Here is a 57,671-nt window from a genome sequence, read left to right as displayed (position 1 = left end):
TCGGCGGCATGGCCCAGCAGCAGCTGGTTGCGCAGGGGCACCATCTGATCGGAGTAGGAGACGAACATATCCTGCCAGCGGGAGGCGCAGCCTCCCAGCAACAGCAGGGCGCCGCAGAGCAACAGGGCGCTGCGGCAGGTTGAGGCGTTGCGATTCATTACAGGCTGAGCAGCGGTCCCAGCGGCTGGCCACCGACCAGATGCATGTGGATGTGGTAGACCTCCTGCCCGCCGTGGCGGTTGCAGTTCATGATGAGGCGGTAGCCATCTTCGGCGATGCCAGCCTCAGCGGCCAGTTTGCGGGCCACGGTGAACATCCGGCCAAGGGCCAGTTCATGTTCGGCTTCCACGTCATTGACGGTGGGGATCAGCACATTAGGGATGATCAGAATATGGGTCTTGGCCTTGGGCTGGATATCCCGGAATGCGGTGACCAGATCGTCTTGATAAAGGATGTCGGCGGGGATCTCTTTACGGATGATTTTGCTGAAAATGGTTTCTTGCGCCATGGCTAACTCCCTTATATGAAACAGAAAATTGAACTAGAACCCCAAGCGGCTCCCGAAAGGGGGGCGAGCAGCACGCCAAGTGTGACACAAGCCGACATTTGACACAGCTGATGTCCCATTCCCTTCAGTTATTGTTAAAAATACCGATAGCCAGAGGGACGTCATCTGCAGCGCCTGTTCAGGGTGGTCTGCAGGGTATCAAAAGGACGGGGTACTCAGGCAAGGGACTTTTGCATATACAGCGGGACAATAATGAAACAAACAATGTCGGATCTCTCCATCTTGCAGCGAGTCTACCTTGGCTTCGCGATCCTGGTGGCCGTGATGGTGGCCAGTTCACTGCTCACATTTCGTAGTCAGGAGACTCTGGGGAACGCGCTGGAGCAGGTTACCCAGCAGTCTATGCCGCTGGTGATTGCCAGCAGTCAGACCCAGATCACCCTGCTCAGCGCCAACAAGTGGCTGGGGGATGTGCTCACCGAGCAGGATCCCAAACAGCTGCCGGCCGAAGTGGCCGAACTGAAACAGGCCAAGGCCGCGGTGGGCAAGAGCCTTGATGTCTTGCGCCAGCAGGTGGCCCACCACCCCGAACTGCAAGGGGAGATGAGCAGCCTCAGCCAGCAGGTCGACAGCTACCTGCAACTGACCGATACCCTGCCCGGTGAACACGAGGCGCTGCTCACCCGGCTGCACAAGGTCAATCTGGCCAAGGGGCAGTTTCAGGTCAGTCTGCCCCAGTTCAAGAAGAGTCTGGGTGACATGATGGTCACCATCGACGACAGCTTTATCAAGATGCTCTCCGAGACCCTGACCACCAAGCTTTCCGCCATCGAACTCTCCACCATGGACGCCCTCAATCAGACCATTCCGGCCCCCATCGAAGGGGCGCTCAAGCGCAACAAGATGCAGATCGAGGGGTTCAACAGCACCATCAAGGATCTGCAGGGGGAGCTGAAGAACTTCGAGAACGACATGGGCCACTATGTTCACGGCTTTGTGCGCGACACCACCGCAAGCGAAGGCGTGCTCTCCCAGTATCTGGCGCTGATGAAGCAGCAGGAACAGATGCGGGAGAAGAGCAAGCAGGCGAGCGCTCTCATCGTCGAGATCCAGAACCAGCTTGAGCGGATCACCGGCCAGAGTCAGCAGCTGATGAGTCAAAGCATTCAGCACGCCAAAGCCACACAGAGCCAGAGCACCCTGACCCAGGGAACCAGCATCGTCGTCGCCATCCTGATCGCCATGCTGGTGGCTTATACCTTGGGCAAGGCCATTCGCCGTCCGCTCAGGGAACTGCTGCGGGTGCTGACTGAAGTGACTCAGGGCGACATGACCCAGCGCATCGGTTTTCAGAGCAAGAACGAATTTGGTCAGCTGGGCAGCCAGATCAACCTGCTGATTGCCCAGATGGGGGAGGTGCTGGCGCAGCTTTCACAAGCGTCTGCCCAGCTTAACGATGCCGCCCACGGCAATCGCCACACCACCGAATCGGTGCGGGCGGATCTGGAGAAACAGCGCCAGGAGACCGCCTCGGTCGCCGCCGCCATGACCCAGATGGAGGCCTCGGTGCGGGAGGTGGCGCAGGCCGCCAACCAGACCCTGGAGCGGGTGCAGGATGTGGAGAAGGCCTCCGAGATGGGGCGCAAGGTGATGGCGGGCAATATCACCACCACTCATCAACTGGCGGGCAAGCTGCAACAGACCGGCAAGGTGATTGGTGATGTGAGCGCCATGAGCAGCCAGATCGGCAATATCCTCGATGTCATTCGAGGCATCGCCGAGCAGACCAATCTGCTGGCCCTCAACGCCGCCATCGAAGCGGCGCGGGCCGGCGAGCAGGGGCGCGGATTTGCGGTGGTGGCGGATGAGGTGCGCAGTCTGGCGGGCCGTACCGCCCAGTCCACCAGCGAAATCCAGACCATGATCGAGAACCTGCAGCAGGGGGTAGCCAAGGCGGTGACCGTGATGCAGGAGTGCTCTCGCGAGATGGACAGCTGCGTGGATCAGAGCTCTCACGCCAACAACGCCATGGAGGAGGTGCAGGGGATTGTGGTGCTGATCAGCGACATGTCGAGCCAGATCGCCTCTGCCGCCGAGCAGCAGCAGGCCACCAGCGCCGATATCGCCACCAACCTCAACCGCATCTCCGATATCTCGGATCTCAACTATCAGGGGATCGAGCGGGTGGCCGAGACCAGCCAGCAGCTGGACTCCCTTGCCGAGCAGCAGGAGAGCCTGGTCAAGCGTTTCCGCCTCAGTGCCTGATGGTCGAGAGTTGAAACAACAAGGCCCCGCAGATGCGGGGCCTTCTCTTTATTGCGGCAGCGACAAGGGGATCAGGCGTAGGCAATCGCGCCCTTGCCGACCCCTTCATAGGCGACAATCTTGACGAACTTGTCGCCCACCATCTTCTTCACTTCGCGAGCGATGTAGCAGGCCAGCAGCTCGACCGTGGTGTCAGTGTCGATCATCTCCACCTCGGCGGTGGGGATGGCCAGCTGGAACAGCCCTTGCGGCGCCACATATTTGAAGCCGCAGTGATGCTCGCCAAGTTGGGCATTGGCGCGGGGGCTCAAAGCGAGCTCGGTCAGAGCCACCTTGTCCTCCTCGGTGCCGAGGTAGATATCGCCCCAGCGCTCGGCCCAGTTGAGCTCAAGCTCCTGGTCGCGCTCGCCATCGACGTGGATCTCGATGGGAGAGCGGTGGCCGTGGGCGATGCGCTGGCAGTTGCCATCGTGCTTTTTCAGGCCGTGGCTGTAGTGGTAGAAGGCGCCGGTGATCGCCTCCTGACGCAGGGTCAGGGAGAGATCCTTGATATTGCCCGGCAGCCGTTTGGCCAGTACCGCCAGCAGGTAGCGGGTCACCGACTCTTTATCAACTTGCGGGGCAGGGATAAAGGCAAAGCCCTGGGATGGGCAGCGCAGATGGATGGAGCGACCCGGGCGCAGCAGATCCACTGTGCTTTCGTCACCATCCAGTGTCTCGACGTGGATCAGCGGGCACTCGGTCGGCACCAGCAGCTTGTGGTCCACCTCTTCATCGATGATCGACTTGATCAGCTTCTTTACCCGGCCAAAGTCCAGCAGCATGCTCATTTCGTTGAGCTCACCGCTCATTTCGATATCTACCAGCCAGCTCTCGCCCACCATGCCGCGGCGTTCGCACAGGTAGCTGGAGTCGATCACGGTCAAATCTCTTACAAATAACTTCATCAGTCAGGCCTTGCTACAGAGAAAGGGCAGTTTTGCGCTATTATGACCCGCGATTATCGGCAAAGGAACTGGAACCCCCCATGAACAAACTGCTTATCAAGAATGCCACCCTGGTCAACGAAGGCCGTATCTATGCCTCCGATGTGTTGATCGAGGGGGAACGGATTGCCCGCATCGCCCCGGATATCGAGGCGCCCGATGCGCTGGTGATCGATGCCGCAGGTCGCCATCTCATCCCCGGAATGATCGATGATCAGGTCCACTTCCGGGAGCCGGGATTGACCCACAAGGGGACTATTGCCAGCGAATCCCGCGCCGCCGTCGCCGGTGGCACCACCAGTTTCATGGAAATGCCCAACGTCAATCCCCAGACCACCACCCTCGACGCCCTCGAAGCCAAATACCAGATCGCTGCCAACTCCTCCGTCGCCAACTACAGCTTCTATCTCGGCGCCACCAACGACAACCTTGAAGAGATCAAGCGTCTCGACCCCAAGCAGTCCTGCGGGGTCAAGGTGTTTATGGGCTCCTCGACCGGCAACATGCTGGTGGACAATCAGGAGACCCTGGCGGCCATCTTCCGCGAAAGTCCGGTGATGATCGTGACCCACTGTGAAGACACCCCGACCATCGCCAAGGCGGAAGAGGCGGCGCGGGCCAAGTGGGGCGAGAATGTGCCGATGGGCGAGCACGGCCGCATTCGCAGTGACGAGGCGTGCTACAAATCCTCCAGCATGGCGGTGGCGTTGGCGAAAAAATACGGTGCCAAGCTGCATGTGCTGCATCTGACCTCGGCCAAGGAGCTGTCGCTCTTTACCGCCAGCCACGACCTGAGCGAGCTGAAGGACAAGAACATCACCGCCGAGGTGTGTGTGCACCACCTCTTCTTCAATGATGCCGATTACGAGACCCAGGGCAGCCTGATCAAGTGCAACCCTGCGGTGAAGAGTGCCGCCGACCAGCAGGCACTGCTGGATGCGGTACGCAACGACGTGCTCGACATCATCGCCACCGACCACGCGCCCCACACCTGGGAAGAGAAGCAGAACAGCTACTTCAAGGCGCCGTCCGGTGTGCCGCTGGTGCAGCACTCTTTGCAGGCGCTGCTGGAGCTCTACCACAACGGCGTGTTTACCCTGGAGACTATCGTCAAGAAGACCTCCCATGCGGTGGCCGAGCGCTTCCAGGTGCAGGATCGCGGTTATATCCGCGAGGGCTACTTCGCCGATCTGGTGCTGCTGGATCTGGGCAAGCCCTATGTGGTCAACGATGACAACATCCTCTATCACTGTGGCTGGTCGCCCTTCAACGGCTACCGCTTCCACAGCACGGTGGAGATGACGCTGGTGAACGGCCAGATCGCCTGGCAAAACGGGCAGGTGACTGACCAGATCCTGGGCAAGCGGCTGACCTTTAACCGCTGATTGTTCGCAAAGCAGGCGAACGCACCGTGACCGAGGAATTGGCGGCGTTTCCCTGTTGACAGGGCAGGGTCATCTCCATAAACTCTGCCCCCGTCAGCCGAGCTGACTCCGTCGGTGTGTAGCGCAGCCAGGTAGCGCATCTGCATGGGGTGTAGAGGGTCGGAGGTTCGAATCCTCTCACACCGACCAAATTCCCCGGTAAAGGCCTTGTCAAACGACAAGGCCTTTTCTTTTGCCTGCGATTTGCCGCACAGGCGCGAAGCCAGTGGTGATGCGTGCCGGTCGATGTTGACGTGAGTCGATTGTGCAGCCACTGCGCTTTATGGTGTAGTAACGACTCTGTTGCTCATTTGCCTGGCGAGGCCTCTCGTGTCTGCATCCGTATCTAAACCCTGTTGTCTGCTGATGCTCACCCTGCTGCTGGTGGGCTGCGCCACCCCTTATGAGAGTGAAAAGTCGTTCTGGAATGGCCAGACCGGTTTCTCCCAGACCCGGCTTGGCCCGGACAAGTGGCAGTTGGAGTTTGTCGGCAACGATCTGGTGGACAGGGAGACCGCCCGCAAATATGTGCTCAAGCGGGCAGGGGAGCTGGCACTGGCAGAGGGTTACTCCTGGCTCAAGGTCGATGAGCTGACCATTAACCGCGATGCCGTCAGGGTGACCACATCACGGCCGATCTTCGGCTTTGACGAGGATGAGCCGGATCTCTTTATGGCCCAGATGCAGGTGCAGCATACCATCTCGGCGCTGCTCACTTTTCGCATGTTGCCACGGGCACTCGATGAGCGAACTCTGGATGCGAAATATCTCGCCGAAATCAAAATAAACAGTGATTAATATTGGTGGTTTGCAAGATCCATATCACATACACCTAATGGCAGGATAAAATTCTGGATAAAGCCTCTAGATTTACCCCCTGCTTTTAGGCATTCTCCCAGCATACCAGCCGCCAGGAATCAACGGCTCGGATCACAAAAATGGACTGTAGTGGCTCCCACGCCACTGTTTACGGCTTGCACCAATCAAAACCGGGACTCCCCCATGAAAATGAATAAACTGACGGTCGCCATCCTCATCTCCATGATGTTTGGCATCCTCACCGGCCAGGGCTATCGGATGTTTGCCGCAGATCAGGCTGCGGATTTCGCCAATAACATCACGATCCTGACCGATATCTTCCTGCGCCTGATCAAGATGATCATCGCTCCCCTGGTCTTCACTACCCTGGTGGTCGGTATCGCCAAGATGGGCGACACCCGCACCGTGGGGCGTATCGGTGCCAAGACCCTTGGCTGGTTCATGCTGGCCTCTCTGATGTCCCTGAGCCTGGGTCTGGTGATGGTGACCCTGATGCAGCCGGGTGTGGGTCTTTCACTCTCCCTGCCTAATGACACCGCCAGCTCGGGCATTGCTGCAGGTGCCATTACCCTGAAAGATTTTGTGACCCACGCCATCCCCAAGAGCGTGGTCGAGGCGATGGCCACCAACGAGATCCTGCAGATCGTGGTCTTCTCCCTCTTCTTCGGTCTGGCTGCCGCCGCGCTCGGCGATCTGGCCAAGCCGGTAGTGGTGCTGATGGCCAGCGCTGCCGAGATCATGCTGAAAGTGACCGGTTATGTGATGAACTTTGCGCCGTTCGCGGTGTTTGGCGCCATCGCCGCCATGGTGGCCAAAGAGGGGCTGGGTATTCTGGTTACCTACGGCAGCTTTATGGCCCAGTTCTATATCGCGCTGGCCTGCCTCTGGCTGCTGCTGATCGCCATGGGCAGCGTCTTCCTGCGTGGCCGTGTCATCAAGCTGCTGGCGATGATCCGCGAACCCATCCTGCTCGCCTTCTCGACCGCCAGCTCCGAAGCGGCCTATCCGAAGACCCTGGATCGTCTGGAGAAGTTCGGTTGTGACAAGCGCATCGCCAGCTTCGTGCTGCCGATGGGGTACTCCTTCAACCTCGACGGCTCCATGATGTACTGCACCTTCGCGGTGATGTTCATCGCCCAGGCGTATGGCATCGAGCTCTCCATGGCCCAGCAGATCACCATGCTGCTGCTGTTGATGGTCACTTCCAAGGGGATGGCCGGGGTACCGCGTGCCTCTCTGGTTGTGATTGCCGCCACCCTGAACCAGTTCCATATTCCGGAAGCGGGCATCCTGCTGCTGCTGGGGATCGACCACTTCCTCGACATGGGCCGCTCGGCCACCAACGTGCTGGGCAACGCCATCGCCGCCAGCGTGGTTGCCAAGACCGAAGACAGTCTGGGTGAAACTGTCGCGCTGGGTGAGAGTGAGCCAGCCAAGGCCTGATCACAACGCTATGAAAAATAAACAACAACGGCCCGCCAATGCGGGCCGTTGTTGTTTATGGCTCGTCTACACTGCTAGATAGTTTCCATCTGGAGTGTACGGTTATGAATATTGCTCGTCGACTGCAACTGATCGCGCTGCTGGTGATGCTGACGCTCATTTTTCTCAGCTGGTTCAGTATCAATCGCCTTGGGGCAGGCAACCGTGATTTGAGCTATGTGACGGACAATACGGTGCCCAGTATTTCGCTGATTAAGGAAGTGCAGGCCGATTTCTATGAATTGCACTCGCTGGTACAAACACATGTGCTCAATACCGACTCAAGCAGGATGCAGCAGATCGAAACGGGTATCACCGAGATACAGGGACAGATCACTTCACTGCTCGACAAATACAAAGCTGAGATGCTCTCCAATGATGAAGATCGGCGCCTGACCGACGATGATCAACGTATTGTCGCGCAATATTATCAGGAGATAGACAAGGTTCTGCAGCTCTCCCGCCAAAACAAGAACGATGAAGCCAGAGACATGCTGTCGGGAGAGGCATACGGATTGTTCCAGCAGTTTGCCAAGGCAATCGAGCTTCACGTCAACTTCAATATGGATTTGGGACTGGCGCTCAAGAAGCAGGGTCAGGAGAACTACGACAACAGCCTGCAAACCCTGTTGTTTATCGCCGGTGGTACCACAGTGCTGACGTTGGGGTTGTTTGTCTGGTTGTTCAATCAGGTGGCCAATCCCCTTCGCACTGCCATGGATATCCTGACCCGGATCCAGCGCGACCTCAACTTTACCCTGAGAGCAGATGTGAAACAGCAGGATGAGATTGGTCTGACCCTCAATGCGGTCAACCGGCTGCTCGATACGCTGCAACAGACATTTACCGAATTTTCCGTAGGCAGCTTGCAGATCAAGAGCACTGCCGAATCCCTCTCTCAGGCAGCGCAACACCTGGCCAGCTCGGCCAGTCAGGCCAATGATGCCACCAGTCTGATAGCCGCCGGTGTGGAAGAGATGACGGTCAGCATCACCGATATCTCCCAGCGTACTCAGGAGACGAGCCGCATCACCAACGAGTCGGGGCAACTGGCGACCGAAGGGGGCCGGACCATCGAGCGCACCGTTCATGCCATCAACGAGATCGCCGACTCCATTCGGCAGGCCTCGGCCGAGGTCATTGCGCTGGGTGAGGGCATTTCGCGCATTGGCGGTGTGGTCAACGTGATCCGTGATGTGGCGGGGCAGACCAACTTGCTGGCCTTGAACGCGGCCATTGAAGCGGCGAGGGCCGGGGAGTCAGGTCGTGGTTTTGCGGTAGTAGCGGATGAGGTGCGCAAACTGGCGGAGCGCACAGCCCAATCCACCCAGGAGATCTCCGCCACCGTAGAGGCGATCCAGCAGGAGTCTAACAATACGGTCTCCCGCATGCATCTGGTGGAGGAGAAGGTGAGCCAGGGGGTCACCATGGCGACAGAAAGTGGCGCCATTATTGCCGAAATCCGCAGTGCGTCGCACCGGGTGATGGAGCAGGTGGGCGAGATCACCAATGCCATCCGCGAGCAGAGTTCGGCCGCCGAGTCGATTGCCCATCAGGTAGAGCAGATAGCTCAGGTCGTGCAGCAAACCAGCAGCACAGCGGAGGAGACCTCTGCCGCAGCCGAGGAGCTCAATGTCACCACCGAGAGCATCCACCAGCAGATATCCCGCTATCGCATTCAGTAACGCCGACGGTTGTTATCCATCCGCTATCCCCGCCAGCCAGCTGGCGGGGATTTTTTTATATGGCTTGCTTAGAAGCCTGAGCCCGGTTGCTGCAAAAATGCCGCCTCTTCCGGTGTGCTGGTGCGACCCAGAATGTCGTTGCGGTGGGGGAAGCGGCCAAAGCGTTCGATGATCACCTGATGGCGGCGGGCAAAGTCGGCAAATCCGGCAAAGGTCGCCTGCGCCGGTGTGCCAGCCTGCTCGGCAGCGAGTGCCTCAAACAGCGCCACACTTCTGGCCTGTTGTTCGCGGGATTCGGCATGCTCCAGCGGCAGATAGAAGAAGACCCGCTCCAGTGGCGAGAGGGATTTGTCAGCCCCGATGGACAGCCCTTTCAGGCAGAGATCCCTTGCCAGCGGATCCTGGGCAAAGGCCGCAGGCGTGCCGCGATGGATATTGCGTGGCAGCTGGTCGAGCAGCAGGATCAGCGCCAGCCGACCGCTGGGAGTATCGGCCCAGTGGGCGAGGCTGCCCTTGGCTGCCGCCTCTGCCAGCTCGCCAAAGCGGCTGGCCAGCAGGGCATCCGTTTCACTGCTTTTTCCCCACCAGAGCGGGGCTTGCCGTGTGGCCCGCAGGACGTCATCGGCTTCGTCGCCAAACCAGAGATCGAGCAGAGGTTGCCAGGGTTGCATGGGAACTCCTTGAGGTGATTCAGAGGGAACCAGGAACAAATGGCTCAGGGGTGCTGCCGAAACGGCGGCTTCTCGTTACACTGTGCCATCTTTTGCCCGAAAGACGTAACCCCCCGATGGCGAGCGCCGAATTCTTGGCGCGGCCGATGATGGCCTGCGATCGCCATGAGGTGGTCCTGTTGACCCTGGTGGTTATCGGGACGTACACCTCTCTCCCGGGGTTGTTCTCACTGATATAAGGAAGCTTTGATATGGCCGGAACCAGTTTGTTGGCCCTGCTCGATGATATCGCCAGCGTGCTTGATGACGTGGCGCTGATGACCAAGGTCGTGGTGAACAAGCGCGAGACATTTTTCGGGAAGACGTTTCTCACTGATATAAGGGATCTTTGATATGGCTGGAACCAGTTTGTTGGCCCTGCTCGACGATATCGCCAGCGTGCTTGATGACGTGGCGCTGATGACCAAGATGGCGGCGAAGAAGACCGCCGGGGTATTGGGGGATGATCTGGCCCTCAACGCGGAGCAGGTTTCCGGAGTGCGTGCCGAGCGGGAGCTGCCGGTGGTGTGGGCGGTGGCCAAAGGCTCATTTCGCAACAAGCTGATTCTGGTGCCCGCCGCCATCGCCATCAGTGCCCTGGTGCCCTGGCTTATCACGCCACTCTTGATGCTGGGAGGCGCCTACCTCTGCTTTGAGGGGGCCGAGAAGCTGGCCCACAAGTTCCTGCCTCATGAAGTGAGCGAAGGTGAGGCACACACAGCTCCTATTCCCGATGATCTGGTCGCCTTCGAGCAGCAGAAGGTAAAAGGGGCGATCCGCACCGATTTTATTCTCTCTGCCGAGATCATCGTCATCGCTCTTGGCACGGTACAGGGAGCAAGCCTCGCGCTGCAGCTATCGGTGGTGGCGGGCATTGCCCTGCTGATGACCATCGGGGTCTACGGGTTGGTGGGGCTGATCGTCAAGCTCGATGACATCGGTCTGCATCTGCTGCAAAAGCCCGATGGCAGCGCCTTGCGCCGCGCTGTGGGGCAGGGACTGTTGGTGACGGCGCCTCGTCTGATGCACCTGCTGGCACTGGTCGGTACCATCGCCATGTTTATGGTGGGCGGCGGCATTCTGGTGCATGGCTGGCCCTTTGCCCATCACCTGATTGAAGGCGCAGCCGCTGTCGTTGCCACCCTGCCCACAGTGGGGGCCGTACTGGCGGCGGTGACGCCGACGCTGCTCAACGCCGTGGCCGGTGTGGTGGCGGGTCTGCTGCTGGTTGCCGTGATGACGCTGGTGAGCCGTCTCGCCCCGGCCAAGGGATAAGCGAGCTTGCGGGCCATTGTCTCTTTTTTCCTCTCTTCATTTTTTGGCCTTCGGGTTGCCCGGTTTCGGACTTGCTGCCCGCAGGTCTGCTGCGCCTCCCGATAAAGGCCTTTGCGAGAAGCTATGTATCAACAACAGTGGAATAACGACCATATCTACCCGGGCCTCGACAGCCCAGAGCTGGAAGCGGACATGCGCGCCGCCCGAGGCGCGCTGGAGGAGCTGACCAGCTATATGGCGGGTCTGGACATGGTGCGCGGTGATGACGCTGCACTGCTGGATTTCTTGCGGGAAGTGCGGCTGCGCGCCCGTGATATTCGCCATATCGGCTGGAACGTCGCCATTCTGGCCGCATGCCGAGGCAGTCAGGATGCGCGGGATCCGCAGGCCAAACAGTTGGCGTCCCGTGCCCGCGCCCTTAATGCCGATCTGTTCAAGACGCTGGCGCCGGTGGAAGATCTGATGCTGGCCTTGCCGGAAGAGGAATTCGCCGCGCTGATGGCGGATCCGCTACTAGGCGAGGAGGCGTTCCGCCTGCGCCACGAGCGTCGTTTGCAGGATCAGCGCCTGCCGGTGGCGGCAGAGCAGCTGGTGATTGGTCTGGGCACCGATGGCCTGCACGCCTGGGGCAACCTCTACAACGATCTGGTGGGCAAGATCCGCTTGACCATTGATGGCCGCGAGATGGGGCTGGCCGAGGCGAGCAATCTGCTCTCCAGCCCGATACGTGCGCTGCGTTTAGAAGCCTTTGATGCCATCAGCGCCGGTTGGGAAGGTGAGCAGGAGACGGTTGCCGCTATCCTCAATGCCCTCAACGGCTGGCGGCTGGAGCTGGCCCGTCAGCGTGGCAAAACCCGTGTGCTCGATGCGCTGGATCTCTCCTGCCACCAGAGCCATATCGAGCGTGCCACCCTCGATGCCCTGATGAGCGAAACCTGGCGAGCCCGTGGGTTGGGCCAGCGGGCGCTGGAGCTGATGGCCGAGTGCCTTGGTCTCGACGATCTGGGGCCGGAGGATCTCTTTGCGCCGCCGCCTGCTTCCAGCAGCCGCGACATTCCTTTTGATGAGGCGATCGAGTTGATTGCCGATGCCTTTAGCCGTTTCGATCCCGAGATGGGGGCATTTGCCCGCATGATGGCCGAGAAGGGGTGGATTGATGCTGCGCCCACGCCAAATCGCCGCACAGGCGCCTACTGCACCAAGTTTGCCGAACCGGTCGAACCGCGGGTCTTTGTTACCTATGCCGGCACCATGGATAACGTCATTACCCTGGCCCATGAGCTGGGTCATGCCTGGCACAACTGGGTGATCCGCGATCTGCCGATGAGTCAGCGCAGCTACCCCATGACGCTGGCGGAGACCGCCTCCATCTTCGCCGAAACCCTGGTGCGCAGCGCCCTGTTCGAGCAGGCGCAAAGCCCGGAAGAGCAGTTGGCCATCGCCTGGGCGGAGGCCGACGGCGCAGCCACCTTCTTGGTCAATATTCCGGCCCGCTTCGATTTCGAGCAGGCCTTGGTGGCCGAGCGGGCGCAGGGTTATGTATCAGCAGAGCGACTCAAGGCGCTGACTGACGAGGCATGGGGGCGTTGGTATGAGGGGAGCCTGACCCGCTATCACCCCATGTTCTGGGCGGCCAAGGCGCACTTCTCCATCGCGGGGCTGGGTTTTTACAACTACCCCTATCTGTTCGGTTACCTGTTCAGCCTCGGGGTCTATCAGCAGTTGACGAGCCGCAAAGCGGCGGGGGAAGCGGGAGTGGCCGAGGCGTATCGCGCCTTGCTGCGCGATACCGGCCGGATGAGCGCCGAAGATCTGGTAGCCAAGCATCTGGGGCAGGATATCCGTGAGGCCGCCTTCTGGCAGGGGAGTCTAGCACAAGTAGCGCAGGCGGTAGAGCGCTTCACGCAGTTGCCTGCCTGATTGGGTCAGCGGTGATATGAACAACAGGCCCCCGGACAGTCTCGCTGTCCGGGGGCCTGTTTGTTATGCCTGCTCTTGCTGCGGTTTGATGGGGCCAACGAACAGGGGGCGGGTCTGGTGAGTCAGATCCGGCTGATAGCCGTTGAAGAAGAGGTTGAGCAGCACCGAGCTGATGGTGGCCAGCAGGATACCGCTATGAAAAAGCGGTTGTAGCTGCGCCGGAAGCTGCTGGAAAAAATTCCCGGAGACCGTCGGGATCATGCCAATTCCGAGACTGATGGCGACGATATAGAGGTTGTGGCGGTTGCTGTTGTAATCGGTGCGCGCCAGGATGCGAATGCCGGTGGCCAGTACCATACCGAACATCACGATACCGGCGCCCCCCAGCACGAAGGGCGGGATGGAGGCGACCAGCACCGACATCTTGGGGATGAGGGCAAAGGCGAGCAGGATCCCCCCCGACATCACGCAGACCCAGCGACTCGATACCCCGGTCACGCTCACCAGACCGATATTCTGGGAGAAGGAGGTGTGGGGGAAGCTGTTGAATATCCCACCAATAATGGTGCCGATGCCATCCACCCGCAGCCCGCGTACGATATCACCGCGCCTGGCCGGATGGCCGACGATGTCGCCAAGGGCCAGAAACATCCCCATGGATTCGATAAAGGTGATGAGCATGATCACCGTCAGAGTGGCGATGGAGATGGGATCGAAGGTGGGCCAGCCGAAGGCGAAGGGCACTATGGGAGCAAACCAGGCTGCCTCGCCGAGGCCATCGAGGCTTACTTCGCCCATGGCGATGGCCACCGCGAAACCGAAGATGATCCCGAGCAGCACCGAGATATTGCTGAAAAAGCCCTTGGTGAAGCGGGTCACCAGCAGGATAAAGACGAGCACCAGAAAGCTGGTGCCGATATAGCGCAGGCTGCCATATTCCGGATTGCCCTTGCCCCCCGCCATCCAGTCGATCCCCACCTGCATGATGCTGATCCCGATGGAGGTGATAACCACCCCGGTGACGACGGTGGGGAAGAGTGGCATCAGCCGACCTATCAGCGGCACCAGCAGGGTCGAGATGATACCGGCGGCAATGGTGGCGCCGAAGATGCCCGTCAGCCCCAGATCCGGGTTGGCTCCGATGGCCAGCATGGGCATCACGGCGGCAAAGGTGACCGACATGATGACCGGCAGCCGGATCCCGGCAAAGCGGCCAATCCCGACACATTGCAGCAGGGTGACGATGCCGCAGCAGAAGAGATCCGAACTGATGAGGTAGGAGATTTGATCCTTGGGCAGCCCCAGACTGCCGCCAATCACCAGCGGCACCGCCACGGCGCCGGCGTACATCACCAGCACATGTTGCAGGCCCAGGGTAAAGAGTTGGCCCATGGGGAGCATGCGCTCCACTTCATCCACCGGGCGCTTGCGCGCACCCGGTCGGTGGGAGGGGGGATTGGTCTCGCTCATGAACAGATCACTCCTTGAAGCCCGCGCAACTGCTACAGGCAAGATAGTGAAAGCCGCAGCTTTCCCGGTCATTGATCTCGTGTATTGACAGAGGTGCCAGATCCCTCGGCAGTAGTGAGAGGGATCCGGTGCAGCACGGGTCAGTGCACAAAACATGCACAACGCCGCTCACGAGAGAAAACGTTTGGCGATAACGCCTTGTTTTTGCGGGATGAGTCACATACCGGCCAGATAAGTGTCCGGCTGCTGGCAGGGGAAGGAGGTGAGGGCATCTCAGATTGGTAAGGGGTTTATCATTATTGGTCTGGCGATCTCACTTTGATAGCCGGGCACCATAACGTTGCTCGCAATGCGCCCCTCAGCATGTGACTGCGCTCGCGGGCTGCTGGGCGTAATCGGGGGCGGGGGCGTGATCCAAAGCAAGAAAGTTGGATGTTTTGGTGGCGCACGGGGCCGCCGCTGGGGTAGTTTCGATAAAACCGACACAGATCCTGAGGTCTTATCCATGATCATCTATCTGCATGGCTTTGATGCCACCAGCCCAGGCAATCACGAGAAAGTGCTGCAGTTGCAGTTTATTGATGATGATGTGCGTTTCGTGCACTACAGCACGGTTCACCCCCGTCATGATATGAGCCATCTGCTCAAGGAAGTGAAAAAACAGCTCGATATGAGTACCGATCCCAAACCGCTGATCTGCGGCGTGGGTCTTGGTGGCTACTGGAGCGAGCGGATCGGCTTTCTGTGCGGCATTCGTCAGGTGATCTTCAACCCCAATCTGCACCCCGAAGAGAACATGCAGGGCAAGATCGACCGGCCGGAGGAGTACGAGGATATTGGTACCAAGTGTGTAACTGAATTTCGTAAGAAAAATTCAGGAAACTGCCTGTGCATCCTTTCCGTTCAGGATGAAGTGCGCGATAATCGGGACACTGAACGTGAATTGAAGAACTATTACGACATCGTGTGGGATGATCGCGAGACCCATAAGTTCAAAAACATCTCGCACCATCTGCAGCGGATGAAGGCCTTCAAAGAAGCCTGATCCATCACGTCGACCGATTTCGTTTTAGGGAGCCAATGGCTCCCTTTCGTTTTGAGGAACCGAGGAAAAATCATCATGATGAATATTGTCGTTGTAGGCGGCGGCGCCGGTGGCCTGGAGCTGGCCACCAGTCTGGGTCGCAAGCTTGGCAAGAAGAACAAGGCCAAGATCACTCTGGTCGATCGCAACCGCACCCATCTGTGGAAGCCCCTGCTGCACGAAGTAGCCACCGGCTCCATGGATGCGGGCATCGATGCCCTGAGCTACCAGTCTCACGCCAAAAACCACGGTTTCGACTTCCAGCTCGGCACCCTGACCGACATCAAGCGTGATGAGAAACGCATCGTACTGGCCCCGATCCACGATGACAGTGGCGACATCGTGGTCAACGAGCGCGAGCTGCCTTACGACTATCTGGTGATGGCCATCGGCTCTGTTTCCAATGACTTCAACACCAAGGGCATCAAGGATCACTGCATCTTCTTGGATAGCCCCTCCCAGGCGCACCGCTTCCACAACAGCATGATGAACCGCTTCCTGCAGTTCGCGACCGAATATAAGCCGGGCGACAAGGTGAAGATTGCCATCGTTGGCGGCGGCGCCACCGGCGTCGAGCTCTCTGCCGAGCTCTACAACGCGGTCGAGCAGCTCTACGCCTACGGCTTCAAGAACCTGACCACTGACAGCCTGAAGGTGACGCTGGTGGAAGCGGGCCCCCGCATCCTGCCGGCCCTGCCGGAGCGCATCAGCGGCGCCGCTCATCAGGAGCTGGTCAAGCTGGGTGTGGATGTGCGCACTGCCACCATGATCACCGAAGCGACTGCCGAAGGTCTGCATACCAAGGATGGCGAGCTGATTGAAGCTGACCTGATGGTATGGGCTGCCGGTATCAAGGCGCCGGATTTCATGAAGGATATCGCCGGTCTTGAGACCAACCGCATCAACCAGCTGGTGGTGAAAGAGACCCTGCAGACCACCCGTGACGAGAACATCTTCGTCATCGGTGACTGCGCTGCCTGCCCGCAGCCGGATGGCAAGTTCGTGCCGCCGCGCGCCCAGTCTGCCCACCAGATGGCCAGCCAGGCGTTCAAGAACATTCTGGCCAAGATGAACGGCGGCGAGATGAAGCCCTACCTCTACCACGACCACGGTTCGCTGGTATCCCTCAGCCGCTTCTCCACTGTGGGCAGCCTGATGGGCAACCTGATGCGCGGCTCCATGATGGTGGAAGGCTACATCGCCCGTCTGGTGTACATCTCTCTCTACCGGATGCACCAAATCGCCCTGCATGGCTACGTCAAGACCGGCCTCATCATGCTGGTGGGTCGCATCAACCGGGTACTGCGTCCGACCCTGAAGCTGCACTAAGCCGGGATTTGTCACAATTCGGAATAGCAAAAGGAGAGGCCATGGCCTCTCCTTTTTTATGCGCGCAGATAGGGGAAAAGGAGTTATTTGCCCAGATAGGTGCGATCGAAGAAGGTGTTGACCCAGTGGGGGCGGTAGATGGCGAGCACCGTCATCGCCATGCCGTTGAGCAGCGCTTCGGGGAAGAGTAGCAGCGGCCAGATGGAGAGGTAGTCTGCCGTGATGGTATGCCAGGGGTAGCTGCCGCTTATCCCCATCAACAGGGCGCTGGCTGCAACCTTGACCGAGATGGCGAGGGCGCCGCCAAGAAAGGCGGCAACGAAGATATAGACAAAGAGATGGCGCGGCAGCCAGGCCCAGCTGGCCAGAAACAGCAGCCAGCTGCTGGCTACTGGCAGGGCAATGCCAACCAGCGCCTGCCAGCCAAAGTCGGCCAGATTGGTGACGCCAAAGTAATCGAGTACCAGCAGGGTCAGGCAGGGGGCGAGCAGGGCCAGCCGCCAGCCCAGCAGCAGGGTGAGGGTGGTGAGTCCGAGAAAATGCACCTCCAGTCCGTCGTGCAGACCGGCGCGCAGCGTCCAGAGCGGGATGAGAGCGATGGCGCTCCCCAGCAGCAGATGCTGGTAGAGGGGGTTGTCATGAAGGAGTTGCCACAGGGTGCGGCGCAGGCTGAAAGTCAGTAGCAGCAGCCAGATCAGAAGAGCGGCGAGTTGTCCTTCACTCATCATTCGTTCACTCACGAGGCAGTCAGATTACGCCGGGCAGCCAGATCCCTGCCACCCGAAAACAGAGCAGGCTGACGAGTCAGCCTGCTTGCACATCAATATTTCACGTTGTTGTGGTACTTGCCAAGGATCCCCTTGACCCGCTCCATGGTCTCCTTGCTGGGGGGCTTGATCCCGCTCAGCTCGTACGGGTCGCCCAGCACATCCCATTTGTGTTTGCCGAGTTCGTGATAGGGGAGCAGCTCCACCTTCTCCACGCTCTCGCCCAGCTCGGCGATGAACTGACCCAGCCCTTCGGCGCTCTCGTCGTCGTCGCTCCAGGTCGGTACCACCACGTAGCGGATCCACATGGTCTTGCCTTTGGCCGCCAGATAGCGGGCAAACTCCAGGGTGTATCTGTTGCTGACGTGAGTCAGCGGAATGTGTTTCTCGTCATTGATCTGTTTGATGTCGAGCAGCACCAGATCGGTCTGGTCGAGCAGCTTGTCCACCTGTTCGTCGAGATGACGGACGAAGCCGTTGGTGTCGAGACAGGTGTGGATCCCTTTCTCTTTGCAGGCGGTAAAAAGTTCGGTAATGAAAGCCGGTTGCAGCATGGCTTCACCGCCGGACGCTGTCACGCCACCGCCGGAGGCATTCATGAAGTGGCGATAGCTGGTGATGTCACTCATCAACTCCGGTACGGTCACTTCGCGGCCACCTTCGGTATCCCAGGTATCGCGGTTGTGGCAGTACTTGCAGCGCATCAGGCAGCCTTGCATGAATACGATAAAGCGTATTCCCGGGCCATCGACAGTGCCGCAGGTTTCGACGGAATGGATCCGGCCAACGGTGCCGTGAGCTCCGGCTGGCTGGCTGATTTCAACGGCAGGGATCCGATTAATGACAGACATAAACAACTCCAACGATTCGAGCAGGCCGTTATTTTATTACATAAACCCCTATTGATCCTACACCTTTAGTCCGGCGCCCGGCTGCCAAGCAGCTGCTCCAGCCCCTTGACGGTGAGCGGCCGACTGGTGAGAAACCCTTGATAATGCTGGCATCCCAGCGCTTTGAGGATGGCCAGCTGCGCCTCCTCTTCCACCCCTTCGGCGGTGACGGTAAAACGAAAGACCTGGGCCAGATCGAGTATCGCCTTGACGATGGCTCTGTCCTGTTCGCTGTGTACCAGGGTCTGAATGAAGCTTCTGTCCAGCTTTACCTCATCGGCGGGCAGATCCCGCAGATAGGCCAGCGACGAGTAGCCTGTGCCGAAGTCGTCGATGGAGATGAGGATGCCGAGCTCCTTGAGCTGGCGCATTCTGGCAATACTCTCCTGCCGATTCTCCAAGACTACCGATTCGGTCACCTCCAGCAGCAGGCGGGAAGGGGGCACACCGGTGTCGCGCAAGATGTACTCCACCTGTTGTACGAAGCCCTGGGTGTGGAACTGGCGGGCACTGACGTTGACCGACAGATGGGGGATCTGCAGGCCACGGTTGAGCCAGAAGCTGTATTGGGCGCAGGCGGTCTTCATCACCCAGTAACCGATTTCGAGGATCAGGCTGGTCTCTTCGGCGATGGGGATAAACTCCCCGGGTGGCACCATGGTGCCGTCGCTGCGCTGCCAGCGCAGCAGCGCCTCGATACCCGACAGCGAGCCATTGTCGACCCGGTATTGCGGTTGATAGTGGAGCTGCAGCTCGTGATGACGCAGGGCATCGCGCAGCTCATTGGTGAGGGTCAGCCGATTTTTCTCGTGCTGGGCCATCGCCTCGGTAAAGAAGACGTAGTGGCCCTGACCGGCGCGCTTGGCCATGTGGGTCGCGGTGTCGGCCTGTTGCATCAGGACCAGATGATCCGTCTCGTTGCCGGAGAAGAGGCTGATCCCCACCGAGGCGCTGCAGTGCAGTTTGTGATCACCGATGTCGAACGGGGTGCGAAACAGCCCCATCAGCTCGCGGGCGAAGTGCTCTGCCAGAATTTTGGCGGTGACCTCGCCTTGTCCGAGCTGGGTAAAGAGCAGGGCAAACTCATCCCCCGAGATGCGCGCCTGCACCAGATTGTCCTGGGGCAGCTCCCTGAAACGCTGCACCACGGCCTGCAGCAGCAGATCGCCGCAGGCATGACCGAGGGAGTCGTTGATCGACTTGAAGTTGTCGAGATCCACCAGCAGCAGGGCGCCCCACTGGCCGTTGGGGGCGCTCAGGGTCTGCTGCAAAATATGGTTGAGGCTGCGGCGGTTGTGCAGACCGCAGAGATCGTCGTAGTAGGCGAGCTGCTCGATATGTCTGGCTGCCTCTTGTTCCTGGGTGATGTCGTAGAAGCTGCAGATAAAGTGGCTGAGCTCCCCCTGCTCATCCTTGACGCCGTTCACCATCAAGCGCACCGGAAAGAGGTGACCATCCTTGTGCAGGCAGCGCTCTTCCCCGAGCCAGAACTCCTGCTCGTTGACGGTGCGGCTGACATCTTCCTTGAGATGATCCCCGTAGTAGGTGGGGCGCAGCTTGCGAATGGAGTGACCGATCACCTCTACCTCGCCAAATCCGGTGATCCGGCTGAAGGAGTGGTTGACCTTGAGGATGATGCCGTTGTGATCCATCACGATCAGCCCATCGTGGGTATTAAAGGCTACCTCAGCCAGCCGCAGGGCATCGTCGGTGGCGAGGCGCTTGAGCTCGATGGCGGCCCGCTCGTGCTGGCTGCTCAATAGATCCAGAAGCTGTTCGGGCTCCTCGAGGGGGGTATCGAGCAGCAGGGTGATCTGGCCAATGGGGGCGCCGCTCTGGCCATGGAGTGGAATGCCGATGTAGGCGCTGGCGTTGAGGGCCAGCAGCCGGGTCGCCTTGGGATAGCGCACGGGCAGATCTTCCACATAGATGGCCTGACCATGCTGGAACAGCTCCTGAGCGGGGCCGGGGTCGAGCTGGATGGGCTTGAGGGGGGAGCAGATCTCCTCGTTGATGACGCAGCGGGGGATGATCCAGAGATCCTGACCGCGGGGTTGGAACTCGCCGATCCAGCCCACCCGGGCACCGCTGGCGCTCATGGCCCAGCTTACCAGCGTCTTGCAGTAGTCGATGCCGGTCTGCTGGTGCAGTTCGGGCGGGAGGGCCAGCTCGGTGCGGTGCTCTTCCGGTTGCGGTTGCCAGTGGACGAGCAGCTGGGCGCTGCTGCGCACCAGTTGCAACATCTCCTCGCTAAGCGGGGTGGGATCGAGATACTCCAGACTCAGCACCCCGAACAGCTTGTCCTGCTCCAGCAGGGCACCATCGAGGCGTGAGCGCACACCGGCACTGGTCAGATAGAGGTGATTGCTCAGCATCGGCTGGTGGGCGGCCTCCGAGAAACTCAACGCTTTGCGGGTACGCAGGGCGCGGATATAGCGGCTGTCACCGCGAATGGGGTAGGGCGCCTCGACCCCTAGGGTGAACACCGGGGTAAGTTGCTCGCTGCCGAGATCGCCGTTGGCCTGATAGTGCCAGAGGATGAGCCGATCGGCCCCCAAGCTCTCTTTAAGGGCCTCGAGCAGGGGCGCATACTGTTGCTGGCTCGCCATCTGGCTGAGGCGCGGCAGTTGCAATGCCAGATCGGCGATGGGCTCCTGGCGAAGGTTCTGCAGACAGATGAGCCAGAAGCCATCCTGCTCGTGAGCGAGGGCGATGTGCCAGAGCTGGCTGGCAAAGCGCACGGTGATCTTGCCGCCATGGCCGTTGGCCAACAGTTGTTCGATGGGCAGGCGCAGGGCATCGGGCAGCTGGGCAGGCCAGGGGGCGCGCGGTTCGTCGAGCCAGTAGAGCGGGGTTTGCATCACGTCGGTCAGGGCGACCAGCCGTTGACTGCGCAGGTCCAGACGGAAAAAGAGCGGCGTCTGGAGGGCAGGAGGAAGATGACTGAGTGCGGTAGACGACATGAACAAACAACATCCTGTTAAGCAACCGTCGGGGTTGCAAGAATACTGCAAAATGGTGTGAAACAAAATTTCATTGAATTCTAAATTAGAAAAGTCTAATTTATTGCCCATTATCATGTATGAGGAGTCTTGCAGATGAAACGGATCCTGATTATCGGTGGTGTCGCGGGGGGCGCATCGGCGGCGGCTCGTGCTCGTCGTTTGAGTGAAGAGGCAGAGATCGTGATGTTCGAGCGGGGCGGGTTTGTCAGCTTCGCCAACTGCGGTCTGCCCTATCACATCGGGGGCGATATCCCCGACCGAGATGCCTTGCTGCTGCAGACTCCCCAGAGCTTCAAGCGCCGTTTCAATGTCGATGTGCGGGTCTTCCACGATGTGATTGAGATCGACAAGGCGGGCAAGACCTTGCTGGTGCGCAACCTGCAAACCGGTGAAGAGCAGCGCGAGCATTACGATGTGCTGCTGCTGAGCCCGGGGGCGGCGCCGATCCGTCCTCCCTTCCCCGGTATCGACAGCCCCCATGTCTATACCCTGCGCAACATCCCGGACATGGATCGCATTCTGGCGGCCCTGCATCACGATCAGCCGCGCCACGTTACCGTGGTGGGTGGCGGTTTTATCGGCCTGGAGATGATGGAGGCGCTGCATCAGCGCAAGCTGGATGTCACCCTGCTGGAGCTGGCCGATCAGGTGATGGCGCCGGTGGACAAGGAGATGGCCAACATGCTCCATGCCCGCATCCGGGAAGAGGGGATCGACCTTCGCCTGCGCACCGGCCTCACCGCCATCGAGAGTCTGGATCTGCCTGCCGAGAAGACCTCCGCCGTGCCGACCGCCAAAAGCGGTGGCCTGCGCCTGACCCTCAATGACGGTTCCCATCTTGATACCGGTCTCTTGATCCTCGCCATCGGCGTCAAGCCGGAAACCCTGCTCGCTGCCAAGGCGGGGCTGGAGCTGGGCCCACGGGGCGGCATCAAGGTGGATGCCGGGATGCGTACCTCGGATCCCTTTATCTATGCGGTGGGGGATGCGGTGGAAGAGATTGACTTCGTCACCGGCGAATCTGTGCTGATCCCGCTGGCGGGCCCGGCCAACCGGCAGGGGCGCATCGCCGCCGACAACATGCTGGGCCGAAGCGAAACCTACAAGAAGACCCAAGGGACCGCCATCTGCAAGCTGTTCGATCTGGCGGTGGCCAGCACCGGCCTCAACGAGAAACGACTGGTGCAACTGGGATTGCCGTTCGAGAAGGTTTATGTCCATCCGGGCAGCCACGCCGGTTACTACCCGGGCGCACATCCGGTCAGCCTCAAGCTGCTGTTTGCCCCGGATGGCAAGATTTATGGCGCCCAGGCCATCGGCAAGGATGGCATCGACAAGCGCATCGACGTGCTGGCAGTGGCCCAGCGCGCCGGTCTCACCGTGTTTGACCTGCAGGATCTGGAGCTCACCTATGCGCCGCCCTTTGGATCGGCCAAGGATGTGATCAACATGGCGGGCTTTGTGGCGAGCAACCACCTGAAGGGGGACACCCTGCTCTGCCACGTGGCCGAGGTGCAGGCTCGTAACCCCCATCAGCTGGTGGTGGATGTGCGCAATGGCCCGGAGCTCGACAAGCTGGGTCGCATTCCGGGGGCGCTGCATATCCCCCTCGACGAGTTGCGTGGTCGCCTCCATGAGTTGCCCAAAGAGAAAGAGCTGCTGATCAGCTGTCAGGTTGGGCTGCGCGGCCATGTCGCCTGCCGCTTGCTGAGCCAGCACGGCTTTAAAGTGAAGAATCTCTCCGGCGGCTTCAAAACCTGGCAGATGGCCACCGCCGAGTAACCGTTTTATTTCTGTGCCTGTTTGCCCCTCTCCCTTGTGCGTGCAAGATGAGGGGCTTTTTGTTTCTGCTTTTCGCCCTCCTTGCATTCCCTAATTGCAGCAATATTTCGACACACTTTATTTCCTGTGCCGGACAAAATTAACGTTTTGTTCAGGGGATGGGTGCTATAACCCCTGCCTCGTTCATGATGAACCGTGTAGTAGGGAGAGTGACATGCTGGATATGCTGATGGCCATTTGGCATCAGGATTTTGACGCCCTGGTTCAGATGCAGGCGGTACCCCTGCTGATCAGTTGCCTGATGCTGGTACTGCTGCTGGAGTCCGCATTCGTCTTCCTGCCCCTGCCGGGGGACAGCCTGGTACTGCTGGCCGGTGGGTTGGTTGGCATGGGGGTGTTTGGCCCCGAAGTGACTCTTGTCTATCTGCCGTTGGCTGCAGGCATAGGTTCCGTGCTCGCCTACTGGCAGGGACGGGCACTGCAGCGCACCCGCTTTATGGATCATATCGAACGGATGTTGCCTCCCGACAGCCTGCCCAAGGCGACCCGGCTGCTGAAAAAGTACGGTTTTCTGGCGATGTTCTCCTCCCGTTTTATCCCGTTTGTGCGGGTGCTGACCCCCATGTTGATGGGGATTGGCCGCCTGAGCGTGCTGCGGATGTGCGTGGCCAGCTTTGCCAGTGCCTTTATGTGGGCGCTCTGCCTCAGTTTGGTGGGCAAGCTGGCGATGAATACCCCCTTCTTCCTCCACCACAGCGAACTGTTGACCCGGGCCCTGCTGATTACCTCGCTGGTGCTGTTTCTGGCGGCCGTCATGGCCATCCTGTTTCGCTGGTTCAAAGGCGGAGCAAAAAACGAGACCAGCCACGACTAGATGACAACCCTTGCCGCACTGGATCAGTGGGCAAGGGGGTTCTCGTGCTGCAGGGGGGCGGAATTGTGCCCATTCGGGTAATGAGCTTTGTGTCGGGTGAGCAGGATGCCTTATCCTGTTTCCAGCCACGCTGCGTTTGCAGCGCTCCAACTCGGGATGGAACCTATGCGCCTCTTCGACTCTCCCTCTGCTTCTCACCGCTCTACCGCTGGAACCGGCGCTCTGCGCCGCCGCTGCTCGGCCCTGCTGCTATCCGGGCTGACAGGTTTGCTGCTGGCTGGTTGTGGCCCTGACAAGCCCGCCAGCCAAGTACCGACCACAGAATCCACTGCGCAGCAGGAAACGGGAGCCCCAAGCGCCGTGGTGCAGGCCAATGCCCGCCAATATCGCGATGCGCCGGCACTGGCGCTGGTCTTCTCCGGCCCCCTGGCGCCGAAGGCAAACTGGCAGAGCTGGCTCGGGGTCAGTGAGGGGGGTAAGCAGGTGCAGGGGGAGTGGATCCTCGCCGACGATGGTCGCACCCTCTATTTCCCGAACGTTCAGCCCGACAAAAGCTACGAGGTGAGCCTCAAAGCGGGGCTGGGCCCATCCCCCCAGAGCTGGACTCTCAAGACCCGGCCGCTGGAGGCGGGGGCCTCCTTTACCGCGAGCGGCATGGTATTGCCGCTGCGTCAGGAACTTCGCTTGCCCATCAGCGCGGTCAACGTGGATGAGGTCAATATCGATTTCTTTCGGGTCGATGCGGAGTATCTGTCCCGTTTTCTGGCGGAATATCGCCCCGGTGCCGGCATGGGTAACTGGGAGCTTGAGCAGATCACCAAGCGGGCCAAGCGGGTGTTCAGCGGCCGCTATGCGCTGGAGCTCGATGCCAACCGGCGCGAGACCCGCCTCATTAATGTGAAAGAGCCGCAGCTGGCGGAGGCTGGCGTCTATTTTGCGGTGATGTCGCCCCTTGGCAACTACGACTGGCGCAAGGAGACCACCTATTTCGCGGTGAGCGACATGGGGCTCAGTGCCCGCCGTTACCGCGATCAGCTGGAGGTGTTTGTCAGCTCCCTGGCCAGCGCCGACCCGCTCAAGGATGTGCAGCTCTCCCTGCTCGATGAGAAGGGCAACCGGTTGCAGGTGCAAACCACGGATCCACAGGGTCATCGCCGCTTTGATCAGGTGCAGGGGGCTCGCTTGCTGCTGGCCGAACAGGGCAACCATCTGGCGGTGCTGCGCCTCGATGGGGCGGCGCTCGATCTCTCCACCTTCGATCTCGGTACCCAGCCCTGGCAGGCCCAGCAGTTGTATCTCTTTAGCGGGCGCGACCTCTATCGCCCCGGCGAGCGGCTCGACAGCGAGATCCTGCTCAAGGGCCAAGATGGCCAGCTGCTGCCGGGGATGGCGGTGGAGCTGGAGGTGAAGCAGCCGGACGGTCAATTGCTCGAACAGAAGCGGCTGCTGCCGGACAATTTGGGGGCGGCCCACTACGGCCTGCGTTTGCCTAACGATGCACCGCTTGGGCGCTGGACCATCAGCCTCAAGACCGCCGCCGGCAGTCGCTTCGAGTGGCCCTTTTTGGTGGAGGAGTTTCTGCCGGAGCGGCTCAAACTGCAGCTTGGCAAGGGGCCGGATGGGGAAGTGACGAGTCTTGACGCCGCCCTCAGCCTGCCACTGCAGGGGGACTATCTCTACGGCGCGCCGGCCAGTGCCACCAAGGCCAAGGCGGAGGTAAAGATCAGCCGCGCCACCATGCCTTTTACCCAGTGGCAGGAGTTCACGCTGGGTGACGTGCTGCTTGCCGAGCAGGCCAAGGATCTCGAGCCTCTCAATCTCACCCTCGATGCGCAGGGGCAGGGGACTTTTTCGCTTGCTGATGAACTCGATGGGGTACGCGGTCTCGGGCCGCTGGAGGTGGCCTATCGGGTCTCCCTTTCCGAGCCCGGTGGCCGCGCCGTCAATCGCAGCCGCACCCAGTATGGCTGGCCTGCAGGCAGCCAGTGGCCGGCACTCAAGGCCGACTTCGTGGCCGATCGGGTAGAGGGGGGCAAGCCGCTCCCCTTACAGATCCTCAACCTCGATGAGCAAGGCCAACCGGTGGCGGGGGCGGTGAAAGTGCGCCTTATCAACGAGTACCGCGACTACTACTGGCACTACGCCGATGGCGAGGGGTGGAAGTACGAGTTCAACAGCCAGCCCTATCTGGAACAGGAGCAGACCCTGCAGCTGGATGGCAAGGGGCCGACCCCGCTCACGCTGCAACTGGCGGCGGGCTGGTATCGGTTGGAGGTTGAGAACAGTCAGGGCCATCAATCCAGCCTGCGGGTGGAGATAGGCAGTTACGCCTGGGGCGGTGGTGGCGAGCAGGCACGGCCTGACAAGATTGCCATCACTCTCGACAAACGCGCCTATCAGGCGGGCGACAAGGCCAAAGTGACGCTGGTGGCGCCGCGCCCCGGTAAGGGGTTGCTGCTGGTGGAAGATGGCGACGGCCTGCGCTGGTGGCAGCGCATCGAGCTCAAGGGGGCCGGTGGCGATGCCAAGGATGCCCGCGGCGAGTTCGAGATCCCGGTCAGCCCCGAGTGGCAGCGTCATGATCTGCACATTTCGGCCCAGATCGCCGCGCCAGACAGCGCCTCCAAACCGGTCAGCAGCCAGCAGGGACAGAGCCTGCGCTCGGTCGGACTGGTGCCGCTCACCCTGGATCGGGAAGCGCGTCGTCTGCCGCTTACCCTGAGCGCACCGGATAAAGCTGTGCCGCTTACCCGGCTGGAAGTGACCGCCACCTCCACCCCCAACAGTCAGGGGCGCGTGGTGCTGGCGGCGGTGGATCGGGGCGTGCTCAATATCAGCGACTACCAGCCGCTCGACCCGTTCGAGATCTTCTTTGGTCGCAAGCGCTTCGCTCAAGATTTGTTCGACAACTACGGCCAGGTGATCCCGCCGCAAGATGGCAAGCTGGCCCGCCTCAATTATGGGGGTGACCGAGCGCCGCTGAAAAAGGGTGGCGCGCTGGAGAGTCGGGTCGAGATCGCCGCACTGTGGAGCGGCGAGGTGAGTTTTGACCAGCAGGGCAAGGCGGTGATCCCGCTCGATTTGCCCAACTTCAACGGCGAACTGGCGCTGATGGCGCTGGCCTGGAACGAACAGCAAGTCGGGGAGGCCGAGCGCGCCGTCAAGGTAGTGGCGCCGCTGGTGGCAGAGATCGGCTGGCCGCGCTTTGGCGCCAGAGGGGATGAGACCCAGGCGCTGGTGCAGCTGCGCAACATGAGCGGCGAGGATCAGACCCTCTCCCTTGTCTGGACCCTCAACGGCGGGCTCAAGGCAAATGGCGAGCTGCCCGGCACCCTTTCCCTTAAAAACGGCGAGGAGCAGTGGCTGACCCTGCCGCTCACCGTGACCGGGGCGAGCGGCGTGGCAAGCCTGCAGTTGGCGGCCAGCGGCAAGGATTTTGCCATCAGCCGCGACTGGACTTTGCCGCTGCGTTCCCCCTGGCCTGCCGAGACTCGCCAGCGCTATCAGATGTTGGCTCCCGGCCAACAGATGAGCTTTGCGCCAGCTGAGCTGGTCGGGCTGGATCGCGCCAACCTGCAGGGGCTGCTCAGCCTCTCCGGTACTCCCCCCTGGGATCCGGCTGCCCAGTGGCAGGCGCTGGCCGATTACCCCTATGCCTGTCTGGAGCAGACCTTGTCCCGTGCCTGGCCCTACTTGCTGACCACGGCCGATGAGCGGGCCGCCTGGAGCAAACCCGCAGAGGGCAAGAAAGCGGCGAGCGAGGCGGATGTGCAGCGCGCCCTGCTGCAACGGCTGCAGCGGTTGCAACTGCCAAGCGGTGGCTTTGGCCTCTGGGATGGTCGCTCCGACGAGGAGCAGTGGCTCACCGCCTATGCCGCCGACTACCTGCTGGCGCGCAAGGAGGCGGGTGACGCAGTGCCGGAGGCGATGCTCAATCAGGCTTTGAACCGGCTGCAAAACTATCTCACCGACAGTCAGTACGGTGAGCGCTGGAGCAGTGCCCCCGAGCACAGCCGGCTGGCCTATCAGGCCTACAGTGCCTATGTGCTGGCCCGGGTTGGCAAGGCACCGCTCGCTACCCTGCGTCTTATCTGGGAGCAGCAGGCCGATCACGCCCGTTCCGGTTTGCCGCTGCTCCACCTCTCGCTGGCCCTCTCGGCCATGGGGGATGAGCAGAACGCCGCCAAGGCCCTCAGCCGGGCATTGGCGACCGAGCGCGGTGATGACTATCTCGGGGATTACGGCTCACCGCTGCGCGATGAAGCTCTTGAGCTCTCCTTGCTGCGCCAGCACAAGCTGGCTGTGGAGCGCTGGCCGGCCCTCAGTGCCAAGGTGGCAGATACCCTGGCTCACCGTCAGTGGCTCAGCACTCAGGAGCGGCTCGCCCTGCTGCGACTCGCCCGCTTCGATCCGGCCGTCGACTGGCAGGCCAAGGTAACTTCCTCTCTTGGCAGTGGATCCCTGAGCGGTTCGGCTCCGCTGCAGCAGGGCGCCCCCGAGGCGCTGGCGGCGAGCTCCGTCACCAACGAGGGCAGGGGGGCCCTCTATGTGCAGCGTACTCTGGTAGGTTACCCCGAACAGGCTCCGGCACGGATCAGCAAGGGGATGAGCGTGACCCGTAGCTGGTTCAATAGCGACGGTCAGCCGTTTGATCCCGCCAAGGTGAAGGTGGGCGATCTGGTGGTGGTGCGGCTCAACGTCAGCAGTGAGTCGGCGGTGCCCGATGCCCTGCTGGTGGAGATGGTGCCCGCCGGCTTCGAGCTGGAGAACCCGGCCCTTGGCAACAGCATCAAGCTGGAAGAGCTCTCCATCGAGGGGAAACCGGCGTGGCAGAGCGAGTGGAACGACTATCTCAAGCATCAGGAGTTTCGCGATGACCGCTACACGGCTGCGCTGGATCTGAGCGAGGGGAGCAACCAGCAACTGGTCTACCTGATGCGGGCGGTGACGCCGGGTCGCTATCAGGTGCCGCCGACCCAGGTGGAGGATATGTACCGCCCCGAGCTGCGTGCCGTGGGTGAGGATATCCATGAGGTGATCATCTCTGAGTAATGTTCCCTCCCTTGAGCGGGTTCGCCCGCTCACTTTCTGGCAGCGTGGTTGGCTGAAATTGGGTCGCACTGGCCACGCTTGCTGGCGCTGGCTTGGTCGTTTGCCACGCTGGCTGCTCTTCTCGGTGCTGGGCGTTGTCGCACTGCTCCTGTCATTACTGGCGCTGGATCGACTCTTCCCGCCGCCGCCACTCGACCCTGCCTACGCACGGGTGGTGCTCGACATGAAGGGGCGGCCGCTGCGCGCCTTTGCCGATACCAGCGGCGTGTGGCGCTATCCCGTGACCCTGGAGCAGGTCTCCCCCCGCTATATCGAGGCGCTGCTGGGCTACGAGGATCGCTACTTCTGGCGTCATCCCGGGGTCAATCCGGTGGCCATGGTGCGCGGGGTCTGGCAGTGGCTGCGCTATGGGCGGGCTGTATCGGGCGGCTCGACCCTTACCATGCAGGTGGCGCGTCTTATCGAGCCCTACCACAGGAGCGTGCCCGGCAAGCTGCGCCAGATGGCCCGCGCGCTGCAGCTGGAGTGGCACTATGACAAGCGCACCCTGCTCACCGTCTACCTCAATCGGGCGCCGTTTGGCGGCAATCTGGAGGGGGTGCAGGCGGCAAGTTTTGCCTATCTCGGCAAGAGTGCGGCCAAGCTGACCTATGCCGAGGCGGCGTTGTTGGCGGTGTTGCCGCAGGCACCCAGCCGCAACCGGCCGGACCGCCATCCCGAGCGGGCCCGCACCGCCCGTGACAAGGTGATGCAGCGACTGGTAGCGCAGGGCGTCTGGCCCGAACAGGCGTGGCTGGAGGGACGCATCGAGCCGGTGCTGGCCCGCGGTCACTTCACGCCAATGGAGGCGCCGCTCTTTGCCCGCCTTGCCGCCGATAATCAGGCCGGGGCGCTGGTGCACACCACCATAGACGGCGATCTGCAGCGCTGGCTGGAGGGGCGGGTGGCGAGCTATATCCGTCGCTTCCCCGAGCAGACCTCAGCGGCGTTGCTGTTGGTAGATAACAAAACCATGGCGGTGCGCGCCTATGTGGGCAGCGCCGAGTATGGCAATCTGCGTCGCCACGGTTACCTCGACATGGTGCAGGCGATCCGCTCCCCCGGCTCTACCCTCAAGCCCTTCATCTACGGTTTGGCGATGGACGAGGGGCTGGTGCATTCGGCCTCCTTGCTCTCCGATGCGCCAAGGCTGGGCTCGGAGTACCGCCCCGCCAACTTTTCCGGTGCCTTTCAGGGGCCGGTGACCCTGGCCCAGGCGCTGCAGCAATCCCTCAACGTGCCGGCGGTGCAGGTGCTGGAGGCGCTGGGGCCGGACAAACTGGTCAGCCGCCTCGACAACGCCGGGGTGAGACTGGCGCTCTCCGACAAACCCAATCCTGCCATCGCGCTGGGGGCGGCGGGCATTCGGCTCGAACAGCTGGTGGCGCTCTACAGCTCGCTGACCCGGCAGGGGCAGGTGGCGATGCCGGTCTGGCTGGCGGGGCAGCAGGCGGTGTCACGCCCCTTGCTGAGCCCGGGCGCGGCCTGGATCATCTGGCAGATATTGAGTGCCCAGGGGCGCGCGGATCAGCCCTTTGCCAGTGAGGCGACCGGCCGGGTTAACCGACTGGCCTGGAAGACCGGCACCAGCTACGGCTATCGCGACAGCTGGGCCATGGGGGTCTCCGGTCGCTGGACTATCGGCATCTGGCTTGGGCGCCCCGACGGCACCCCTTTGCCCGGTTTTTACGGCCAGAGCGCAGCGGTGCCGCTGCTGCTCTCGGTCTACTCACGGCTGGCTGACAACAGCTCTCTGCCGGCACAACCCAACACGGTGAGCGAAGCCGAGATCTGCTGGCCGCTGGGGCGCAAAATGAGCTCGACCCTGCCTGAGGCCTGCTTGCAGCGTCAGAGCGCCTGGTTGCTGGAAGAGCGCGATCCCCCCACCTTGCCGGATCCCATGGATTGGCCCTCGCCGCTGCGTCAAGTTGCATTGACCGCCGCGGGCAAGCCGACTCTGACCCGTTGCCCCGATGCGGCACAATCCGGTTTTCGGGCGCTCTGGCCATTGTCGCTGGAGCCGTGGCGGTCCCCCGGTGAGCGGCGGCAGTCGCTGCTCGCCAGCAGTTGTGCAGGGGAGGGGCAGAGCGCCGAGCTGCAGGCCCCCATTCGCATCGTGGCGCTGGGGGAGGGCAACCTTATCCGCAGCCAGCGCTATCGGTTGCAGCCCAAGGTGCTGGGCGGTGTCGGCAAGTCGGCCTGGTTTCTCAACGGCCAGCGACTGCGCTGGGACGGGGATCAGGTGCTGAGTGTGGCGGGTCGTTATCAGCTGGTGGTGGTGGATGAAGCGGGCAACAGCGATCGTATCGAGTTTCGCGTGGTGCATCCTGACAGTGATGCCGGCACCATCACCCGTTGATCGTTTTGCCGACAGCCATTGAGGTGAATGTAATTAACTATTTGAAATGCATCAATATTTGATTGGATGAATTAATTTGTGAATAATTACGAGTTCATTCAAATCCAATCGGGAGTTCTCTTTTGCTGCGTGTTCTGTGTCCCTTGCTGGTGCTGATGAGTTCGGGTTGTGCCACAACCAATCATGGTGATCACCATGTTTCTCCTGAACGTACCGGGTTCTATTCACCTTTCGAACCTGCTTCCGATAGTTTTGCGCGTTGCTATCAGAAACAGTTTGCCTGTACCCCTGCCAATATCCGCCGTGACAGGGCGATGGAGGCGCGCAGGCAGGCGCAAGAGCAGGCCAATCACCGGGGGGATGATTGGTAGGCCGCAGAAAACGAGAGGGGTTGGTAGATGCCAACCCCTTTTTCATTCCATCGGTTCAGCCCAGGTGGCGCAGATGGCCGAGCCGGGTGAAGAAGTGCTGGCTCTTGCGCTGGTGAAAGTGGCTCTTCTTGATGGGATGGAAGATAAGGTTGCTTTCGGGGTGGCTCGCCTTTAACTGGTGGAGCATCGCCACGGCGGGCAGGCTGGTGCTGACCAGGGTGGTGAGTGGCATGCTGAGGGTCTCGGGGCCGAGCAGTTGATTGAGCCCTTGCTGAGCCTGTTCAAAGCGGGTCAGGGCCGCCGGGTCGGCATAGCCGCTACCCAGCATGGTGAGCAGGTTGTCGAGAGCCAGATGAAATTCGGCCAACTGCTGGCGAAAGCCGCTGCGCCCGCGCAGGGCAATCAGCTCTGCAAACGGAATATCGGCCAGGTGAGTGGGCACTTGCAACGGGATCTCGAGGTGGAAGCAATCCTGACCGCCGCGATTGTGGTAGCGGGATTCCAGCAGATGGAGCAGTCGGTCGAGATAGTCGTGATCGGTAATAAGCGCCCCGTCATTGGCGAGTGCCCACTCACGGGCGAGACGCATGGAGAGCAGATTGGCAAAGCGCCGTGCCATTCTGATCCCACCCTCATCCCGGGTCGCAAAGCCGTGAGTCAGGCAAAAGCCGTGCAGCCGCTCCAGCCCCGCCTGCTCCGGGCAGAAGCAGTCGTGGTTGGCCTCCTGACGCCAGCGACCAATCAGCTCCTTGTTGCCAAACACCTTGTGGCGGACGAAATCGGGGGCCACCAGACCGCTTATCTGGCTCTCCAGCTGCGGGGTAATGGCGGCAAAGAAGGCGGCATCGGGCCGCTCGGCCAGCAGATCGGTCTGCTGCTGAAGGGTATCGAGCAGGGCGGTGAGGCCGCTCTTTTCGCTGACGGTGAAGACAAAGGCGAGCCGCTCCAGATAGAGCAGGGCAAATTTGAGCCAGAGCTCGTCGCGTACCTCCATGCCGGGGTAGTAGATATAGGTCTTCATCGGATCAGTCTGTTGTCAAAAATCTGGCGAGGCGCAGGGTCGGGAATATACGCAAGATTGGCGCTGCACGGCAAACGCTGCGTGGGGGAATGTGAGCAAACGCTCATCCAGTAGGCGCTGGCCACAAAGTTCTGATATAATTCGCGCCCTTAAATCAAGGTCACCCGAGTCATTACCATGAAGTTCATTATCAAGCTGTTCCCGGAAATCACCATCAAGAGCAAGTCGGTTCGCCAGCGCTTTATCAAGATCCTGCAGGGCAATATCCGCAATGTCCTGCGCCGCTTCGACGACGATGCCCGCGTACGGATGGATTGGGACAAGCTGATCGTGAGCTCCCGCAATGACCAGTTCCGCGAGCAGGCAATCGAAGCCCTGGCCTGCATTCCCGGCATTCAGGCCTTCCTCGAGGTACAAGCCAGCAAGTTTACCGATCTGCACGACATCTTCGAGCAGGTGAAAGCCGTGTGGGGCGACCAGCTCAAGGGCAAAACCTTCTGCGTGCGCGCCAAGCGCCACGGCAAGCACGAGTTCTCCTCCCTCGAGATTGAGCGCTATGTGGGCGGTGGACTGAACCAGCACTGCGAAAGCAATGGTGTGCGCCTCAAGAACCCGGATGTGAAGATCAACCTCGAGATCGACGGCGAAGAGCTCTTTATTGTCAGCGCCATCCATCAGGGCCTGAGCGGCATGCCCATCGCGACCCAGGAAGATGTGCTGAGCCTGCTCTCCGGCGGTTTTGACTCCGGCGTGGCATCGTTCCAGTTCATCAAGCGCGGCTGCCGCGTGCACTACTGCTTCTTCAATCTGGGCGGTGCTGCCCACGAAATCGGCGTCAAGCAGGTGGCCTACCACCTGTGGAACCGTTTCGGCTCCTCCCACCGGGTACGTTTCACCGCTGTGGACTTCGAGCCGGTGGTTGCCGAGATCCTCGAGAAGATCGACAACGGTCAGATGGGCGTGGTGCTCAAGCGGATGATGATGCGTGCTGCCGCCAAGGTGGCCGATGAGTTCCAGATCCCGGCGCTGGTGACCGGCGAGTGTGTGGGTCAGGTATCCAGCCAGACTCTCACCAACCTGAACGTGATCGACCGGGTCACCGACAAGGTGATCCTGCGCCCGCTTATCACCTGGGACAAGCCGGATATCATCAGTGAAGCCCGCCGCATCGGCACCCTGGAGTTCGCCGAGACCATGCCGGAGTATTGTGGGGTCATCTCCAAAAAGCCGACTGTGAAGGCCGAGCTCTCCCGCATTGAAGAGGAAGAGGCCAATTTTGACTTCTCCATTCTGGACAAGGTGGTCTCCGAGGCCCGTTACCTCGATATCCGTCGTATCGGTGAAGAGACTGCTGCTGAAGTGCAAGAGGTGGAAACCACCCAGGTGCTGGGCGCTGACGAGGTGATCCTGGATATCCGCTCTGCCGACGAACACGACGAGAAGCCGCTGGTGGTGGAAGGTCGTGAAGTACTGCATATCCCCTTCTTCAAGCTGGCCACCGCCTTTGGCGATCTGCCCAAAGAGAAGACCTACCTGCTCTACTGCGATCGCGGCGTGATGAGCAAGCTGCAGGCGCTTTACCTGAAAGAGAAAGGCTTTGCCAACGTCAAAGTTTACCGTCCGTAATTTGACGCTCAATCTCCCATAAAAAATCCGGCCAATGTGCCGGATTTTTGTTTTATAGCTCGGAGCTTGGATTTATGGACAGGGAACGGGAGTGAAGGAGTGCTCCCCCAGGCAACGCCAACCCATTTCCGCTCCCCTCATTTGCCAAAGGTTATCGCTGCGATAGAGAGTCAGGATATAGAGCATGTCGTTCTTGCTGCCATCGAGGGCAACCGAGAGTACCAGATCATTATCCAGTTGCTGTGCATGGATGCGACTGGGGATGTCGCTATGACCGACAAAACGAAGTGCTACCTCACGGTAGTCATTGACCCATTTCTGATGTAGCTCGTTCGCCTGACGTATCTGCTGGTTGAACTGCTGCACTGGCGCCGATGCCAGTCGTCCAAAAACGGCTTGTGCTTCGGCATGTGCTGCTGTCACGTTCGCAAGGAGGAGAGTGGTAAGCATACCGATTTTGTGCATGAGAATATCCGGCTAACAACGACTGCTTCTATGACAACAGAAAAGCCTATTTGGTTCAACGCGTGGCCCACAGCGACATGATGACGCTGTGGGCCTGCTCTCAATTGCGTTGCAGGGAGAAGGTCGGTAGCGAAAGATGCCAGTAGATAGCCGCGACCCGTAGGCCAAACACGGCCGTCATGCAGATGAGCATGGCTGTGACCCTGTCCATGTTTGCCTCCAGCGCCAAGGTATAGAGAATGCCGCCGAGGATACAGGCGGTGGCATAGATCTCTTTTTGCAGCACCATGGGGACCTCCCGCGCCAGTACATCGCGGATCATGCCACCGGCTACCCCGGTCATGGTGCCCATGATCACGGCAATCAGCCCCGGGGTGCCGAAGTTGAGGGCCTTCTGGGCACCGATCACGGTAAAGAGGGCTAGCCCGAAGGCATCCGCCACCGGCAGTACATACCAGGGCATCCTGCGGGGCAGTTTGACCATCCACATACCGATCAGCGCCGTCGCGATGACCACCCAGATATAGAGCGGGTCGCGCACCCAGAATACGGGGGTGGCTCCCAGGATCATGTCACGGATGGTTCCGCCGCCGATGGCAGTGACCGCCGCCAAAACCATGACGCCAAACCCGTCCATTCTGAGTCGGCCAGCCACCAATACCCCTGAAAACGCGAATACCGCAGTACCAAACATGTCGCTGATGTAAACAATCTGCTCAACCAGTGTCTGCATGGAGAACAACTCACGCCAAATTGTTGATGGGGCCGCGATTTTAGGGGCTGGTGAGCCCAATCGCCAACAGTGCTCGACAAAATTGAGAGTCGGGACGGATTTTTTCTCGCGGCATGAACCGGGTGAGGCTCGTGCGTGCCCGTAGCTCTCCGCCGTTGGCGAGCTTTAGAAGGTTGAGTTCCATCACAGGTTTAGGACCGATTTTTTCCTTAAGTATCCCCCCGACCCGCCGATATATAAGGTAAGCGGCGTTAATGCGATGAAGCGTTGAAAAAAATGCTAAAGACATCCAAAAACGAGCCGTTAAATAAGACGCATCGGGCACAAACTAAAAAGAAAGCCTGAGCTAATAAAGAGCAAATTTAATCGCTTAGGAGAAATATCATGAGTATGTATGTAAATACCAACGTATCGAGCATCAACTCGCAGCGTAACCTCTATAACACCAACAAGGCTTTGGATACTGCGTATCAACGACTCTCCTCCGGCTTGCGAATTAATACAGCTAAGGACGATGCGGCTGGTCTGCAGATCTCCAATCGCTTGACCTCCCAGATCAACGGTTTGAACCAGGGTAACCGTAACGCCAATGACGGCATCTCGCTGGCCCAGACTGCTGAAGGGGCGATGGAAGAGATCACCGGCATGTTCCAGCGGATGCGGGTGCTGGCTGAGCAATCGGCAAACGGTTCAAACACCGCTGCTGACCGCACTGCCATCCAGCAGGAAGTGCGACAGCTGGCCACCGAAATCAACCGGATTGCCAAAGATACCACATTTGGTGGCACCAAGTTACTCGATGGTAACTATAAAGGTATCTTCCAGGTGGGGGCCGATGCCAAGCAAACTATCAGCTTTACGCTCTCTCAGACTGGCGGCTTTAGTATCTCGGGATTGGGTGCTGCTGCGGGTGTGAACACGATTTTTGGCACGGCTGCTGGATTGTCAGTGTCGAGCCAGAGTAACGCGCAAAGTGTGTTGGGGGCGGTGGACAAGATGATTGCCCGGGTGGATAGCAAACGTGCCGAGCTGGGTGCCATTCAAAACAGGATGGAGTCAACCATTCGCAACCAGGCCAATATTGCTGAAAACGTCAGTGCTGCCCGCTCCCGCATTAGAGATGCTGATTTTGCGCAAGAGACTGCCACGTTGACCCAGTACAACATTTTGCAACAGGCGGCATCAACTGTGCTGGGGCAGGCAAACCAGCGTCCCAATGGCGCACTTCAGTTGTTAAGAGGTTAATAAAAAAGAAAGGCGGTTGTTCAGGCCGCCTTTCGGTAGGACGCATCAGAGGGTGTTCGGGAAATCATGTCTCTGATAAGTCACAACACTGTAGTAAACTATTATGCTCAGCGAGCGCGGTTTGCAACTGCACAACCTGACTCGCCACATTCTCCTGAGCTAAAGCTCGTTGGCCGACCTTGAGTCGGCCTTTTTTATAGCACTGCTCATGCTTTTGTTGTCATAAAACACAAAGCATGAAACATGCCAGTTTGACGTTTTAGCTATGTTGGCGGTGGCTGGTGTGGATCTATCCGACGGTCTGACCATCAGTCAGGCAGATGCTGGTCTTGATAAGTCAATATATTGACGTCGAACAGGGGGTACCGAGGCGTGCGGTGACCCTGCTATCTCCTCTTCCCGCTTCATTATCTTTACATCCCTCCATGTTGACTGGAAGCCACAGGTCGGGGCGGCAATGTTTTGCCGCCAGCGGCAAAAAATCCTCAAGCTTGTTGCAACGCGGCCGTTAACCAGAGTAAGCAAAAGAAGGTGTTCGGGACTCCTGAATTTTGCGGTGTGGCGGTGGTTGTCTGTTCAAACAACTGCCGCTGGTCGAGAGTCGAAGGGCTTGTTCACCCCTTCACTCCCGGATTGCAACAGGGCTGATGTAAGCGAGGCCTGCAGTCTGTATCGAATGGGAGAAATATCATGTCGATGTTTATTAATACCAATGTGTCCTCGCTGAACTCTCAGCGGAACCTGATGAATACCAACAAGGCGTTGGATACCGCCTACCAACGCCTCTCCTCTGGCTTGCGGATCAACAGTGCCAAAGATGATGCGGCCGGTCTGCAGATCTCCAACCGTTTGACCTCCCAGATCAACGGTTTGAACCAGGGTAACCGTAACGCCAACGACGGTATCTCTCTGGCACAAACCGCTGAAGGGGCGATGGAAGAGATCACCGGTATGTTCCAGCGGATGCGGGTGCTGGCCGAGCAGTCAGCCAACGGCTCCAATACGACCGCTGACCGTGCTGCGCTGCAACAAGAAGTCAAACAGTTGGCAACAGAAATTAACCGGATTGCCAAAGATACGACCTTTGGCGGGACCAAGCTATTGGATGGCTCCTATAAAGGGGTTTTCCAGGTAGGGGCGGATGCCAAACAAACCATCAGTTTTTCATTGACTCAGGCCAATGGCTTCAATATCTCCGGTATTGCGGCCGCGGCCAGTGCAGGCGCTGCGTTTGCAACCTTGGCGGCGATAAATATTACTAGTCAATCCAATGCACAGAGTGTGCTCGGTGCAGTGGACAAGATGATTGCCGGGGTAGACCGGAAACGGGCTGAGCTGGGTGCAATCCAGAATCGGATGGAGTCTACCATTCGCAACCAGGCAAATATCGCCGAAAACCTCTCATCTGCCCGGTCTCGGGTACGTGATGCGGACTTTGCTGTAGAGACGGCTGCGCTCACCCAGTACAACATCTTGCAGCAGGCAGCCTCCACCGTATTGGCGCAGGCAAATCAGCGTCCTAACGGTGCGCTCTCACTGCTGCGTTAAAGGAGAGCGGCCAGTAAGGCCGTTCATCGGTTAGCACAATATTGGGTGTTCGGGACTCCTGATATGACGAGATGGCAGAGGGGGACAAACTCTCTGCCAAGAGAGTGTGATGAGGCGGTTCACCTTATCACACGAGGGGAAAGCGTGCGGTATGCCGTGGAGCCCTTATCGATAGGAGAGATATCATGTCGATGTTTATTAATACCAACGTCTCTTCGCTGAACTCTCAGCGAAATTTGATGAATACCAACAAGGCGTTGGATACCGCCTACCAACGCCTCTCCTCTGGCTTGCGGATCAACAGTGCCAAAGATGATGCGGCCGGTCTGCAGATCTCCAACCGTTTGACCTCCCAGATCAACGGTTTGAACCAGGGTAACCGTAACGCTAATGACGGTATCTCCCTGGCACAAACCGCTGAAGGGGCGATGGAAGAGATCACCGGTATGTTCCAGCGGATGCGAGTGTTGGCCGAGCAGTCAGCCAACGGCTCCAATACAAATGCTGATCGTTCTGCGCTGCAACAAGAAGTCAAGCAGTTGGCAACTGAAATTGATAGGATTGCCAAAGATACGACCTTTGGCGGGACCAAGCTATTGGATGGCACCTATAAAGGGGTTTTCCAGGTAGGGGCGGATGCCAAGCAAACGATCAGTTTTACATTATTTCAGGGTGGGGGATTTGGTATCTCCGGTATCGCGGCTGCAGCTGGATTTGCTGGTTCTAGAGGTGGATTTAGTACTGTAGCTTCGCTGTCTATTTCAACGCAAGACAAAGCTCAAAATGTGCTTGGTGCGGTGGACAAAATGATAGCCGGAGTAGACAGTAAACGGGCTGAGCTGGGTGCAATCCAGAATCGGATGGAGTCTACCATTCGCAACCAGGCAAATATCGCCGAAAACCTCTCATCTGCCCGGTCTCGGGTACGTGATGCGGACTTTGCTGTAGAGACGGCTGCGCTCACCCAGTACAACATCTTGCAGCAGGCTGCCTCCACCGTATTGGCGCAGGCAAACCAGCGACCTAATGGCGCGCTCTCGCTGCTGCGTTAATACTGACTATGGGTATTAGGAGGCTATTATGTCGACCGATTTAAATGTAGGCGTTAGCTCCTCTCCTGTTGTAGGGCGTAGTGATAACGGCAGCCGGGAGGCTGCTGTTTTTGCATCGACCAATCCGAAACCGGAGGGCAACGTGACTACACGACCCATAGGTGGGGCAGGATCAAATGATGCGGATTCAAAAGAGGCATCTCTGCGTGCTCTAAGTTCATCGATGAACGATTTAAGGCAGCAGAAGGCTGATTTGGAAAAACAGGTACAAGAATTGCAAGAGGCTGTTGCAACAAAGGGTTGGTACTTGAACATTAGTCAGGATAAAACAGCCGGTAAAACAGTGATTAAGTTGCATGACAAGGAAACTGGGGATCTGATCAGGCAAATACCAAGTGAGGAAATGTTAAGCATATCTCGGCGGTTCAAAGAGCTTGAGTTGTCCAAGAGAATTGATGGTGCTCAGCAAATAGGCCTCTTGTTTGATCAGTCAATCTGAACAGGTGGTAGCCTGATCTCATATTGGGAGATATTGAAATGGCGAGTATAAGCTCAGCAGGTGTAGGGTCCAATTTGCCACTTAATGATTTGATCCAGGCAGAGTTAAGTGCCAAAAAAACACAATTTGAAAGGCGTATTGTGGGCCGTGAAACTCGCCTGAATAGTAACCTTTCTGGTATAGGTCAACTCAAGTCGGCTATCAGCACCTTTAATGCTGCATTACAAAAACTGGCTAAACCAGCAGATTTTTCTGGTAATAAGGTGACGATTGGCCAGTCTGCAGATAATCAGCTACTGGCATTTACGGCAACTAATAAAGCTAATACTGGAAATTACAATATTGCAGTTAAGCAGCTTGCCACTGGCAGTTCTTTTATTTCGGCAGATAATGCATTCACATCTTCTTCCGATATTGCAACGTCATCTGCAGGTACATTGACATTTAGCGCAGGGGGTAAAACCCTTAATGTTGATTTGGCAGCTAATGACACCTTACTCGACATGCGTAATAAAATTAATAGTGCATCTAATAATTTTGGTGTCTCTGCGAACATTATAAATGTCGATGGTAAGTCACGACTTGTTATTGAGTCATCCGTGAGTGGTCAAGGTAATGATTTACAGGTGACGGCCAGTAATGCTGACTTACAGCGTTTTTCAACCAGTGATCCTGCATCTGTGATGGGAAGCCAAAAAAATGCAAAAGATGCAATAGTTGAAATCGACGGTCTGGAGGTTAATAGTGCTACGAATAAATTTGATAATGTGATCCAAGATACGTCGTTTACCGTGTTGCAATTGAGTGAAAAAGATGCGGCGAATAACTATAAAGCAACCAAGGTAACCGTAGAGCAGGATAAAGGGAAAACCAAGGAAAATATTGAGGCGTTTATTAAATCATATAACGCTTTGATGGATACCATGGATACTCTGGGTAAGCGACCAACGATAGTGGGTGGCGAGCGAGTGGGGGATTCAGGACCTCTAGCTGGTGATCAAACTCTCAATGGTGTTAAGAGTCTTTTGTTCAAAGAACTCTCATTATCTACCGTAGACAACGACTCACTTTTTAATGTCGGTATTAACATTGATAAAAAAGGTCGTTTGTCTATTGATAATGCAAAATTGACAAAAGTGATGGATGAAAATTTTGGTAAGCTGGAAAGTGTTTTTTCTGGTGAAACCGGGTTGGCGAAGAGACTTGATTCACAATTGAACGAATACACTAAATCTTCAGGCTCTCTTGATAAAAGACGTGATAGTATTCAACAGGATGTCAGGTCAATTAAACAGGAACGTGTAGATTTTGATGCTTATCTTACTAAGTACGAAGAGGGGTTGCGCCAGAAGTATGCCCGCTTGGATGTATTGGTTGCTAGGATGAATTCATCTATGGGTAGCTTGACTACCTTGGTTAATATGAACAAGAAGTCCTGAACGGATAGTTTTTGAGAGGTTATCATGTACAACAAATCACTTGGCATCTATAAGAAAAATTCACTTGAAGCTGAGCTGTCTGTTGCAGATCCACACAAGGTTATTCAGTTGTTAATGCAAGGTTTTTTAGAAAGAGTCGCTCAGGCTAAAGGTGCAATTGAGCGCAATGATTATCAGTTAAAAAGCGATCGTATTTCATCGGCAAATGCAATTTTAAATGGATTGAAAGATAGCCTTGATATGTCTCAAGGTGAAATATCAGAAAGATTATTCTCTCTTTATGAATATATGGGTGAACGTCTGCTGGATGCTAGCGTAAAAATGGAGGTATCACCTCTGGATGAGTCTATGAAACTTATGTTAATGATCAAAGAGTCTTGGGATAAGATACCAGATCAGGAAAAGCAAAAAGCGTATACTATGCGGCAATCACTTGGGGATTTATAGGTTTTATCGTGGCATATAAACAGTTGCTTGACGCGTTGCAGCGTAATACAGCGCACATATTAACATATGTGGAATCGGAAAGTTTTGATACCCTTGATGAACTATTTGATGAGAGAGAAGCAATCATCTTTTCTCTCTACTCTGCCAGTGGGTGGGAGGATCTTCATTTAGAACAGCTTGATAACATATTAAATACAAGTGTTATAGTACAAAATAAACTGGAAATGGCAAAGCAACTAGTGCAAAAAGAAGCCTTTTCTATCAGTAAAAAAAACAAAGCAATTAATCACTATAAAGCAAACGAAATTTAATTATAATCGCGTGGTGACAGGAGAGGATATGATTAAGCCTGAAGAGATACTAGCAAAAATAACACAAGATGCTGAGCGAATCATGCTTCAGGCTGAGCAAGAGAAAGCAATGGCTGAAGTTTTGCCTATTCGTTTCGAGCAAAATATGGTTGCATTCTCTAAATATATACCATCTATACACAAGGCTTTTTTAAATTATAAAGTACAAAGAGAATTTAGATTTTTCTGCACTGAAAATGGAATTCCTAATCTAGCGTGGATAGATGAAAATGTAGCTATTTATGGCGATGATCCATATTCTCAATGCCAGCAACAAATAAAGCATATGATGTCCTCTAGTGCTAGTGGTGGTATTCGTTTTGGAACAGAGAAAAATTTTTTCAATCAAATTCACATTGATTATTTGAATCAACTTGCTGAACTTTTGGCAAAGAAAAGAAATGAATACAGTCCCCTTCAGCAAGTCCCTGAATCAATGCCATTCATGATGATGTTTGGTGTAGGTTTAGGATATCAGCTAGGTTATTTATATGAAACCTGCAAGGTTGCCAACTTGTTTGTTTTTGAACCTGATCTAGATCTGTTTTATGCTTCGCTCTATGCCTTTGATTGGGTATCTTTACTTGATTACATTATGGCGGAGAATCTCAGGATCCATATTTTTTTAGGGCAAGATCAAGATAACTTGATGAATGATGCACTACATGCTATTCACAAAGCAGGACCATTTATTGCTGCGGCCCCTGTCGGACTGGTGCACTACCCATCAGAAATTATTGAACATCTTGTTGCTAAAATGAAAAAAGAGTTCTTTCTTTTTACTATGGGCTGGGGATTTTTCGACGACAATATGTTAGCTCTTTCGCATAGCGTTGAAAATATTTCAAAAGGCATTCCATTTTTAGTTAAAGGTAAGAGTCTGCCTGATAAATATAACACTGTGCCAGTATTTATTATAGGTAATGGGCCATCGTTAGATGCCACCATCCCATATATTAAAGAAAATAAAAATAAAGCCATATTAATATCATGTGGTAGCAGTATTTCAGCGCTGCACAAAGAAGGGATTAAACCTGATATATATGTCACCATAGAAAGAACGAAAGCGGTACCAGATTTCATCGCATTGATTAATGATGAAGATTATCTTAAAGATATATTGTATATAAGTACTGATCTCACCCACCCTGATTGCCACCAGTTTTTTAGACGTAGCCTTTTAGCATTCAAGCCTAACGAGCCAATGCTATCTCTTGCTAGTATTAATTTCGAAGAGGTTCAAGGGTTTGATTACTTTAGTCATGTTAACCCTTTGGTTGGAAATACGGGGATTTCAGTCGCGGCCCGCTTGGGATTCAAAGAAATATACCTTTTTGGCATCGATAATGGTCATTATGACAGTGAGCATCATCATTCTAGGTTAAGCTCTTATTATGATGATAATGGCGCCCCAATTGCGGCATTACAACGTCTTGCGACAGCAGGATCTGATCAGGTCATTCCTGGCAATTTTGGTGGGGAAGTTATCTCTAGCAAAATGTTTGTCACTTCAATCAGAGTCATGGAGCGGCTTATAAGGGAATACTCTGGCACCAACTTTTTTAATACTTCCCATGGGGCAAAAATAGAAGGAGCCGAGGCTTTAGATATCAAAGAAAGTCAGTTTAGTGATCTCCCTGTTTCTTTTAATAAGATTGATATTATTGAGTTCATTGCGAATGAGGTCTTCAAGCCACTTAATATTGATCGTTCCAGGGTGGCTTCGGCTCTTGATACCGATTATTTTAACTTCTTTATCGACAAGGTCCTCTTGGAGTGGAAAGAGCCTTTGCTATCACGTGCTGACGTTGTCAATCGCATGATGAGACAATTTGAGTATTTATTGGTGATAGAGAACAGTAGACAATGTCATATCTCCAGAGTTCTAATCGGTACATTCAATTATTTATTTAGTTTCCTCATCACTTTTTGCCATGCTTTCGCGGATGAAGAGGAGACGCTGGAGGCAGTAAGTGATGCGCTTGAAATATTTAATGCTTATCTATTAAAAGCCAAAGAATTATACCCTCAGGCGCTTGATAGTCCTGACAAAGTGGATTGTGAAATTATTAGTTTATACCGTAGTAATTGATTATAAGCCCAAGTGTTACTTGGGCTTTATATTATCATATTTACGTGACTCAATCAGTTATCACAATGCTTTTCGTATTGTATTTTGGCATATCAGAAACAGGATTACCCATAGTTAGTCGTTGCCACAAAACCTGAGCAGCGACCAAACTTGGGGGGATTGAGGTATGGATAAATAAAATAGATGTAGCCATGATGACCTACCTGAAATAGAATAATGGTTCAGAATGGCTGCTCATCGTCAAGCAAAAATACTAAATACAGCTGCGAAATGACGGTGGAGTGTGTCTTATTATAAAGAAAAACCGTCATCCACGACAATATTTTGTCCGGTCACATATCTGGATTGATCTGATAATAGAAACATAACGCTACCTACAACATCTGAAACATCAAGCATTCCCTTTCCACATGTCTGTTTTTTATAGGCTTGACAAAAAACTTCAGATTGATTATCAAGTAATCCCCCCGGACTGATCAAATTAATTCTGAAACGGCTGTCATTCACATATGTGACAACATATTTACTCAAGTGCTGTATTGCAGATTTTATTGCCGCATACTCCACAGGCATTGTCATTTTTGTATTGTTGTAAATGTCAAATTTAGGTGCAACAACACCATATATGGAGGACATATTGACTAATGAAAACGCAGTTTCATGTGTTTTGAAGTACGCGGCACATTGTTGAGTAAATAAAAAAGCACTACCCAGATGAAGAGATATATTTTCATTAAAACTAGAAAGCGATACATCAAAAAAATGTGCGCCATAGGTTTTATTTCTCGGGTAGGTGGCATTGACTGCACCATCAAGATGTTCTTGTCGTGCAAAAAATGTCTTGAGGCTTCCCTCGCAGGTTACATCCAGCGATATCAACGTCAGATTATCGTCTGCAATGTCTACACCCTGAGTGGCAAGACGCTGGGCCATGGCATCGACATTGATATCTGCTGCAATAACCTTGCCCCCTTGGGCAAGAATGGATGGGACCAAATGAGATCCCAGCAAGCCACCTGCACCTGCGACCAAGAAACACTTATATTTTAACAAACTGTCCATTATTTCCGCACTCCTATAATAGCCTCTGCCAGTTTAAAGTCGTAAATGTCGTCAATATCGACTGCGCGTTCTTTCGGCACTTCGATACTGGTGACTTTTCCCGAGAACAGCCCACAGTGTGCCAGCACAAAGGCTGGTGTCGTTGCATATACCACGGTTGTGATATCAAAAACCTGGGGTGAATCCTGGCGTCGAGCAACATTGCCCGCCGGTTTATTGACCAACTCGACCCGGCCATCCACCGTTTTCTTTACCATGTTGAAATAGGGACTGCGATTAGCTGGCGTGACGGAGATACAGATATCGGCATTTTGCTCACAACGTTTGGCAATGGCCGCTTCAACATCACTCACACTGCGCAGCGGGCTGGTTGCCGGCAAGCTGATGAAACCATCGAATGCTCCATAATGCGCGGTGGCCCATTCAATGGCATGTTGCCAGGAAAGCCACTCCGGACTGCTATCTGTCGCCAATTCGGATGGACGCTCGATAACCACCGCACCGGATGAGATTGCAACGTTAGCAATGGCAGCATCATCCGTAGAAACAAACACCTGGCTAATCGAAGGTGATGCCAGAGCCGTATCTATGGAATATTGCAACAAGGGTTTTCCCGCTAATGGGCGAATGTTTTTACCTGGCAACCCTTTTGAACCACCACGAGCGAAAATAAACGCGAAATTTTTCATCTGATTCAAGTTCCGGTTACCTGTTATCGATAATGAGAGTACGCTTTGACTTCTTTAATCAGTGTAACCGTTTGTGTAGCCTCCTCAATTGAGGCACCATTATTCTTTTTCCCCTGAATAAGATTGACAAAGTCGGAAATCATAGCGAGATACATCTGGTTTTTATCCCAAGCGGGATCACAGTAGATGATCTCAATACCGTTGGCCGAGCTCAATGTGACTGAGTTGTGAATCAGGTCCCACTCCAACGTACCTTCACTGCCAATCACTCGGCATTTGCGATGCGCTTTTCGTTGGAGAAAATCCAGATGAACCGTGGCAATGGCACCCGTTGTGTCGCCAAGTATGATATCGGCCATGTCCTCAACCGACAGGCCAAGCTCTTCGGAAGAAGACAAATTTGCGTATTTTACTTGAAGCGGTCCAAGCAGCCACTGGATATAATCAAATTCATGGCTGAGCTCCAGTAACACCCCGCCACCCAATTCTGCTCGTGCGGAGACACTGTGGCGATAATCTATGTTGGGGCGCCAGTCCGGCAAATATTGACCGACCTCGACATGAGCATAGTAGCAACGCCCTACTTTTTTCTGATCAAATAGATTTTTCATAGTGAATGCTGACGGCAAATATCGAAGACAGTATCCGACCGCAACAGCAGTATTATGCTCACGACTTGCAGTTTGGATCGCCTTACAATCGGAAAGTGATACAGCGAGGGGCTTTTCAATTAAGACTGGAATACCGGCCTTTATTAGAGGGATTGCATGAACTGCATGCAATGTCGCAGGGGATGCGATGATCGCGAGTTCGATCCGATGCTGAATCAGCTCCTCTACTGAATAAACAAACACATCGCAATCACTGACCTCACTTGCGGCCACCTGACCACTGGCTGACATTGCATAGATGGAAGCAAAAGGATAGAGATACTTAAGATTATGTCTATGGCGAATAGATATATTACCCAGGCCAATCACAGCGATACGTTCCATTATGAGCGGAATCCTAGTGTAGAAATATCTGACTGGGCCCTGTTAAAATCCTCCATTCGTCCAATATCTAACCAATATTCATGAAGGGGAAACATTGATATACGTTTTTTTTCTTGCATATGTTTCTCAAGAAGGGTCGGCATATCAATACGTTCTCCTTTGATCACTGACTGCGCTATATATGAATTAACAACATAGATACCTGCATTAACAAAAAAATGATGTACGGGTTTTTCAACCATGCTGGTAATGTTATTTCCTTCTCCCGTTATCACGCCATAAGGAATTTGATAATTATACTCACGAACACACATTGTGGCATCTGAACCATTCTGAGTATGAAAATCTAGCAAACTGTTGAAGTCCACAGTTGTTAACACATCCCCATTTATCATGATCAGTGGTAGCGGAGGCAGATTGGCAGGCAATAAACCTAATGCGCCCCCTGTTCCAAGTGGATGTTGTTCATGAATATATTTAATATTTGCACCCCAAGCAGAACCATCACCAAAATAATCAGTGATAAGTTCAGGCATGTAATGAGTAGAAATATAGATGTTTTTGAACCCTGCTTTGATAAATTGATTAAGCAGGGTCTCTAAAATCGGTTTATCACCGACTTTTAGCATAGGCTTCGGGCAGGTATCTGTAAGTGGCTTAAGTCGAGTCCCAAACCCGCCAGCCATGATCAAAACAGGATTATCATATGTTGGTTGACTGGTTGCTTTTTCCCACGTTTCAAGTCCGATCAACTTGCCAGCGTCATCAACTACAGGCAGGGAAAGAATGCTGTGCTCGCGCATAGTCTCCAGCAGCTGCGCACGGGTCAGTTTGGCCGAGACTGTTATGGGGGTGGAGTTCATCACCGCCGTGACGCTTTGCGTCAGGGAGACATTGTTCAGGATGGCGCGGCGAACATCGCCATCTGTCACGACGCCCAGCAAGTGCCGTAAGTCATCCACCACCAGACAAACCCGCAGCGCTTCTGCATTGATGACTGCCAAGGCATCACGCACCGAATGTTCAGGTGACAGCACTACTTTTTCCCAATTTTTGCTCATCCTATCCATCCTTTACTGCTTGATAGACACCACGCTGCCCCGGGCAACGTATGCAATCTGCTTTTCTCCGAGAGGGCGCGTCAGTGTAGCGCCAGCCCCGATCACTGCATCAGAGCCAATTGATATGCCCTGGATCACGACAGATCCCGTACCGATATGGACTCTCTCACCCGTCACCACACCGCCGGATAACACCGCACCTGGTGCGACGTGGTTGTCATCACCCAGATGGCAGTCGTGATCCACGATGGCACCGCTATTGATGATGCTGTTGGCACCTATTTGGGTACCAGTTTGAATGATGGCTCCCGCCATGACCTGGACCCCCTCTTCCAGCACGGCGTAATCAGAGACCATGGCCTTAGTGCTGACTACGCTTGCAAAGCGGTAACCAAGAGCGCGATAACGGGCAAACAACTCTGCCCGCAACGGGTTGCCCGGCAGGGAGCCGATACCATTGACTAGCTCCACCTCATCCGGGAGATGGGTCAGTATCTCCTCATCATGCCAGAGGGGAATACCTGCCAGCGCGGCACGCGGTGCATCAGCTATGGGGGCAACCAGCGCGAGGGGAACCACTCCCTGGCTGCGCAGCATGTCGACCAGCACCGAGGCATGTCCGCCTGCCCCGAGGACAATGACCGGTTTATTCACGGATCAGTTCACCTGACTGATAAGCCTGCTTCGCAGGTTGTCCCAGAAGTTGCCAGTAGGCATAGGGGCTCATGCCGTCACCCGGACGCTTGATGGCGAGGTTGTCGGCACAGAGGATGGCGCCCTCCTCAATGTCGCAGGCAGCCACCAGGCTCTTGCGAGCGATCTCCTTGTTCTTGATCTCGCTCGGGCGAGGCCCTTTGATGCCGTCTCCCAGTGCCAGCTCCACATCGCGGATCCCTTTCACCATGGCGGCCAGTTCATCGGGTTCAAGAGAAGCCTTGTGATCAGGCCCTTCCATGTTGCGATCCAGCGTGAAGTGCTTCTCGATGAGGCAGGCTCCACGGGCGACTGCCGCCATCGGGATGGTGATGCCCTGGCTGTGATCCGAATAACCGACCGGCAACCGGAAGGCGTGCGACAGGGTATCCATGGCTTTGAGGTTGATATCCACCATGGGCGCCGGATACTCGGTCGTGCAATGCAGCAGGGTCACCTTGTTGGCAAGAGCGGCCTGACCAGCCTCGCTGGCATAGGCAGCCATGAAGGCGGCCTCACCGGGCTGCGCATCCTGCGGCGCGGTCAATCCGAAGGCTATCACCCCCAGGGCCGCCTCCACTTCTGCCAACGTGGCCATACCGGTCGAGACGATCAACTCGCAACCGGTGCGAGCATGGGCCAGTACGAAAGGCGCATTGGTCAGTTCCCCGGACGGGATCTTGAGGGTCTGCAACTTCAACCGGTTCACCAGAAAGTCCAGGCTCTCGGTATCGAAGGCGGTAGACAGAAACGTGATACCGAGAGACTCGCAATGGGCGATCAGACGAAGATGGGCATCGAACGAAAGCTCAAGGCGGGAGAGCATGGCAATCTGGCTCTCTTCCTTGCCGGTGTTAGCGGTTTGATAAGCTGCCTGCTTGGCCTGGCGGGTCACCAGATTGACCGCCTTGAAGGTCTGAAACTTGACGACATCGACGCCTGCCCGGTGGGCTGTATCGATCAGTGCCACGGCGAGTGCTTCGTCGCCATTATGGTTGACGCCGGCTTCGGCGATTATGCGGATCATGGCGACGGACTCCTGTCGAGATCATGGAACTGTTTGAGGGTGGCGGGGGCAAAATGCTTCAGGCGTGCCACGATTTGGCCGCTGGCGTCCCCTGCACCATAAGGATTGACATAAGCATCCGGGCCCATAGGCTGCAAGGCCTTGGAAATGCATTGCGTAATGGCCTCAGCCTTCGCGTCGCAATGAAGCACACTCTTCGCTACCAAGCGCCCTTGTTGGCGTTGGCCGATATTGATGGTCGGGACACCCAGAGAAGGCACTTCAATGATGCCGCTCGACGAGTTGCCGATCACGGCGGCACAGTGTTTCACCGCGCTCAGGTAACGTCTGTAACCCAAAGACGGGATGGCCAGCACGCGTGCAGGATTGGCTGCCGCATACTGCTCAAGCAATGGAATGATGGCTCGACCACCGTCATCTGCATTCGGGTACGTCAGGATGACCTGATGGTCTGGATAGTTATCCAACGCCGCCAGCAAGGCACTGAAACTCTCTCTGGCCGGTTCATCGGCCAGAGTCACGGGGTGATAGGTCACCACGAAGAACGGTGAGTCCAACGTAAACCCAAGAGAGGATTGCAGCTCGTCCATGGACAGCAGTGGTGTCTTGATGATGTGGTCCAGACCGACGGCGCCTACATTGAACACCCGCTCAGGTGCTTCACCCAGCTGGATGATGCGCTGTCGATAGGGCTCGGCAGCCGTGAAATGCAGGTAGCTCAACTTGGTAATGGCATGGCGGATGGCGTCATCATAGGCTCCTTCGGTTATCTCACCACCATGAAGGTGAGCAACAGGTATGCGTTGCAACATGGCCGCCTGGGCGGCCGCCAGCGCTTCAAAGCGATCCCCCAGGATCACCAGCACATCCGGCTGCTGACGCGCAAGCGCATCTGCCAGCCCGAGCAAGGCCACGCCCATGCTTTTGACCACACCCACAGAGGTATCGGAGGAGAGCAGCATCTCGATGCGCTCATCGATCTTGAAGCCATCCTGCTCTATCTGCTGATAGGTCAGGCCGAACTCGGGGGACAAGTGCGTACCCGAGACGATCAGCTTTAGCTCGAGGTCGGGATCCGCGGCAATGTCTTTCATCAACCAATAGAGCAGCCCGTATTCGGCGCGAGTACCGGTAAAGACGGCAATGGTGTTGGCCATGTTCAGACCTCGACAGGCGAGCTGGGCAGGTTAATAAGATGGGCTTCCAGCCACTCGGCATTGCTCAATTCTCCACGCAAGGCATGAGAGAACATGGGCAGGCGATGCATCAGTTTCCATACAGGCCGGGTCATGACATCAGCCTTGTTCAGCTCGGTCAGCAACGTATCCCGCTGGGTTTGATCTTCACAGACAATCGCATTGAGCCAGTAGTTGGAGCGTCCATAAGAAGGCTCGGTCACAAACTTGCATGCCTGTCCCTTGAAGAACTCCGCATAGTGCATGGCAAGCACCCGCTTTTGCGCCAGGAATTGCGGCAGGGCTTCCATCTGGGCACATCCGAGGGCCGCATTCAGATTGGGCATCCGGTAGTTAAAACCGGGTTCATCATGATAGAACTCGAACGGATGGGGCACCTTGGCGGTGGTGGTAATGTGCTTGGTGCGCGCCCCCTGTTCGGCATTCTGGCAGAGCACCATGCCACCACCCCCCGTGGTGATGATCTTGTTGCCATTGAAACTCAGGGCGGAAAACGCACTCAGCGTTCCCGTGTGTTGGCCTTTGTAGTAGGAACCCAGGCTCTCGGCAGCATCTTCCACCAGGGCGATGCCCCAGGCCTCGCATACGGCCAGCAGTTCATCGAGTTCAACCGGATGACCAAAAGTGTGCATGGGCACGACGGCTTTGAGGCGGCGTCCGCTTGCCTTGTGAATGGCACCTGTCTCGGTGCGAGACGCATGCTCTTCCAGCCAGTTGGCCAGGGCAACGGGGCAGAGCCCTAGACTCTGGCGTGATACATCAACGAACACGGGTTCTGCGCCCATGTGATAGACGGCATTGCAGGTTGCCACAAAGGTCAGGGGCTGGGTGATCACCAGATCGCTGCTCTGCACACCTGCCATGTAGAGCGCGATATGTAGCGCCGCCGTGCCATTCATGGTGGCAACGGCACGGGCTGAACCGGTAAAGGTGGCTATTTGTTGCTCGAACTGCTCAACATAGGCACCGACACTGGAAACGAAGGTGCTTTCAAGGGTATCGAGCACATATTGACGCTCATTGCCGGCGAAGGTCGGGGCGTGAAGAGGGATGAAGTCATCGGTTTTATAGGTATCACGAATAAAACGTATCAATTGAGTATGCATACCGACTCCTTACATCTTGCCGTCGAGATACTTGCCCGTTTCTTTGTGAGCAAAATCCGGGATCATGGCGAAGAACAACTCGACGATCTCTTTCTTGTCCCAGGCGCGTTTTGTTTTCATGGCTGCAATGGTCTGCTCGAAATAGTTGAGCAGATCATTCTGATATGAGGGTTCATTCTTGATGATGCCCAGGTTCTCGAACCGGGCCATATCCAGCACTTCCTTGTCGGTGAAGAACTCTTCGAAGTCTTTTTCACCCGTGGTGTCACTCTCGGTAAAGAGGCAGGGCCACATCCCCTGCTCAGGCAGGCTCGCCATCAAGGCTCTGGCTTCATCCTCGTCCTTGCACAGATACGGCTTGTAACCATGCTGCTCCAGATACTTCACGGCAATTTCGGCGAAGGTAATCAGGTGGAGGGATTCGCTGAGCTTGGGGAAAAAGATATCCCTGTTCTCACCAAAGATGCAGGACATCAGGCACAGCTCACCGGACTCCTGGGGGGTCACGAAGTAGCGTTTGATGTCGCTGGGGGCGACGATGGGCTGACGCTTTTGCAAACGCTGGTTGAAGCCATGCAGCAAGGAACCATCGGAGAAGGCCACGTTGGCAAAGCGCGCGGTTGAAATGGCAATCTGTTCGCTGCGGCGCATCAGGAACATCTCCATGATGCGCTTGGACGCCCCCATCATGTTAACTGGATTGGCTGCTTTGTCAGTCGAGACACAGAAGTATTTTTTGACACCAGCAGAGATAGCTTGAACAATTGTTTTGTCGGTATTAAAAACGTTCACATCAATCATCCGCATTAATGTGAACGGGTCTTTTTCACTACGCACGTGCTTTAAAGCAGAAAGATTTAGAACATAATCATAAGCACCATCAGATTCAATGAATGCATCATATTCAATAGAACCAATATCTAGTGCGAATGTTTTAAAGTCACCATTAATATAGCCATAGCTGCTTCTAATATCTCGCACTAGTTCTACTAAATTATTTTCACTGATATCGACAACATGCAACGTTACCGGATTTCTTTTAAAAATTTCTTTGGTAACTGCTTGGCCAATCGAACCCGCACCACCAAGCACTAAGAATCGTGACTTGGCAACAACATCATTTAACGTATGCTGACATTCAGCAACATCTTGCTCAAAAAGTGATGCTGAGCGACCTAGTAGTGCCAGAGAAGATATCATTTGATCTCCCGAATCAAATAGTTAATTTTGTCTATCGTTATCTGCGCTAGCATCATTTTGCTCTTTACGGTTCGCCATCATTGAAGGGGGCGTCGTATTAAGCAATGCATAAAGAGATACATCGTTATTGCTGCCATACTGATTCAGACCTATAGCCATAGCTTTTTCAAATTCTTTGTTATGCATTCTGACGCAGTGATAACTATACAATAAATTTGTGACATCCTGTACTGTAAGAGGGCCTGACATGGCTATCAAACAGAGATAACTACGCAGCAGGAAATAATCTGCAATCATCAATTGATAACACTGTTGGGGAGTAAGATCAGGATCAAGTGGAAAGTTATGATGGTAGACATAGTAAACCAGATAATTTTGCATTATATGTGGATGAGCGTTCAAAAAAGGCTCAACTTCTTTATGCCAAACATCATGTATTTTCGTGAGATGGGTGATGTCACCATCATCAGAAAATAATTCCTTTATTTTATGCAAGCAGTAATTTATGACTACTCTACCTCGGCGACCTTTTTTCTGGTTGCTCAGTAATTGTAACTGTGTGAGGTGATGTAAGGCCCACCATTGTAGTTTATCTAAGTAAGGAATTTGCAAGAAGGCATTGTGCAATTCACCACTGTCTATCAAATTCCCAATTTGTGCTAGAAATTGCTGATTGGGTAGGCTATCTTCGCTTCGATGTAACATTAAACCAATGATCCACAATTTCTCTTCAATACTTATTCCTTGTGTCAAAAGAATATCGATTGAAAAAAGATGGTAGTTTTCTACTTGCTCAGATATCAATTGTGTCTTGTAGAATCCCTTGAATGGTTGAACCTCCATGGCCATGGCATCAGGATTGAGTAACACTTGACGGCACACCTCGGGACAGGAGAGTGTCAGGCTCAATTTCAGATTGTCGCCAAAGCGGGTTTCAACCCGTGGATAGCTACGACAGGTATTGCTTAACGCATCGACTCCTGCTTCCTTATGAATTTGGCACCAGCCATCAGATAGAAACGGGCAATATCCTTCCTCATTTAAGATAATTTGCCCCCAGTTATGATCATCTTTCTTCACTTTCTGAATATGCTTCATCGTTTCTGTACGAAGCCATAAGTCTGGATGACTTGAATAGGTGCGATAGGTTTTTTTATCAATACTTATGTTCCACCCTCTGCAACAAGTGTCTTCACACTTATCGCCAATACACTGGAAATTTTTGAAAAAAACCGGAACAAACTGATGAGCAGGGGGCGATTTGGTCATTTTATAAGTCCATTTTTGAGCTAAGGTTACACGCTGTAACCTAGCAAGTTTAGTACCATGATGAATCCAGAGCCTGTTTTTCCTGTGGTTGTTCCTGCGAAACAGTGGTGGCTGATGTTGCGTCAGTAATGGATCATACGACACATCGACTCTACACCGTTCAAGGTTCTGGAGGTAAACCGGTGCAGCTCATCCGAGTTGATCACATCGAGTCGCTGATGCTGCACCGCGTCCAGATTGGGCCACTTTTGCCAATGACGCAGGGCGTCAGGATCTTGACTCCCTGCCAGAATCAGCGCGGGGTTGGCCCTGATGACCTGTTCAATATTCACCTGAGGATAGGGCGTTCTGGCATTGCTCATAACGTTGAGTCCGCCGCAAAGTTCGATGGCCTGCGCAGGCCAGGCGTTGCCGCTCACGCTGGTGAGCGGCGGGTACCAGAGCTGGTAGAACACCTTGACGCCGGTTGGCCTGCCATAGCGCTGTTGCAGGGAATGCAGGCGTGCCAGATAGCGATCGGCGGCTTCGTTGGCACTCGTTTCCACTCCCAGCAATTTGCCGAGAGCCCGCATCTCGGTGGCCAGCGAGGCAAAATCGGTAGGCTCTGAGTAGAAAACCGGGATACCCAGCTGCTCCAACGGGGCCAGCATCCGTGATTGAGCCGAGCGCCAGCCGAGAATGAGATCCGGCTTTTGCGCCAGCAGCGCCTCGACGTTGATGCTGCGATAATTCGCTACCTTTGGTTTGGTTTTGACCTCGGCAGGATAGTCGGAGGCATCGTCGATGGCGACCAGCTTGTCACCGGCTCCGATGTCATAAAGCAGCTCGGTAAGATGTGGCACCACGCTCACCACCCGGTTCGGGGTCGCGGCCTGCAGGACACCGGGCAACCAGGCAAGCAGCACGCAGGGCAGCCAGATCGGCAAGCGCAACACCCTACCCATGAAATAACCCCGCTACCGTGATAATCAGCGCCAGCATCAACCAGCCCCAACCTATTGCTTGCAGAATATTGAGCACCTTGCGCGGTGACTCGCTATCTGGTTCAGCACCAGTGCCGATGACGGGCCAGCGCTGGAGAGTCCCTTGATAGTAGCGAGGGCCACCAACTCGGAATCGGCACTTTTCGGCCAGCAGAGTGAGCAGCATCCCCATGGCGGGATAGGGCCAGAGCGCGCCACTGCGCAGCAGCTGTGCGGCCTGTTTGAGACGGCTTGCCAGCAGTGGCAGCGCCAGCAGCAAAATGACGGAGGCATTGAGCCCCTGATAGAGGGCGCTGGCGGCGCGACCAAAGTGTTCGAAGGCGGGATCTTTGCGACTCCAGCTCTGATTCATCAGCTGCACCAGCCGCCAGAGCAGGGCGCCCTGTACGCCAGCCAGAGCAAATCCCAGCAGCGGGCCAGCCCATTGGCCGACCAGACGCAGGGCGCAGCTCTCCGTCACCGCTTTGGCGAGCCCCATGGCAGAGAGTTTGCCGGTTTCCCGTTTGAGCCAGTGGGCAGACTGCAATCTTGCCAGCGGCAGGGTCTCCTGGGTGGCGAGCGAGCGAGTGGCATGGGCGAGTTCGCGCAGTGGACGGGATTCGAGCATCAGCAGCAGGAACAGCAGGTCGAAGAGCGGCTCGCTCAGGGCCAGATTGCGCAGCGACCAGAGCCCGGCAGCGCAGGGGAGCCAGACTACCAGCATCGCCAGCATACCTGCTTGCAGCTGCTGGCGTGGCGTGCCATCGGCTCTGTGCACCTTGTGACCCAGCCGGGTCAGCAGTGGCGTGACGGCCGAAAGACGCAGATGGGATGGCCACGGGATCACCGCCTCCAGCAGAGCAGCACCTACCAGAATAGCCGCCATCGTCGAGAGGAGGGCGTCGGCCATCAAATCAAGCGAGCCGGTCTCGATCACAGCTTGCCGAGCATCTTGATGATCACTTCGGCGGAGTGCTTGCCGGCCACTTCGATAAAGGCATCGAAGGATTCAACCTGTTCCTTGCCAGCGATATCGGACATGGCACGCACCACCAGATAGGGCACCTTGAACATGTGGCACACCTGACCGATGGCGGCACCTTCCATCTCGACCGCCAGCATCTGCGGGAAATCGGCGCGAGCCTTGGCGATGGCGTCCGGTTTGCACATGAACTGATCGCCGGTGCAGATAAGGCCGACCTTGGTCTGGTGCTTGCCCTGCTCGGCGATGCAATCCTGAGCGACCGCGATGAGTTTCTCGTCGCAGGGGAAGGCGGCGGGTTGCTGCGCCATCTGGCCCATCTCGTAACCAAAGGCGGTCACGTCCACATCGTGGAAACGCATCTCGCTGGCAATCACCACATCACCGATGTGCAGATCCTGGGCAAAGCCGCCCGCAGAGCCGGTATTGATGACGCAGTCGGGGGCGAATTTTTCCAGCAGCAGGCTGGTGGCCACGCTGGCGGCGACCTTACCGATACCGGAGCGGGTCAGGATCACCTCTTTGCCTGCCAGCATCCCTTGATAGAACTCGCAGCCGCCCAGTTGCAGGGTGGTGGGGTTGCTCATCTGGCTGCGCAGCAGGGCTACTTCTTGCTCCATGGCGCCGATAATGCCTACTTTCATTGCTGACCTCGTCTTGATAGCCGTGTGGCTGAATTTAAGTTGCTGTAGATCATAACAAAAGATGGCGTCGGCGCCGAGAGGCGCAAGCGAAAGGAGAGATGAAACGCGGGGGGGCCAATTGGTGGGGCGCGGGGGGGGAAAAAGAATTTTTATGGGGGGGGGGGGGCGGTTT

The 57,671-nt window shown here is 56.2% G+C and carries 47 protein-coding genes and 1 tRNA gene (1 of these 48 running past the window's edge); 24 read left to right on the top strand and 24 right to left on the bottom strand.

The features are described 5' to 3' along the window. Both ACW5XC_RS16950 and hinT read right to left on the bottom strand, forming a co-directional pair. On the bottom strand, positions 1–158 hold the beginning of the coding sequence (locus ACW5XC_RS16950; protein WP_042053205.1) for a COG3014 family protein. 1,279 nt of this gene lie to the left of the window's left edge; only the first 158 of its 1,437 coding nucleotides appear in the window; it begins with the start codon at positions 156–158; the stop codon falls past the left edge of the window. Continuing rightward, entirely contained in the window at positions 158–508 is a 351-nt protein-coding gene (gene hinT / locus ACW5XC_RS16945; RefSeq protein WP_005334033.1) for a purine nucleoside phosphoramidase, read from the bottom strand. Before hinT ends, ACW5XC_RS16950 begins: the two co-directional genes overlap by 1 nt. 252 nt (positions 509–760) lie before the next feature. Here hinT and ACW5XC_RS16940 point away from each other — a divergent pair, with 252 nt between their 5' ends. Then, positions 761–2,773 (top strand): methyl-accepting chemotaxis protein, encoded by a 2,013-nt coding sequence (locus ACW5XC_RS16940; RefSeq protein WP_005361571.1) that lies wholly within the window; start codon positions 761–763, stop codon positions 2,771–2,773. A gap of 71 nt (positions 2,774–2,844) precedes the next feature. Here the strand turns inward: ACW5XC_RS16940 and ACW5XC_RS16935 are convergent, their stop codons facing one another. Then, complete coding sequence (locus ACW5XC_RS16935; RefSeq protein WP_042053203.1) at positions 2,845–3,720, bottom strand: 6-pyruvoyl trahydropterin synthase family protein; 876 nt, start codon at positions 3,718–3,720, stop codon at positions 2,845–2,847. An 80-nt stretch (positions 3,721–3,800) separates the two neighbouring features. On the opposite strand from ACW5XC_RS16935, the gene ACW5XC_RS16930 reads away from it, so the two are divergent. The 5 genes from ACW5XC_RS16930 to ACW5XC_RS16910 all read left to right on the top strand — a co-directional run bounded on the left by ACW5XC_RS16930 (position 3,801) and on the right by ACW5XC_RS16910 (position 9,169). Next, positions 3,801–5,144, top strand: a complete 1,344-nt coding sequence (locus tag ACW5XC_RS16930; protein ID WP_042053202.1) for a dihydroorotase — start codon at positions 3,801–3,803, stop codon at positions 5,142–5,144. Positions 5,145–5,256: 112 nt separating this feature from the next. After that, positions 5,257–5,333: transfer RNA gene (locus ACW5XC_RS16925), tRNA-Pro, on the top strand. A gap of 216 nt (positions 5,334–5,549) precedes the next feature. Next, positions 5,550–5,981, top strand: a complete 432-nt coding sequence (locus ACW5XC_RS16920) for a CC0125/CC1285 family lipoprotein (protein ID WP_042053201.1) — start codon at positions 5,550–5,552, stop codon at positions 5,979–5,981. A gap of 204 nt (positions 5,982–6,185) precedes the next feature. Next, the gene (locus ACW5XC_RS16915) at positions 6,186–7,445 is read left to right on the top strand and encodes a dicarboxylate/amino acid:cation symporter (RefSeq protein WP_005334018.1); all 1,260 of its coding nucleotides are present in this window, start codon (positions 6,186–6,188) and stop codon (positions 7,443–7,445) included. Between the two features lie 104 nt (positions 7,446–7,549). Continuing rightward, complete coding sequence (locus ACW5XC_RS16910; RefSeq protein WP_042053200.1) at positions 7,550–9,169, top strand: methyl-accepting chemotaxis protein; 1,620 nt, start codon at positions 7,550–7,552, stop codon at positions 9,167–9,169. Between the two features lie 68 nt (positions 9,170–9,237). Here ACW5XC_RS16910 and ACW5XC_RS16905 read toward each other — a convergent pair whose 3' ends face one another. Continuing rightward, complete coding sequence (locus tag ACW5XC_RS16905) at positions 9,238–9,840, bottom strand: DUF924 family protein (RefSeq protein WP_042053199.1); 603 nt, start codon at positions 9,838–9,840, stop codon at positions 9,238–9,240. A 251-nt stretch (positions 9,841–10,091) separates the two neighbouring features. On the opposite strand from ACW5XC_RS16905, the gene ACW5XC_RS16900 reads away from it, so the two are divergent. The 3 genes from ACW5XC_RS16900 to ACW5XC_RS16890 all read left to right on the top strand — a co-directional run bounded on the left by ACW5XC_RS16900 (position 10,092) and on the right by ACW5XC_RS16890 (position 13,074). Further along, positions 10,092–10,232: a hypothetical protein gene (locus ACW5XC_RS16900; protein WP_021231002.1), complete on the top strand. Its 141-nt coding sequence runs from the start codon at positions 10,092–10,094 to the stop codon at positions 10,230–10,232. Position 10,233: 1 nt separating this feature from the next. Then, positions 10,234–11,154, top strand: a complete 921-nt coding sequence (locus tag ACW5XC_RS16895; protein WP_042053196.1) for a DUF808 domain-containing protein — start codon at positions 10,234–10,236, stop codon at positions 11,152–11,154. A 123-nt stretch (positions 11,155–11,277) separates the two neighbouring features. Beyond that, positions 11,278–13,074 (top strand): M3 family oligoendopeptidase, encoded by a 1,797-nt coding sequence (locus tag ACW5XC_RS16890; RefSeq protein ID WP_042053194.1) that lies wholly within the window; start codon positions 11,278–11,280, stop codon positions 13,072–13,074. A 63-nt stretch (positions 13,075–13,137) separates the two neighbouring features. On the opposite strand, the gene ACW5XC_RS16885 is transcribed toward ACW5XC_RS16890, so the two are convergent. After that, positions 13,138–14,544: a nucleobase:cation symporter-2 family protein gene (locus tag ACW5XC_RS16885; protein ID WP_042053193.1), complete on the bottom strand. Its 1,407-nt coding sequence runs from the start codon at positions 14,542–14,544 to the stop codon at positions 13,138–13,140. Positions 14,545–15,049: 505 nt separating this feature from the next. On the opposite strand from ACW5XC_RS16885, the gene ycfP reads away from it, so the two are divergent. Both ycfP and ACW5XC_RS16875 read left to right on the top strand, forming a co-directional pair. Continuing rightward, complete coding sequence (gene ycfP / locus ACW5XC_RS16880; protein ID WP_033113393.1) at positions 15,050–15,589, top strand: alpha/beta hydrolase YcfP; 540 nt, start codon at positions 15,050–15,052, stop codon at positions 15,587–15,589. A gap of 75 nt (positions 15,590–15,664) precedes the next feature. Then, positions 15,665–16,957 carry an NAD(P)/FAD-dependent oxidoreductase gene (locus tag ACW5XC_RS16875; RefSeq protein ID WP_033113394.1) on the top strand — a complete coding sequence of 431 codons (1,293 nt, stop codon included), beginning with the start codon at positions 15,665–15,667 and terminating at the stop codon, positions 16,955–16,957. An 83-nt stretch (positions 16,958–17,040) separates the two neighbouring features. Here ACW5XC_RS16875 and ACW5XC_RS16870 read toward each other — a convergent pair whose 3' ends face one another. The 3 genes from ACW5XC_RS16870 to ACW5XC_RS16860 form a co-directional block, all read right to left on the bottom strand. After that, complete coding sequence (locus ACW5XC_RS16870; protein ID WP_042053233.1) at positions 17,041–17,682, bottom strand: energy-coupling factor ABC transporter permease; 642 nt, start codon at positions 17,680–17,682, stop codon at positions 17,041–17,043. 95 nt (positions 17,683–17,777) lie between these two features. Next, positions 17,778–18,575: a pyruvate formate lyase 1-activating protein gene (gene pflA, locus ACW5XC_RS16865; protein WP_005333994.1), complete on the bottom strand. Its 798-nt coding sequence runs from the start codon at positions 18,573–18,575 to the stop codon at positions 17,778–17,780. A 65-nt stretch (positions 18,576–18,640) separates the two neighbouring features. Then, positions 18,641–21,577: a sensor domain-containing phosphodiesterase gene (locus tag ACW5XC_RS16860; RefSeq protein ID WP_042053191.1), complete on the bottom strand. Its 2,937-nt coding sequence runs from the start codon at positions 21,575–21,577 to the stop codon at positions 18,641–18,643. Positions 21,578–21,712: 135 nt separating this feature from the next. Between ACW5XC_RS16860 and ACW5XC_RS16855 the strand changes: the two genes are divergently transcribed. The 4 genes from ACW5XC_RS16855 (at position 21,713) to pbpC (ending at position 31,725) form a co-directional block, all read left to right on the top strand. Next, a complete protein-coding gene (locus ACW5XC_RS16855) occupies positions 21,713–23,401 on the top strand; it encodes an FAD-dependent oxidoreductase (RefSeq protein WP_042053190.1) in 1,689 nt (562 codons plus the stop codon). A gap of 214 nt (positions 23,402–23,615) precedes the next feature. After that, positions 23,616–24,275, top strand: a complete 660-nt coding sequence (locus ACW5XC_RS16850) for a DedA family protein (RefSeq protein WP_005353037.1) — start codon at positions 23,616–23,618, stop codon at positions 24,273–24,275. Between the two features lie 165 nt (positions 24,276–24,440). Continuing rightward, a complete protein-coding gene (locus ACW5XC_RS16845) occupies positions 24,441–29,327 on the top strand; it encodes an alpha-2-macroglobulin family protein (protein WP_042053189.1) in 4,887 nt (1,628 codons plus the stop codon). A 52-nt stretch (positions 29,328–29,379) separates the two neighbouring features. Then, on the top strand, positions 29,380–31,725 hold the full coding sequence (gene pbpC, locus ACW5XC_RS16840; protein ID WP_236727557.1) for a penicillin-binding protein 1C: 2,346 nt from the start codon (positions 29,380–29,382) through the stop codon (positions 31,723–31,725). Between the two features lie 426 nt (positions 31,726–32,151). Here pbpC and ACW5XC_RS16835 read toward each other — a convergent pair whose 3' ends face one another. After that, positions 32,152–33,117, bottom strand: a complete 966-nt coding sequence (locus ACW5XC_RS16835; protein ID WP_042053187.1) for a hypothetical protein — start codon at positions 33,115–33,117, stop codon at positions 32,152–32,154. Positions 33,118–33,294: 177 nt separating this feature from the next. Between ACW5XC_RS16835 and thiI the strand changes: the two genes are divergently transcribed. Next, on the top strand, positions 33,295–34,743 hold the full coding sequence (thiI, locus tag ACW5XC_RS16830; RefSeq protein ID WP_042053185.1) for a tRNA uracil 4-sulfurtransferase ThiI: 1,449 nt from the start codon (positions 33,295–33,297) through the stop codon (positions 34,741–34,743). 72 nt (positions 34,744–34,815) lie between these two features. Here the strand turns inward: thiI and ACW5XC_RS16825 are convergent, their stop codons facing one another. Together ACW5XC_RS16825 and ACW5XC_RS16820 are read right to left on the bottom strand one after the other, a co-directional pair. Then, the gene (locus ACW5XC_RS16825) at positions 34,816–35,208 is read right to left on the bottom strand and encodes a hypothetical protein (protein ID WP_042053183.1); all 393 of its coding nucleotides are present in this window, start codon (positions 35,206–35,208) and stop codon (positions 34,816–34,818) included. Between the two features lie 100 nt (positions 35,209–35,308). Continuing rightward, positions 35,309–35,941: a trimeric intracellular cation channel family protein gene (locus ACW5XC_RS16820; RefSeq protein WP_005333975.1), complete on the bottom strand. Its 633-nt coding sequence runs from the start codon at positions 35,939–35,941 to the stop codon at positions 35,309–35,311. A gap of 384 nt (positions 35,942–36,325) precedes the next feature. Here ACW5XC_RS16820 and ACW5XC_RS16815 point away from each other — a divergent pair, with 384 nt between their 5' ends. The 8 genes from ACW5XC_RS16815 (at position 36,326) to ACW5XC_RS16780 (ending at position 44,613) form a co-directional block, all read left to right on the top strand. Continuing rightward, positions 36,326–37,186 carry a flagellin N-terminal helical domain-containing protein gene (locus ACW5XC_RS16815; RefSeq protein ID WP_042053182.1) on the top strand — a complete coding sequence of 287 codons (861 nt, stop codon included), beginning with the start codon at positions 36,326–36,328 and terminating at the stop codon, positions 37,184–37,186. Positions 37,187–37,876: 690 nt separating this feature from the next. Beyond that, on the top strand, positions 37,877–38,734 hold the full coding sequence (locus ACW5XC_RS16810; protein ID WP_042053181.1) for a flagellin N-terminal helical domain-containing protein: 858 nt from the start codon (positions 37,877–37,879) through the stop codon (positions 38,732–38,734). A gap of 185 nt (positions 38,735–38,919) precedes the next feature. Next, positions 38,920–39,786: a flagellin N-terminal helical domain-containing protein gene (locus tag ACW5XC_RS16805; protein WP_042053179.1), complete on the top strand. Its 867-nt coding sequence runs from the start codon at positions 38,920–38,922 to the stop codon at positions 39,784–39,786. 28 nt (positions 39,787–39,814) lie between these two features. Continuing rightward, a complete protein-coding gene (locus tag ACW5XC_RS16800; protein WP_080771377.1) occupies positions 39,815–40,285 on the top strand; it encodes a flagellar protein FlaG in 471 nt (156 codons plus the stop codon). 38 nt (positions 40,286–40,323) lie between these two features. Beyond that, positions 40,324–41,724: a flagellar filament capping protein FliD gene (gene fliD, locus ACW5XC_RS16795; RefSeq protein WP_042053176.1), complete on the top strand. Its 1,401-nt coding sequence runs from the start codon at positions 40,324–40,326 to the stop codon at positions 41,722–41,724. Positions 41,725–41,748: 24 nt separating this feature from the next. Then, positions 41,749–42,171: a flagellar export chaperone FliS gene (fliS, locus tag ACW5XC_RS16790; RefSeq protein WP_042053174.1), complete on the top strand. Its 423-nt coding sequence runs from the start codon at positions 41,749–41,751 to the stop codon at positions 42,169–42,171. A gap of 8 nt (positions 42,172–42,179) precedes the next feature. Next, the gene (locus ACW5XC_RS16785) at positions 42,180–42,482 is read left to right on the top strand and encodes a hypothetical protein (protein ID WP_042053173.1); all 303 of its coding nucleotides are present in this window, start codon (positions 42,180–42,182) and stop codon (positions 42,480–42,482) included. Between the two features lie 28 nt (positions 42,483–42,510). Then, positions 42,511–44,613: a motility associated factor glycosyltransferase family protein gene (locus ACW5XC_RS16780; protein WP_042053172.1), complete on the top strand. Its 2,103-nt coding sequence runs from the start codon at positions 42,511–42,513 to the stop codon at positions 44,611–44,613. A 291-nt stretch (positions 44,614–44,904) separates the two neighbouring features. Here the strand turns inward: ACW5XC_RS16780 and ACW5XC_RS16775 are convergent, their stop codons facing one another. From ACW5XC_RS16775 to mtnN, 13 genes are all read right to left on the bottom strand, one after another. After that, positions 44,905–45,675 (bottom strand): oxidoreductase, encoded by a 771-nt coding sequence (locus ACW5XC_RS16775; protein WP_074042646.1) that lies wholly within the window; start codon positions 45,673–45,675, stop codon positions 44,905–44,907. Further along, positions 45,675–46,364: an acylneuraminate cytidylyltransferase family protein gene (locus ACW5XC_RS16770; protein ID WP_042053169.1), complete on the bottom strand. Its 690-nt coding sequence runs from the start codon at positions 46,362–46,364 to the stop codon at positions 45,675–45,677. The genes ACW5XC_RS16775 and ACW5XC_RS16770 overlap by 1 nt, the downstream gene beginning before the upstream one ends. A gap of 23 nt (positions 46,365–46,387) precedes the next feature. Further along, entirely contained in the window at positions 46,388–47,359 is a 972-nt protein-coding gene (locus tag ACW5XC_RS16765) for a Gfo/Idh/MocA family protein (RefSeq protein ID WP_042053167.1), read from the bottom strand. Further along, on the bottom strand, positions 47,359–48,420 hold the full coding sequence (locus ACW5XC_RS16760) for a nucleotidyltransferase family protein (RefSeq protein ID WP_042053165.1): 1,062 nt from the start codon (positions 48,418–48,420) through the stop codon (positions 47,359–47,361). The genes ACW5XC_RS16765 and ACW5XC_RS16760 overlap by 1 nt, the downstream gene beginning before the upstream one ends. A 12-nt stretch (positions 48,421–48,432) precedes the next feature. Then, complete coding sequence (locus tag ACW5XC_RS16755; RefSeq protein ID WP_042053163.1) at positions 48,433–49,074, bottom strand: acetyltransferase; 642 nt, start codon at positions 49,072–49,074, stop codon at positions 48,433–48,435. After that, positions 49,067–50,140: an N-acetylneuraminate synthase gene (neuB, locus tag ACW5XC_RS16750; RefSeq protein ID WP_042053161.1), complete on the bottom strand. Its 1,074-nt coding sequence runs from the start codon at positions 50,138–50,140 to the stop codon at positions 49,067–49,069. Before neuB ends, ACW5XC_RS16755 begins: the two co-directional genes overlap by 8 nt. Continuing rightward, the gene (gene neuC / locus ACW5XC_RS16745) at positions 50,137–51,297 is read right to left on the bottom strand and encodes a UDP-N-acetylglucosamine 2-epimerase (protein ID WP_042053159.1); all 1,161 of its coding nucleotides are present in this window, start codon (positions 51,295–51,297) and stop codon (positions 50,137–50,139) included. Before neuC ends, neuB begins: the two co-directional genes overlap by 4 nt. 2 nt (positions 51,298–51,299) lie before the next feature. Continuing rightward, positions 51,300–52,442 carry a LegC family aminotransferase gene (locus ACW5XC_RS16740; RefSeq protein ID WP_042053158.1) on the bottom strand — a complete coding sequence of 381 codons (1,143 nt, stop codon included), beginning with the start codon at positions 52,440–52,442 and terminating at the stop codon, positions 51,300–51,302. Positions 52,443–52,451: 9 nt separating this feature from the next. After that, entirely contained in the window at positions 52,452–53,642 is a 1,191-nt protein-coding gene (locus tag ACW5XC_RS16735) for a UDP-N-acetylglucosamine 4,6-dehydratase (RefSeq protein WP_042053157.1), read from the bottom strand. Positions 53,643–53,663: 21 nt separating this feature from the next. Next, the gene (gene fliB, locus ACW5XC_RS16730) at positions 53,664–54,911 is read right to left on the bottom strand and encodes a flagellin lysine-N-methylase (RefSeq protein ID WP_178378369.1); all 1,248 of its coding nucleotides are present in this window, start codon (positions 54,909–54,911) and stop codon (positions 53,664–53,666) included. A 122-nt stretch (positions 54,912–55,033) separates the two neighbouring features. Next, positions 55,034–55,855: a cobalamin-binding protein gene (locus ACW5XC_RS16725; protein ID WP_042053156.1), complete on the bottom strand. Its 822-nt coding sequence runs from the start codon at positions 55,853–55,855 to the stop codon at positions 55,034–55,036. Further along, positions 55,848–56,810: a cobalamin biosynthesis protein CobD/CbiB gene (locus tag ACW5XC_RS16720; RefSeq protein WP_042053154.1), complete on the bottom strand. Its 963-nt coding sequence runs from the start codon at positions 56,808–56,810 to the stop codon at positions 55,848–55,850. Before ACW5XC_RS16720 ends, ACW5XC_RS16725 begins: the two co-directional genes overlap by 8 nt. After that, positions 56,807–57,499, bottom strand: a complete 693-nt coding sequence (mtnN, locus tag ACW5XC_RS16715; protein WP_040067225.1) for a 5'-methylthioadenosine/S-adenosylhomocysteine nucleosidase — start codon at positions 57,497–57,499, stop codon at positions 56,807–56,809. The genes ACW5XC_RS16720 and mtnN overlap by 4 nt, the downstream gene beginning before the upstream one ends. Positions 57,500–57,671 lie beyond the last annotated feature (172 nt).

Source organism: Aeromonas sp. 25-AL00135 (assembly GCF_054052385.1).
Note: the sequence above shows the minus strand (reverse complement) of the source record. Positions and strands in the feature narration are given on the sequence as shown.

Excerpts from the sequence above, each read along its gene's own strand:
- ACW5XC_RS16935 (WP_042053203.1), bottom strand. The coding sequence starts at position 3,720 with ATGAAGTTATTTGTAAGAGATTTGACCGTGATCGACTCCAGCTACCTG.
- fliS (WP_042053174.1), top strand. The coding sequence starts at position 41,749 with ATGTACAACAAATCACTTGGCATCTATAAGAAAAATTCACTTGAAGCT.
- ACW5XC_RS16885 (WP_042053193.1), bottom strand. The coding sequence starts at position 14,544 with ATGAGCGAGACCAATCCCCCCTCCCACCGACCGGGTGCGCGCAAGCGC.
- ACW5XC_RS16905 (WP_042053199.1), bottom strand. The coding sequence starts at position 9,840 with ATGCAACCCTGGCAACCTCTGCTCGATCTCTGGTTTGGCGACGAAGCC.
- hinT (WP_005334033.1), bottom strand. The coding sequence starts at position 508 with ATGGCGCAAGAAACCATTTTCAGCAAAATCATCCGTAAAGAGATCCCC.
- ACW5XC_RS16775 (WP_074042646.1), bottom strand. The coding sequence starts at position 45,675 with ATGGACAGTTTGTTAAAATATAAGTGTTTCTTGGTCGCAGGTGCAGGT.
- fliD (WP_042053176.1), top strand. The coding sequence starts at position 40,324 with ATGGCGAGTATAAGCTCAGCAGGTGTAGGGTCCAATTTGCCACTTAAT.
- ACW5XC_RS16900 (WP_021231002.1), top strand. The coding sequence starts at position 10,092 with ATGGCCGGAACCAGTTTGTTGGCCCTGCTCGATGATATCGCCAGCGTG.
- ACW5XC_RS16915 (WP_005334018.1), top strand. The coding sequence starts at position 6,186 with ATGAAAATGAATAAACTGACGGTCGCCATCCTCATCTCCATGATGTTT.
- ACW5XC_RS16910 (WP_042053200.1), top strand. The coding sequence starts at position 7,550 with ATGAATATTGCTCGTCGACTGCAACTGATCGCGCTGCTGGTGATGCTG.
- ACW5XC_RS16760 (WP_042053165.1), bottom strand. The coding sequence starts at position 48,420 with ATGAGCAAAAATTGGGAAAAAGTAGTGCTGTCACCTGAACATTCGGTG.
- ACW5XC_RS16740 (WP_042053158.1), bottom strand. The coding sequence starts at position 52,442 with ATGCATACTCAATTGATACGTTTTATTCGTGATACCTATAAAACCGAT.
- fliB (WP_178378369.1), bottom strand. The coding sequence starts at position 54,911 with ATGACCAAATCGCCCCCTGCTCATCAGTTTGTTCCGGTTTTTTTCAAA.
- ACW5XC_RS16825 (WP_042053183.1), bottom strand. The coding sequence starts at position 35,208 with ATGCACAAAATCGGTATGCTTACCACTCTCCTCCTTGCGAACGTGACA.
- pflA (WP_005333994.1), bottom strand. The coding sequence starts at position 18,575 with ATGTCTGTCATTAATCGGATCCCTGCCGTTGAAATCAGCCAGCCAGCC.
- ACW5XC_RS16870 (WP_042053233.1), bottom strand. The coding sequence starts at position 17,682 with ATGAGTGAAGGACAACTCGCCGCTCTTCTGATCTGGCTGCTGCTACTG.
- thiI (WP_042053185.1), top strand. The coding sequence starts at position 33,295 with ATGAAGTTCATTATCAAGCTGTTCCCGGAAATCACCATCAAGAGCAAG.
- mtnN (WP_040067225.1), bottom strand. The coding sequence starts at position 57,499 with ATGAAAGTAGGCATTATCGGCGCCATGGAGCAAGAAGTAGCCCTGCTG.
- ACW5XC_RS16855 (WP_042053190.1), top strand. The coding sequence starts at position 21,713 with ATGAAACGGATCCTGATTATCGGTGGTGTCGCGGGGGGCGCATCGGCG.
- ACW5XC_RS16780 (WP_042053172.1), top strand. The coding sequence starts at position 42,511 with ATGATTAAGCCTGAAGAGATACTAGCAAAAATAACACAAGATGCTGAG.
- ACW5XC_RS16735 (WP_042053157.1), bottom strand. The coding sequence starts at position 53,642 with ATGATATCTTCTCTGGCACTACTAGGTCGCTCAGCATCACTTTTTGAG.
- ACW5XC_RS16850 (WP_005353037.1), top strand. The coding sequence starts at position 23,616 with ATGCTGGATATGCTGATGGCCATTTGGCATCAGGATTTTGACGCCCTG.
- ACW5XC_RS16875 (WP_033113394.1), top strand. The coding sequence starts at position 15,665 with ATGATGAATATTGTCGTTGTAGGCGGCGGCGCCGGTGGCCTGGAGCTG.
- neuC (WP_042053159.1), bottom strand. The coding sequence starts at position 51,297 with ATGGCCAACACCATTGCCGTCTTTACCGGTACTCGCGCCGAATACGGG.
- ACW5XC_RS16765 (WP_042053167.1), bottom strand. The coding sequence starts at position 47,359 with ATGGAACGTATCGCTGTGATTGGCCTGGGTAATATATCTATTCGCCAT.
- ACW5XC_RS16895 (WP_042053196.1), top strand. The coding sequence starts at position 10,234 with ATGGCTGGAACCAGTTTGTTGGCCCTGCTCGACGATATCGCCAGCGTG.
- neuB (WP_042053161.1), bottom strand. The coding sequence starts at position 50,140 with ATGATCCGCATAATCGCCGAAGCCGGCGTCAACCATAATGGCGACGAA.
- ACW5XC_RS16835 (WP_042053187.1), bottom strand. The coding sequence starts at position 33,117 with ATGAAGACCTATATCTACTACCCCGGCATGGAGGTACGCGACGAGCTC.
- ACW5XC_RS16810 (WP_042053181.1), top strand. The coding sequence starts at position 37,877 with ATGTCGATGTTTATTAATACCAATGTGTCCTCGCTGAACTCTCAGCGG.
- ACW5XC_RS16820 (WP_005333975.1), bottom strand. The coding sequence starts at position 35,941 with ATGCAGACACTGGTTGAGCAGATTGTTTACATCAGCGACATGTTTGGT.
- ACW5XC_RS16930 (WP_042053202.1), top strand. The coding sequence starts at position 3,801 with ATGAACAAACTGCTTATCAAGAATGCCACCCTGGTCAACGAAGGCCGT.
- ACW5XC_RS16920 (WP_042053201.1), top strand. The coding sequence starts at position 5,550 with ATGCTCACCCTGCTGCTGGTGGGCTGCGCCACCCCTTATGAGAGTGAA.
- ACW5XC_RS16860 (WP_042053191.1), bottom strand. The coding sequence starts at position 21,577 with ATGTCGTCTACCGCACTCAGTCATCTTCCTCCTGCCCTCCAGACGCCG.
- ACW5XC_RS16845 (WP_042053189.1), top strand. The coding sequence starts at position 24,441 with ATGCGCCTCTTCGACTCTCCCTCTGCTTCTCACCGCTCTACCGCTGGA.
- ACW5XC_RS16815 (WP_042053182.1), top strand. The coding sequence starts at position 36,326 with ATGAGTATGTATGTAAATACCAACGTATCGAGCATCAACTCGCAGCGT.
- ACW5XC_RS16725 (WP_042053156.1), bottom strand. The coding sequence starts at position 55,855 with ATGGGTAGGGTGTTGCGCTTGCCGATCTGGCTGCCCTGCGTGCTGCTT.
- ACW5XC_RS16800 (WP_080771377.1), top strand. The coding sequence starts at position 39,815 with ATGTCGACCGATTTAAATGTAGGCGTTAGCTCCTCTCCTGTTGTAGGG.
- ACW5XC_RS16805 (WP_042053179.1), top strand. The coding sequence starts at position 38,920 with ATGTCGATGTTTATTAATACCAACGTCTCTTCGCTGAACTCTCAGCGA.
- ycfP (WP_033113393.1), top strand. The coding sequence starts at position 15,050 with ATGATCATCTATCTGCATGGCTTTGATGCCACCAGCCCAGGCAATCAC.
- ACW5XC_RS16770 (WP_042053169.1), bottom strand. The coding sequence starts at position 46,364 with ATGAAAAATTTCGCGTTTATTTTCGCTCGTGGTGGTTCAAAAGGGTTG.
- ACW5XC_RS16940 (WP_005361571.1), top strand. The coding sequence starts at position 761 with ATGAAACAAACAATGTCGGATCTCTCCATCTTGCAGCGAGTCTACCTT.
- ACW5XC_RS16890 (WP_042053194.1), top strand. The coding sequence starts at position 11,278 with ATGTATCAACAACAGTGGAATAACGACCATATCTACCCGGGCCTCGAC.